This window comes from Caballeronia catudaia (assembly GCF_001544755.2).
In the GTDB taxonomy this organism is placed as follows: Bacteria; Pseudomonadota; Gammaproteobacteria; order Burkholderiales; family Burkholderiaceae; genus Caballeronia; species Caballeronia catudaia.
Genome location: NZ_FCOF02000015.1, coordinates 57672 through 115342 on the forward strand (window position 1 = coordinate 57672; position 57671 = coordinate 115342).

45 protein-coding genes and 3 tRNA genes (2 of these 48 cut by a window edge) are annotated in these 57671 nt (G+C 64.4%); 27 read left to right on the forward strand and 21 right to left on the reverse strand.

Annotation, left to right across the window (positions count from 1 at the left end; genetic code table 11):
• From AWB75_RS17795 to AWB75_RS17810, 4 genes are all read left to right on the forward strand, one after another.
• Positions 1–5614 carry the 3' portion of an alpha-2-macroglobulin family protein gene (locus AWB75_RS17795; RefSeq protein WP_061125407.1) on the forward strand. It extends 407 nt beyond the left edge of the window, so the window shows 5614 of its 6021 coding nt (coding positions 408–6021); its start codon lies beyond the left edge, outside the window; its stop codon occupies positions 5612–5614.
• Between the two features lie 4 nt (positions 5615–5618).
• Entirely contained in the window at positions 5619–7829 is a 2211-nt protein-coding gene (gene pbpC, locus AWB75_RS17800) for a penicillin-binding protein 1C (protein WP_061125408.1), read from the forward strand.
• A gap of 219 nt (positions 7830–8048) precedes the next feature.
• Positions 8049–8636, forward strand: coding sequence for a ComEA family DNA-binding protein (locus tag AWB75_RS17805; protein WP_061125409.1), 588 nt, complete (start codon positions 8049–8051; stop codon positions 8634–8636).
• Between the two features lie 153 nt (positions 8637–8789).
• Entirely contained in the window at positions 8790–9248 is a 459-nt protein-coding gene (locus tag AWB75_RS17810; protein WP_061125410.1) for a YidB family protein, read from the forward strand.
• Between the two features lie 83 nt (positions 9249–9331).
• Here the strand turns inward: AWB75_RS17810 and clpB are convergent, their stop codons facing one another.
• Positions 9332–11929 carry an ATP-dependent chaperone ClpB gene (gene clpB, locus AWB75_RS17815; RefSeq protein ID WP_061125411.1) on the reverse strand — a complete coding sequence of 866 codons (2598 nt, stop codon included), beginning with the start codon at positions 11927–11929 and terminating at the stop codon, positions 9332–9334.
• A gap of 137 nt (positions 11930–12066) precedes the next feature.
• Positions 12067–12561: an Rrf2 family transcriptional regulator gene (locus tag AWB75_RS17820; RefSeq protein WP_061125412.1), complete on the reverse strand. Its 495-nt coding sequence runs from the start codon at positions 12559–12561 to the stop codon at positions 12067–12069.
• 330 nt (positions 12562–12891) lie between these two features.
• Between AWB75_RS17820 and AWB75_RS17825 the strand changes: the two genes are divergently transcribed.
• Positions 12892–13434, forward strand: a complete 543-nt coding sequence (locus AWB75_RS17825) for a group III truncated hemoglobin (protein ID WP_061125413.1) — start codon at positions 12892–12894, stop codon at positions 13432–13434.
• Between the two features lie 18 nt (positions 13435–13452).
• Here AWB75_RS17825 and moaE read toward each other — a convergent pair whose 3' ends face one another.
• Genes moaE through AWB75_RS17840 form a run of 3 tightly spaced genes read right to left on the reverse strand, consistent with a single transcriptional unit; the run spans position 13453 to position 15418 of the window.
• Positions 13453–13926: a molybdopterin synthase catalytic subunit MoaE gene (gene moaE, locus AWB75_RS17830; protein WP_061125414.1), complete on the reverse strand. Its 474-nt coding sequence runs from the start codon at positions 13924–13926 to the stop codon at positions 13453–13455.
• A 3-nt stretch (positions 13927–13929) separates the two neighbouring features.
• Entirely contained in the window at positions 13930–14187 is a 258-nt protein-coding gene (gene moaD, locus AWB75_RS17835; RefSeq protein ID WP_061125415.1) for a molybdopterin converting factor subunit 1, read from the reverse strand.
• A 4-nt stretch (positions 14188–14191) separates the two neighbouring features.
• A complete protein-coding gene (locus AWB75_RS17840) occupies positions 14192–15418 on the reverse strand; it encodes a molybdopterin molybdotransferase MoeA (RefSeq protein WP_407642151.1) in 1227 nt (408 codons plus the stop codon).
• Between the two features lie 207 nt (positions 15419–15625).
• Between AWB75_RS17840 and AWB75_RS17845 the strand changes: the two genes are divergently transcribed.
• The 6 genes from AWB75_RS17845 to AWB75_RS17870 all read left to right on the forward strand — a co-directional run bounded on the left by AWB75_RS17845 (position 15626) and on the right by AWB75_RS17870 (position 20718).
• Positions 15626–16171: an NUDIX hydrolase gene (locus tag AWB75_RS17845; protein WP_061125417.1), complete on the forward strand. Its 546-nt coding sequence runs from the start codon at positions 15626–15628 to the stop codon at positions 16169–16171.
• 11 nt (positions 16172–16182) lie between these two features.
• The gene (aat, locus tag AWB75_RS17850; RefSeq protein WP_061125418.1) at positions 16183–16914 is read left to right on the forward strand and encodes a leucyl/phenylalanyl-tRNA--protein transferase; all 732 of its coding nucleotides are present in this window, start codon (positions 16183–16185) and stop codon (positions 16912–16914) included.
• Between the two features lie 143 nt (positions 16915–17057).
• On the forward strand, positions 17058–17885 hold the full coding sequence (locus AWB75_RS17855; protein WP_061125419.1) for an arginyltransferase: 828 nt from the start codon (positions 17058–17060) through the stop codon (positions 17883–17885).
• A 109-nt stretch (positions 17886–17994) separates the two neighbouring features.
• Entirely contained in the window at positions 17995–19017 is a 1023-nt protein-coding gene (locus AWB75_RS17860) for a quinone-dependent dihydroorotate dehydrogenase (protein ID WP_061125420.1), read from the forward strand.
• A gap of 115 nt (positions 19018–19132) precedes the next feature.
• Positions 19133–19933 (forward strand): cystine ABC transporter substrate-binding protein, encoded by an 801-nt coding sequence (locus tag AWB75_RS17865; protein ID WP_061125494.1) that lies wholly within the window; start codon positions 19133–19135, stop codon positions 19931–19933.
• A 125-nt stretch (positions 19934–20058) separates the two neighbouring features.
• Positions 20059–20718, forward strand: coding sequence for an amino acid ABC transporter permease (locus AWB75_RS17870; protein ID WP_061125421.1), 660 nt, complete (start codon positions 20059–20061; stop codon positions 20716–20718).
• A 4-nt stretch (positions 20719–20722) separates the two neighbouring features.
• Here the strand turns inward: AWB75_RS17870 and AWB75_RS17875 are convergent, their stop codons facing one another.
• From AWB75_RS17875 to AWB75_RS17890, 4 genes are all read right to left on the reverse strand, one after another.
• A complete protein-coding gene (locus tag AWB75_RS17875; RefSeq protein WP_061125422.1) occupies positions 20723–21724 on the reverse strand; it encodes a Gfo/Idh/MocA family protein in 1002 nt (333 codons plus the stop codon).
• A 189-nt stretch (positions 21725–21913) separates the two neighbouring features.
• Positions 21914–22666 carry a FadR/GntR family transcriptional regulator gene (locus AWB75_RS17880; protein ID WP_061125423.1) on the reverse strand — a complete coding sequence of 251 codons (753 nt, stop codon included), beginning with the start codon at positions 22664–22666 and terminating at the stop codon, positions 21914–21916.
• Between the two features lie 483 nt (positions 22667–23149).
• Complete coding sequence (locus AWB75_RS17885; RefSeq protein WP_061125424.1) at positions 23150–24301, reverse strand: glycosyltransferase family 4 protein; 1152 nt, start codon at positions 24299–24301, stop codon at positions 23150–23152.
• A 217-nt stretch (positions 24302–24518) separates the two neighbouring features.
• The gene (locus AWB75_RS17890; protein WP_061125425.1) at positions 24519–25055 is read right to left on the reverse strand and encodes a GNAT family N-acetyltransferase; all 537 of its coding nucleotides are present in this window, start codon (positions 25053–25055) and stop codon (positions 24519–24521) included.
• A 376-nt stretch (positions 25056–25431) separates the two neighbouring features.
• On the opposite strand from AWB75_RS17890, the gene AWB75_RS17895 reads away from it, so the two are divergent.
• The 4 genes from AWB75_RS17895 to AWB75_RS17910 all read left to right on the forward strand — a co-directional run bounded on the left by AWB75_RS17895 (position 25432) and on the right by AWB75_RS17910 (position 30305).
• Positions 25432–26478 (forward strand): DUF1839 family protein, encoded by a 1047-nt coding sequence (locus tag AWB75_RS17895; RefSeq protein ID WP_061125426.1) that lies wholly within the window; start codon positions 25432–25434, stop codon positions 26476–26478.
• A 1011-nt stretch (positions 26479–27489) separates the two neighbouring features.
• Entirely contained in the window at positions 27490–28236 is a 747-nt protein-coding gene (locus tag AWB75_RS17900) for a Crp/Fnr family transcriptional regulator (RefSeq protein ID WP_061125427.1), read from the forward strand.
• A gap of 33 nt (positions 28237–28269) precedes the next feature.
• Positions 28270–29691: an undecaprenyl-phosphate glucose phosphotransferase gene (locus AWB75_RS17905; RefSeq protein ID WP_061125428.1), complete on the forward strand. Its 1422-nt coding sequence runs from the start codon at positions 28270–28272 to the stop codon at positions 29689–29691.
• Between the two features lie 92 nt (positions 29692–29783).
• Positions 29784–30305 carry a PadR family transcriptional regulator gene (locus tag AWB75_RS17910; RefSeq protein ID WP_061125429.1) on the forward strand — a complete coding sequence of 174 codons (522 nt, stop codon included), beginning with the start codon at positions 29784–29786 and terminating at the stop codon, positions 30303–30305.
• A 16-nt stretch (positions 30306–30321) separates the two neighbouring features.
• Here the strand turns inward: AWB75_RS17910 and rpiA are convergent, their stop codons facing one another.
• The 5 genes from rpiA to rnr form a co-directional block, all read right to left on the reverse strand.
• A complete protein-coding gene (gene rpiA, locus AWB75_RS17915; protein ID WP_061125430.1) occupies positions 30322–31011 on the reverse strand; it encodes a ribose-5-phosphate isomerase RpiA in 690 nt (229 codons plus the stop codon).
• Between the two features lie 64 nt (positions 31012–31075).
• Positions 31076–31471, reverse strand: a complete 396-nt coding sequence (locus tag AWB75_RS17920; protein WP_061125431.1) for a SirB2 family protein — start codon at positions 31469–31471, stop codon at positions 31076–31078.
• Positions 31472–31484: 13 nt separating this feature from the next.
• Complete coding sequence (locus AWB75_RS17925) at positions 31485–32306, reverse strand: N-acetylmuramoyl-L-alanine amidase (protein WP_061125495.1); 822 nt, start codon at positions 32304–32306, stop codon at positions 31485–31487.
• Between the two features lie 482 nt (positions 32307–32788).
• Positions 32789–33532: a 23S rRNA (guanosine(2251)-2'-O)-methyltransferase RlmB gene (gene rlmB / locus AWB75_RS17930; protein WP_061125432.1), complete on the reverse strand. Its 744-nt coding sequence runs from the start codon at positions 33530–33532 to the stop codon at positions 32789–32791.
• A 135-nt stretch (positions 33533–33667) separates the two neighbouring features.
• Positions 33668–36133, reverse strand: a complete 2466-nt coding sequence (gene rnr, locus AWB75_RS17935) for a ribonuclease R (RefSeq protein ID WP_061125433.1) — start codon at positions 36131–36133, stop codon at positions 33668–33670.
• 264 nt (positions 36134–36397) lie between these two features.
• Between rnr and AWB75_RS17940 the strand changes: the two genes are divergently transcribed.
• From AWB75_RS17940 to AWB75_RS17950, 3 genes are all read left to right on the forward strand, one after another.
• Positions 36398–36484 (forward strand) — tRNA-Leu (locus AWB75_RS17940).
• Between the two features lie 137 nt (positions 36485–36621).
• A tRNA-Leu gene (locus AWB75_RS17945) sits at positions 36622–36708 on the forward strand.
• A gap of 137 nt (positions 36709–36845) precedes the next feature.
• Positions 36846–36932, forward strand: a tRNA-Leu gene (locus tag AWB75_RS17950).
• A gap of 236 nt (positions 36933–37168) precedes the next feature.
• Here the strand turns inward: AWB75_RS17950 and AWB75_RS17955 are convergent.
• Positions 37169–37594 (reverse strand): hypothetical protein, encoded by a 426-nt coding sequence (locus AWB75_RS17955; protein WP_235012146.1) that lies wholly within the window; start codon positions 37592–37594, stop codon positions 37169–37171.
• 387 nt (positions 37595–37981) lie between these two features.
• On the opposite strand from AWB75_RS17955, the gene AWB75_RS17960 reads away from it, so the two are divergent.
• From AWB75_RS17960 to AWB75_RS18000, 9 genes are all read left to right on the forward strand, one after another.
• Positions 37982–40474: an acyl-CoA dehydrogenase gene (locus AWB75_RS17960; protein WP_061125434.1), complete on the forward strand. Its 2493-nt coding sequence runs from the start codon at positions 37982–37984 to the stop codon at positions 40472–40474.
• A 51-nt stretch (positions 40475–40525) separates the two neighbouring features.
• The gene (locus tag AWB75_RS17965; protein WP_061125435.1) at positions 40526–41962 is read left to right on the forward strand and encodes a 3-oxoacyl-ACP reductase; all 1437 of its coding nucleotides are present in this window, start codon (positions 40526–40528) and stop codon (positions 41960–41962) included.
• A 25-nt stretch (positions 41963–41987) separates the two neighbouring features.
• Positions 41988–42893 carry a MaoC/PaaZ C-terminal domain-containing protein gene (locus AWB75_RS17970; protein WP_061125497.1) on the forward strand — a complete coding sequence of 302 codons (906 nt, stop codon included), beginning with the start codon at positions 41988–41990 and terminating at the stop codon, positions 42891–42893.
• Positions 42890–44209: an acetyl-CoA C-acetyltransferase gene (locus tag AWB75_RS17975; protein ID WP_061125436.1), complete on the forward strand. Its 1320-nt coding sequence runs from the start codon at positions 42890–42892 to the stop codon at positions 44207–44209. The genes AWB75_RS17970 and AWB75_RS17975 overlap by 4 nt, the downstream gene beginning before the upstream one ends.
• 45 nt (positions 44210–44254) lie before the next feature.
• Positions 44255–45976: an AMP-binding protein gene (locus tag AWB75_RS17980; RefSeq protein WP_061125437.1), complete on the forward strand. Its 1722-nt coding sequence runs from the start codon at positions 44255–44257 to the stop codon at positions 45974–45976.
• Between the two features lie 47 nt (positions 45977–46023).
• A complete protein-coding gene (locus AWB75_RS17985) occupies positions 46024–46893 on the forward strand; it encodes a DUF1571 domain-containing protein (RefSeq protein ID WP_061125498.1) in 870 nt (289 codons plus the stop codon).
• A 192-nt stretch (positions 46894–47085) separates the two neighbouring features.
• Positions 47086–47328: a hypothetical protein gene (locus AWB75_RS17990; protein ID WP_061125438.1), complete on the forward strand. Its 243-nt coding sequence runs from the start codon at positions 47086–47088 to the stop codon at positions 47326–47328.
• Positions 47329–47412: 84 nt separating this feature from the next.
• Positions 47413–48192, forward strand: coding sequence for a 5'/3'-nucleotidase SurE (gene surE, locus AWB75_RS17995; protein WP_061125439.1), 780 nt, complete (start codon positions 47413–47415; stop codon positions 48190–48192).
• Between the two features lie 70 nt (positions 48193–48262).
• The gene (locus AWB75_RS18000; RefSeq protein ID WP_061125440.1) at positions 48263–48721 is read left to right on the forward strand and encodes a DUF2147 domain-containing protein; all 459 of its coding nucleotides are present in this window, start codon (positions 48263–48265) and stop codon (positions 48719–48721) included.
• 89 nt (positions 48722–48810) lie between these two features.
• Here the strand turns inward: AWB75_RS18000 and AWB75_RS18005 are convergent, their stop codons facing one another.
• The 6 genes from AWB75_RS18005 to typA all read right to left on the reverse strand — a co-directional run.
• Entirely contained in the window at positions 48811–49203 is a 393-nt protein-coding gene (locus AWB75_RS18005; RefSeq protein ID WP_061125441.1) for a transposase, read from the reverse strand.
• A gap of 143 nt (positions 49204–49346) precedes the next feature.
• Entirely contained in the window at positions 49347–50444 is a 1098-nt protein-coding gene (gene zapE / locus AWB75_RS18010; RefSeq protein WP_061125442.1) for a cell division protein ZapE, read from the reverse strand.
• An 82-nt stretch (positions 50445–50526) separates the two neighbouring features.
• A complete protein-coding gene (gene lpdA / locus AWB75_RS18015) occupies positions 50527–51957 on the reverse strand; it encodes a dihydrolipoyl dehydrogenase (protein WP_061125443.1) in 1431 nt (476 codons plus the stop codon).
• Positions 51958–52049: 92 nt separating this feature from the next.
• Entirely contained in the window at positions 52050–53360 is a 1311-nt protein-coding gene (gene odhB / locus AWB75_RS18020; RefSeq protein WP_061125444.1) for a 2-oxoglutarate dehydrogenase complex dihydrolipoyllysine-residue succinyltransferase, read from the reverse strand.
• A gap of 85 nt (positions 53361–53445) precedes the next feature.
• A complete protein-coding gene (locus tag AWB75_RS18025) occupies positions 53446–56304 on the reverse strand; it encodes a 2-oxoglutarate dehydrogenase E1 component (RefSeq protein ID WP_061125445.1) in 2859 nt (952 codons plus the stop codon).
• Positions 56305–56604: 300 nt separating this feature from the next.
• A protein-coding gene (typA, locus tag AWB75_RS18030) for a translational GTPase TypA (RefSeq protein ID WP_061125446.1) crosses the window boundary here: on the reverse strand, positions 56605–57671 show its 3' portion. Its footprint extends 760 nt past the window's final position; the window shows 1067 of its 1827 coding nt (coding positions 761–1827); its start codon lies beyond the right edge, outside the window; its stop codon occupies positions 56605–56607.

The following is a 57671-nucleotide window of genomic DNA, read 5'->3' on the forward strand; positions in this document are numbered from 1 at the left end:
CGGTCCGTTCGTCACGCGCATCATGCCGCGCTATGGCGACATCGAAGAAAATCAGGCCTTCGTGCTGCGTCTGAACGGCCCGGCGACGCAGGCTTCCGTGCTTCAGCATGTCTGGTGCGAGTCGAGCGCGCTCGGCAACCGCATTCCGGTGCGTACCGTCGACGATCCGACGCGTGCTGCCCTGCTCAAACATTTCCGGCTCGATAAGGAAAGCGACCGCGTGCTCACGCTCGCGTGCCAGCAAACGCTGCCCTCCGCGACGAAGATGCAGCTCGTCTACGGCGCGGGCGTGACGGGACAGAGCGGCATCGCCAACGATGTCGAGAAGCGCTTCGACTTCACGGTGCGCGAGCCCTTCACGGCGAATTTTTCGTGCGAGCGCGAGAACGCGAAGGCGCCCTGCACGCCGTTGCGTCCGCTGCGCCTGAATCTCAGCGCCCCGGTCAGCCGCGCCGACGCGCAGAAGTTCGTGCTGCGCGGACCGAAAGGCAACGCAGCGCCTCATTTCGATGCGAGTGACAAAGACGCCGAAGTGAGCGCCGTCGAGTTCGCCGCGCCGCTGCCCGAGCGCGCCGATCTCACCATCGACGCGCCCGCGAACCTGAAAGACGTGAGCGGCCGCACGCTCGCGAACGCCGATCTATTCCCGCTCAAGACCGCGACGGCCGCGATGCCGCCGCTCGCGAAGTTCTCATCGGGGACGTTCGGCATCATCGAACGATTCGCGGAGCCGGACATGCCCGCGATGCTGCCGGTTACGCTGCGTCACGTCGAAGCGGACCTGCATGTGCAAGGGCTCAACCCGGGCACCTCGCAGATCACGAAGCTCAAGATCGATGCGGATCACGACATCCGCGAATGGATGCGCGCCGTCGACACGTTCGATGGCATCTCGATGTCCCGCTCGTCGATCAAAGAGCGCATGCCCGCGATGCTGAACAACGGCATCGAACCGGTCGTCATTCCGAACGAGGACGGCACGGTGTCGAAAGACCCGCAAATCGACATCCGCTCGCTGTCGATGCTGGCAAAACAACGCGGCGTCGAAACTCTTACCCTGCCCGCCGCCGATCCCAAAGCATTGCGGCCCTTCGAAGTCGTCGGCATTCCACTGACGAAGCCCGGCTTTTACGTCGTCGAAATGAACTCGCCCGCGCTCGGCGCATCGCTGCTCGGCAAGAATCAGGCGATGTACGTGCGCACGTCGGTGCTCGTCACGAACCTCGGCGTGCATTTCAAGCAGGGACGCGAAAACACCCTGGTCTGGGTCACGACGCTCGACAAGGGCAAGCCCGTCGCGAACGCGCAAGTGCGCGTGACCGACTGCAATGGCGATGAAATCGCGACCGCGAGGACCGATGCACAAGGCATCGCGAAGATCGGCAAGCCGCTCGCCGCCGCACGCGAATGCAACGCGCATAGTCTCGCGTGGGGCGGCTTCTTCGTGTCGGCGCGCGTGAACGATCCTGTCAGCGGGCCTGACATGGCGTTCGTGATGTCGGACTGGAATCGCGGCATCGAATCGTGGCGCTTCCATGTGCCGACCGACATGAGCGCGACGCGCACGGCGCACGCGCATACCGTCTTCGACCGCACGCTCTTGCGCGCCGGCGAAACCGTGTCGATGAAGCATCTGATGCGCGCCGAAACGCTGAATGGCTTCGCATTCGCGCCGAACGATCCGACGCGCGTGACGATCCGGCATGTCGGCAGCGGACAAACGTGGCATCTGCCGCTGAAATGGGCTGCGGACCATAGCGCCGATTCGACCTTCACCGTGCCCGCCGCCGCGAAGCTCGGCGAATACAGCGTGGCGCTCGATAACGGCACCGCCAACGGTGACAACGACGACAACGACAACGCCGTCACGCAGTCGTACGAATCGGGCAGCTTCCGCGTCGAAGAATTCCGTTTGCCTGTCTTCAAAGGCTCGATCACGGCGGGCGACAGCAAAACGCCCGGACTCGTCGCGGCGCGGGAAGCGCAGGTCGCGGTGCGGCTCGAATATGTGCAAGGCGGACCGGCGTCGAATCTGCCGGTGCAGGTGTCCGCGCTCGTGCGCGATGTGTCGCCGCCGTTCGCTTCGCAGTACGAGGCGTTCACCTTCGCGCCGTATCGCAAGCCTGCGGACGACGGCGCGAGCGCACCCACCGAGGACGGAGACAGCGACGAGCAGGACAACGCGACGTCGAAGCTCGTCGCCGACAAGCTGCGTGTCACGCTCGATCGCGACGGCGCGGGCAAGGTCACGATCAAGCCGCTGCCGGCGGTCGAATCGCCGAGGCGTCTCACGCTCGAAGCGAGCTTCGCCGATCCGAACGGCGAGGTTCAGACGATCAGCGGCGGAACGACGCTCTGGCCCGCCGCGGTGGCGGTCGGCGTGAAGGCGGGGCATTGGGTGTCGGTCGGCGGCGCGCTGCCGGTGCAGGCCATCGCGCTCGATCTGCAGGGCAAGCCGCGTGCGGGCGTTGCTGTGGACATCAAGGCCGTCGCACGCGTGATGTCGAGTTCGAGAAAGCGCATGGTCGGCGGCTTCTATGCCTACGACAACCACACCGAGATCAAGGATCTCGGCACGCTGTGCAGCGGCAAGAGCGACGATCACGGCATCGTCGCGTGCGACGCGAAGCTGAAAGAGCCGGGCAACGTCGATCTGATCGCGATCGCCAAAGACGGCGACGGCCGCACGGCCAACGCGAGCACATCGGTATGGGTCACGCGCGAAGACGAATTGTGGTTCGGCGGCGAGAACACGGACCGCATCGACGTGCTGCCCGAAAAAACGAGTTACGAGCCCGGCGAAACCGCGCGCTTTCAGGTACGCATGCCCTTCCGTTCGGCGACGGCGCTCGTCGCGGTCGAGCGCGAGGGCATCGTACAGACGCGCGTCGTCGAGCTGAACGGCAAGGACCCGACCGTCGAGCTCAAGGTCGAGGACGCGTGGGGGCCGAACGTCTACGTGTCGGTGCTCGCGCTGCGCGGGCGCATCCGCGAAGTGCCGTGGTATTCGTTCTTCACGTGGGGCTGGAAGGCGCCCGTCGAATGGGCGCGCGCGTTCTGGTACGAAGGCCGTCAGTATCAGGCGCCGACGCCGCTCGTCGATCTGTCGAAGCCCGCGTTCCGTTACGGGCTCGCGTCGATCAGGGTCGGCGCCGCGTCGCACAGGCTCTCGGTGAGCGTAAGCCCCGATGCGAAGTCGTACACCGTGCGCGGCAAGGCGCACGTCAAGGTGAAAGTCGCGCTGCCCGATGGCAAGCCCGCGCCCGCCGGCACGCAGATCGCGGTCGCGGCCGTCGACGAAGCCTTGCTCGAACTGATGCCCAATCAAAGCTGGGACGTGCTCGACGCGATGCTGCAGCAACGTGCGTACGGCGTCGAAACCGCGACGGCGCAGATGGAAATCGTCGGGCGGCGTCACTTCGGGCGCAAAGCCGTGCCCGCGGGCGGCGGCGGCGGACACAGCGCGACGCGCGAGCTGTTCGACACGCTGCTCCTGTGGAATCCGCGCGTGACGCTCGATGCGAAGGGCGAAGCCACCGTCGACGTGCCGCTGAACGACGCGCTCACGCGCTTCAGGATCGTCGCGGTCGCGGCGGTCGGCGCCGGGCGGTTCGGCACCGGCAGCGCATCGATTCAAAGCACGCAGGATTTGCAGTTGATCTCGGGATTGCCGCCGCTCGTGCGCGTCGGCGATGCGTTCCGCGCGCAGTTCACGCTGCGCAACACGACGGCGCGGACGATGCGCGTCGTCGTTACGCCGCGCGCCGGATCGCTTTCGCTCGATGCGCGCACGGTCGAGCTCGCGCCGGAATCGTCGCAGGAAGTGGCCTGGGATGTAACGACGCCCGATGTGCTCGGCATGAACGCTTCCGCGAGTCTCGACTGGAACGTGAGCGCTTCGGAACAGGCCGGACCTTCGGTTGCCAAACCCGCCAGCGACGCCGTGAAACTGACGCAAAAAGTCGTCGCGGCCATTCCCGTCGCCGTGCAGCAGGCGACGATCGCGCAGGTCGACGGCACGCTCACGCTGCCCGTCGCGCCGCCCGCCGAGGCGAGCAAGTCGAGCGACGGCGCGGTGCGCGGCGGCATCGCCGTGTCCTTGCAGCCGAAGCTCGCGGACGGACTGCCAGGCGTGCGCCGCTGGTTCGAGCGCTATCCGTACAGTTGTCTCGAGCAGCAAACCTCGCGCGCGCTCGGTCTGATGGACGCCGCGCAATGGTTGAGCGTGCTCGCAAAGATGCCGTCCTATCTGGACCGCGACGGCCTCGCGAACTACTTCCCGCCCGCCGACGACGAACGCCCGACCGGCAGTCCGACGCTGACCGCGTATCTGCTCGCCGCCACCGACGAAGCCGCGAAGCAGGACCGCCGCTTCACCCTGCCCGACGATGTGCGCAATCAGATGGCGGCGGGTCTCGCGAATTTCGTCGACGGCAAGATCGAGCGCAGGTTCTGGGCGCCACGCAACGATCTCGACTACGAGAAGCTCGCGGCGATCGAGGCGTTGTCGCGCTACGGCCTCGCGCAGCCGCGCATGCTCGACTCGATCACGGTCGCGCCGGACCAATGGCCGACGTCCGCGGTGCTCGATTACTACGCGATCCTGTCGCGCGTCGACGGCGTTCCGAATCGCGACGAGAAGCGCGCGCGGGCCGAGCAGATCATCCGCGCGCGTCTGACGTATCAGGGCACGCGCCTCACCTTCTCGACCGAGCGCGACGATCTATGGTGGCTCATGACCGGCGCCGAAACCAACGCCGCGCGCACCGCGCTCCTTTTCGCCGACGCGTCCGGCTGGAAGGACGAGATGCCGCGCCTCATCGCGGGATTGCTCGCACTGCAGAAAAACGGCGCGTGGCAGACGACGACCGCCAATCTGTGGGGCGCGCTCGCGGTCGGCCGCTTCTCGCATGTGTTCGAGAGCACGCCGGTAACGGGTCATACGTCGATTCAACTGGGCACGTCGACGCAAAGCGTGAACTGGAGTGGAGCAACAGCATCGCCCGCGCCCGCCCCGGCCACGCCCGCGACGAAGACGGCGAACGCACGCAGCGTGATGCTGCCGTGGTCGACGGGTTCGCTCACGCTGACGCAAGACGGCGCCGGCAAACCGTGGGCGACGATCGAAAGTCTCGCGGCCGTCGCACTGAAGGCGCCGTTTGCGGCGGGCTATCGCATCGCGAAGACGGTCACGCCGGTCGATCCGGCCGTGAAAGGCGTGCTCTCGCGCGGCGACATCGTGCGCGTGCATCTCGATATCGACGCGCAAAGCGACATGACCTGGGTCGTCGTGAACGATCCGATTCCCGCGGGCGCGACGATTCTCGGCTCGGGCCTCGGACGCGATTCGCAGGCGGCCACCCAAGGCGAAAAGCAGGATCGCGACGCATGGCCCGCGTTCGTGGAACGCGGCTTCGACGGCTATCGCGCGTACTACGGCTATCTGCCGAAAGGCAAGCTCAGGGTCGAATACACGATGCGCCTGAACAATCCGGGCACGTTCGGCCTGCCGCCGACGCGCGTCGAAGCGCTCTACGCGCCTTCGTCGTTCGGCGCGCTGCCGAATGCGCCCGTCGTTGTCAAACCCGTCGTCAAGCCGCTCGCCGCGAAGTGATGCGATGAAACGCGCCGCTTGCATCCTCATCGCGTGCATGCTGTCGACGGCGGCGCACGCGTCGCCGGGCTTCGACGACGTGCGCGCGAAGTGGCGCAGCTCCGACTGGGTGCTGCTCGCCCGCGACGGCGAGCCGCTCGCGCGCGCGCGCATCGACAAGAACGCGCGGCGCGGCGACTGGGTCGCGCTCGCGGACGTGTCGCCGGCGTTGCGCGAGGCTATCGTCGTATCGGAGGACAAGCGCTTTTACGAGCACGCGGGCGTCGACTGGCGCGGGGCGGCCGCCGCCGCGTGGGGCAATCTGTGGAATACGCGCACACGCGGCGCGTCCACGGTGACGATGCAACTCACGAGCCTCATCGACGACGAAGGCAAACCGGCGGGACGTCGCTCCATCGGCGAAAAAGCGCAGCAGACGGTCGGCGCGCTGTGGCTCGAACGAAGTTGGCGCAAGGATCAGATTCTCGAGGCGTATCTGAATCTCGTGCCGTTTCGCGGTGAGATCGTCGGGTTGTCGGCGCTGTCGCAGACGCTCTTCGGCAAGGCGCCTTCCGGTCTCGACGAACGCGAGGCCGCGCTCGCCGCCGCGCTGGTGCGCGCGCCGAACGCGCCGTATCCGAAAGTCGCCGCGCGTGCGTGCGTGATCCTGCGCGACATGCAGGCGCTGCACGGCGCCCGTACCTTCGATCCATGCGACACCCTGAGCGGCTACGTTCAGCTCTCGCTCACGCGCACGGCGTCCGCGCCCGCTTTTGCTCAGGGCGACGACGCGCTCGCGCCGCATCTCGCGCGGCGCATCGCGGGCGAAGCGCATCCGGCGGCGGGCGCGCGCGTGCGCTCCACCGTCGATGCGCGCCTGCAACGCTTCACGCGCGACACGCTCGCGCGCACGCTCGCCGAACTGAACGCGCGGGCGCATCCGCGCAACGTGCACGATGCGGCGGCCATCGTGATCGACAACCGATCGGGCGATGTGCTCGCGTGGGTCGGCTCGGCGGGCGGGTCGTCGAACGCGCCGGAAGTCGATGCCGTGCTGGCCGCACGTCAGGCCGGCTCGACGCTCAAGCCCTTCCTCTACGCACAGGCCATCGACGAAAAGCGCGTCACCGCCGCCACCTTGCTCGACGACGCGCCGCTCGATCTCGCGACCGGCGGCGGCCTCTATATCCCGCAGAACTACGATCACGATTTCAAGGGCTGGGTGAGCGTGCGCACGGCGCTCGGCTCGTCGCTGAACGTGCCGGCGGTGCGCACGCTCGTGATGGTCACGCCGCATCGTTTCGCGAAGACGCTCGTCGCGCTCGGCCTGCCCTTGTCGAAGGCGGGCGATTACTACGGGTTCAGCCTCGCGCTCGGCAGCGCCGATGTCACGCTTGCGACGCTCGCCAATGCGTATCGCACGCTCGCGAACGGCGGCGTCGCGCGGCCGGTTTTCGATCTCGCGGACCATCGCGAGGCGCCCGAAGGCACGCGCGTATTCAGTCCGGAGGCGAGCTTCATCGTCACGGACATCCTCGCCGACAACAACGCGCGCACGCGCACCTTCGGCTTCGACAGCGTGCTCGCGACGCGCACCTTCAGCGCGGTGAAGACCGGCACCAGCAAGGACATGCGCGACAACTGGGCGGTCGGTTTCACGTCGCGATACACCGTGGGCGTGTGGGTCGGCAATGCCGACGGAGCGCCGATGTGGGACGTTTCAGGCGTGACAGGCGCGGCGCCGGCATGGAACGCGATCGTCAACTATCTGAACCGGCGATCGGATAGCCAGGCGCCGCGTGCCCCGGCGGGCGTGATTGCGACGCGCGTAACGTATCAGAACGATATCGAACCGGCGCGCAGCGAGTGGTTCGTGCGTGGCACGCAGATGAGCGACATCGGCCTGACGGCGAATGCGGCGCAGACCGCGCGCGGCGCATCGGCCGATGCACTGGCGGCACGCATCGGCGCGCCGACGAACGGCACGATCTTCGCGCTCGATCCGGATATCCCGCCGGCCCGGCAGCGCGTGTGGTTCGAGCGCGCGGGCAGCGGCGCGCGCCTCGCGTGGCGGCTCGACGGCAAGCCGTACGGCCACGACGCCCGCGCCGCATGGCTGCCGTGGCCGGGCCGTCACGTGCTGGAACTGGTCGATGCCAAGGGCGAAGTCGTCGATAAAGTCGGCTTCGAGGTTCGCGGCGCGTTCGCGAAAACCGTCGCCCGCGCATCCCGATGATGTGCGGCGCGAACGTTGCGCTGGCGGAAACCGCGACGTCATCCGTCCGGCGTTGCGCAACGTTAAAGATTGTGCGGGAAGCGCGGCGCACGCGACGGGGTCGTGCACAATGCGGACCGTCATCGTTCGGGACGGTTTTTTGCCCTATGCTTAACGGCAACTTTCCGATCGGCCCGAACTTATCGATCTATCCTTTCTTCTTAAGTCTGGAGTGCCGTCATGCTGAAAAAGCTGTTGATGCTGTGCCTGGCGTTCATGGTGTCGATCGGCGTCGCGTTTGCCGCGGTCGATGTCAATACCGCCGATCAAGCCGCGCTGGATTCGGTCAAAGGTCTGGGGCCGGTGAAGTCGAAAGCGATCATCGACGAGCGCACGAAGAACGGTCCGTTCAAGGACGCCGACGATCTCGCGACCCGCGTCAAGGGTCTCGGCACGAAGTCCGTTGCGAATCTTGAGCAGAACGGCCTGACGATCGGCGGCTCGTCACTGCCGCCGACGGGCAAAACGTCCAAGCCCACGACGACGCAAGGCGGCAGCGCCGCGCCGAACTCGACGGTCAAATCTTCGACAGCGGCCACCGCCGCGACCTCGCCTGCGGCCACGACGGCGCCGACGCCGGCCACGACGCCCGCCGCGTCCGCCACGCCTGCATCGGGCACGAAGGCATCGAAGAAATCGAAGAAGGAAAGCGCAGCGGCGACGACAGCGACTGCATCGAGCCCCGCAGCCGCCAGCGACGCGAAACCCGCCAAATCGAAACGCACCAAGAAAGACAAGGCCGCCAGCGCCGCGGCCGCCAGTCAGTGATTCTTCGGGGAACCTTATCGAAGGGAAATTGCCTTCGCAGGATCATCGTCGAACGGCCGCTCGCGGCCGATGCCCGCGCCGCCGCGCCTCGACTCCATCCGGATGCGGCGGCGCGAGCGAACCCACCCCGTAACCTTTCGTAGTGAGACCGCCATGAGCCTACTCGATATCCTCGCTTCTTCCCTCGGCAATTCGTCGCAACAAGGCGGGCAACCTGCCCAGTCCGGCCAGGCCGCGCTGATCGCGGTGGCGATGCAATTCATCAACAGCCAGCCGGGCGGCATCATGGGTTTGATCCAGCGTTTTCAGCAGCATGGCGCGGGCGATGTCGTCCAGTCGTGGATCGGCACCGGCGAGAACAAGCCCATCAGCCCCGGCACGCTCACGAACGTGCTCGGTGAGGACAATGTCGGTGCGCTCGCGCAGAAGGCCGGCGTCTCGGGCGATCAACTCTCGGGCATGCTGGCGGCGGTGCTTCCGCATATCGTCGACCGCGCGACGCCGAACGGCCAGGTGCCGCCCGAAGGCCAGCTCGATCTGACCGGCGTGCTCGGTTCGCTCGGCGGCCTCGCCGGTCTCTTCGGCAAGAGCGAAGAGCCGAAGCAGGGTTAAGCGCGTTTTTCCTTTTTTGTTTAAAAACCCCGCAGGCTGTGCGCCGTGCGGGGTTTTTGCTTTTCGGGCGGCAGCACCGCGCCTCAGTGCACCACGCGATCGAACACGAACTTCCCTTCCCGCACATCGACCGGAATGACGTCCTTGGGCCCGAACCGCCCGGCGAGAATCAGCTTGGCGACCGGATTCTCGATCTCCTGCTGAATCGCGCGCTTCAGCGGCCTCGCGCCGAACACCGGGTCGTAACCGACCTTGCCGATCTGCTCGAGCGCCGCGTCCGACACCTCGAGCTCCATGTCGAGCTTCGCCAGACGGTCATGCAGACGCTGCAACTGGATCTTCGCGATCGCCGAGATATTCGAACGATCGAGCGCATGGAACACGACCACGTCGTCGATACGATTGAGAAACTCCGGCCGGAAGTGCAGCTTCACTTCCTCCCAGACGGCGTCCTTCACGTTCTCCTGCGGCTCGCCGATCATGCCCTGGATGACCTGCGAACCGAGGTTCGACGTCATCACGATCACCGTGTTCTTGAAGTCGACGGTACGGCCCTGGCCATCGGTCATGCGGCCATCGTCGAGCACTTGCAGCAGCACGTTGAACACGTCCGGATGCGCCTTCTCGATTTCATCGAGCAAGATCACGCTGTACGGCTTGCGGCGCACCGCTTCCGTCAGATAGCCGCCTTCCTCGTAGCCGACATAGCCCGGCGGCGCGCCGATCAGCCGCGCGACGCTGTGCTTCTCCATGAACTCGCTCATGTCGATGCGAACGAGATGATCCTCCGAATCGAACAGGAACGCGGCCAACGCCTTGCACAGCTCCGTCTTGCCGACGCCCGTGGGCCCCAGGAACAGGAACGAGCCATACGGACGGTTCGGGTCCGACAAACCCGCGCGTGAACGGCGGATCGCGTCCGCGACCGCGCCGATCGCCTCGTCCTGGCCGATCACGCGCTCATGCAGCTTCGCTTCGATCTGCAACAGCTTCTCGCGCTCGCCCTGCATCATCCGCGACACGGGAATGCCCGTGGAACGCGACACGACTTCCGCGATTTCCTCCGCGCCGACCTGCGTGCGCAACAGGCGCGGACGCGTCGGGTTGTTCTGCTCCTGCGACTCGGCCTGCGTCACCTGCTTGAGACGCGCTTCGAGCTCGGGCAGCTTGCCGTACTGCAATTCCGCGACCTTTTCGAGCTTGCCTTCGCGCTGCAAACGCGTGATGTCGGCGCGCACCTTCTCGATCTCTTCCTTCAGTTGCGCGCTGCCCTGCACCGCCGCTTTCTCGGCAGTCCAGATTTCCTCGAGATCGGAATACTCGCGATTCAACCGCTCGATTTCCTCTTCGATGAGTTGCAGACGCTTCTGCGACGCTTCGTCCTTCTCTTTCTTCACGGCTTCGCGCTCGATCTTCAACTGGATGAGACGGCGGTCCAGCTTGTCCATCTCTTCGGGCTTCGAATCGATTTCCATCTTGATGCGCGACGCGGCTTCGTCGATCAGATCAATGGCCTTGTCCGGCAGGAAGCGGTCCGTGATATAGCGATGCGACAGTTCCGCCGCCGCGACGATGGCCGGGTCGGTGATCTCGACGCCGTGATGCAGCTCGTACTTCTCCTGCAAACCGCGCAGAATCGCGATGGTCGCCTCGACCGACGGTTCATCGACGAGCACTTTCTGGAAACGCCGCTCCAGCGCCGCGTCCTTTTCGATGTACTTGCGATATTCGTCCAGCGTCGTCGCGCCGATGCAATGCAGCTCGCCGCGCGAAAGCGCCGGCTTCAGCATGTTGCCGGCGTCCATTGCGCCTTCAGCCTTGCCCGCGCCGACCATCGTGTGGATTTCGTCGATGAAGACGATGGTCATGCCTTCGTCCTTCGCGATGTCGCTGAGCACGGCCTTCAGTCGCTCTTCGAACTCGCCGCGATACTTCGCGCCCGCGAGCAGCGCCGCCATGTCGAGCGACAACACGCGCTTGCCCTTGAGCGTCTCCGGTACTTCGCCGTTGACGATGCGCTGCGCGAGCCCTTCGACGATCGCCGTCTTGCCGACGCCCGGCTCGCCGATGAGCACCGGATTGTTCTTCGTGCGACGCTGGAGGATCTGGATCGAGCGGCGGATTTCGTCGTCGCGGCCGATCACCGGATCGAGCTTGCCGGCGCGCGCGCGATCGGTCAGATCGACGGTGTATTTCTTGAGCGCCTCGCGCTGGCTTTCGGCGTTCTGGCTGTCGACTTGCGCGCCGCCGCGCACGGCATTGATCGCCGCTTCGAGCGCCTTGCGCGACAAACCATGCTGCTTCGCCAGGCGGCCCGCTTCGCCGCGGTCATCGGCGACGGCGATCAGGAACATCTCGCTCGCGATGTACGTGTCGTTGAGCTTTTGCGCTTCCTTGTCGGCGGCATTGAGCAGGCCCGCGAGCTCGCGGCTCACCTGAACGTTGCCGTCCGTGCCCCGCACTTGCGGCAGACGCGCGATCGCATCGTTCAGCGAAGTCTGCAGCGCCTGCACCTGCACGCCCGCGTGCGACAGCAGCGAGCGCGCGGAGCCGTCCTGCTGCGCGATGAGCGCCGCCAGCAAGTGGACCGGCTCGATGTACTGGTTGTCGTGCCCGACTGCCAGGCTTTGCGCGTCCGAGAGCGCCTCCTGGAATTTGGTGGTGAGTTTGTCGATTCTCATTTTTCGAAGCTCCAATTCTGAATACGATCAAAATGAGGCGCTTTTTGTCACTTTCAAGCACGGTTTAGCTCGATAAGTGCATTTTTTGCTCTTCGACAATCATGGGCGCGGCCGCGCCGGACGCGAGACCGCTCCGATCAGGAGGGCACGCCGCCGGGCGCGAGCGCGTCCGCCGGAATCCGCGCGATAGTGGCGATGCCCAGCAGCGCCGCAAGCTCGTTCGCCGGGTGCGCGAGCTCGCCGACCGTGTGCTTGTCGAGCTCGGCGAGAAACGCGTCGCGCGCGGCCGCGAGCACGCCGCGCAAGCGGCAGTGCGGCTGAATCACGCAGGGCTGTGTCGCGACGCCCCTGTCCGCGAAGCAGCCGACGATCGCGAAGTCGCTCTCGGTCTTGCGCACGATCTCGCCGATCGTGAGATCGTTCGAGCGCGCCGAGAGCCGCAGCCCGCCGTTGCGTCCGCGCACCGTTTCGACCCAGCCCAGCTCGCCCAATTGCTGGACGATCTTCATCAAATGATTCTTCGAAATGCCGAAGGCGTCCGAGATTTCCTGGATCGTCGAGAGGCCGGAAGGCCGGACGGAGAGATACAGCAGAGCGCGCAGCGCGTAATCGGTATAGTCGGTGAGTCGCATGGTGTCGCGCGATTGGAATTGGGGTTAAGCGCCTCGGCGCATCGACGAACAGCGGAGCAGCGAGAAGGACCCGGACGGAAGCGGCGTCATGCCGCGCCGCTCCGAAAGTCCGCGCGGCGGCAAGGGAGATGACTTTCGCCCGGCCGCCCGAGGGCTACTATCCGCACGCGGGCTGGCACAATGGAGCCGGTACGGCATCCGCCAGTCGCAGTAACCGTAACAGGGAAGCCTCGCGCGGGTAACCGCCATTGTGCTTCATATCGCCGCCTTTCGTCAGCAAAACACCGGCTGGCGGTTCGAACCGCCGACCGATCGCACTACAGCCTTGCCATGAACTCAGATCCACAGCCCGCCGCGACCGCGCGGGAACGCGAACCCAGCGAGGCCAACGTCCGCGCGCTGGTCGAGGCCTTCTACCGCCGGGTCGACGACGACCCGCTCCTCGGCCCGATCTTTTCCCGCGCGCTGACGGGCCGCTGGGACGAGCATCTCGCGAAGATGACCACGTTCTGGTCGAGCCTCGTGCTCGGGTCGAAGCAATATCGGGGGAACGTGCAGGAGGCGCATCGGCCGATCGACGATATCGAGCCGCGTCACTTCGCGCGCTGGCTGTCGCTTTTTCTGAACACGGTGGAAGCGCGTTACGAGCCCGCCGCCGCCGTGCAGTTCATGGAGCCCGCGCTGCGCATCGCGCAGAGCCTGCAGCTCAGCAAGTTCGGCTGGGATTATCAGATTCCCGTCGAGCAGCAGGCGCTGCTCACGGCGCTCAAGCGCCAGCGCACGGGCGGTGCGCCCGAACCGCGGTTTCCCGAACGGCCGGACGCCGAGCCGTTTCCGGCGAAATTCGTCGGCAAATCGGTCGACGACGCGTAGCGCACTTCAAGGCGCGCTTCAGGGCTTCGCGCCCTGCCAGCGGGCGAGCGCCGCGTCGTCGGATTCGCGCGCATCGACCCAGCGTTCGCCGGCTTGCGTCTTTTCCTTCTTCCAGAACGGCGCCTGCGTCTTCAGATAATCCATCACGAAGGCGCAGGATTCGAACGCCTCGGCGCGATGCATCGCGGTCGTCGCGACGAGCACGATCTGATCGAGCGGCTTCAGCTTTCCCACGCGATGCACGATCAGCACGTCGGAGCCGCGCCAGCGCTCGCGCGCCTGATCTGCGATGGCTTCCAGCGACTTTTCCGTCATGCCGGGATAGTGCTCCAGCTCCATCGTCTCGACGGCGCTGCCCTCGTTCAGATCGCGTACCGTGCCGACGAAGCACGCAACCGCCCCCACTTTCGGATTGTCGGCGCGCAGTGCGGCGACTTCCGCGCCGATGTCGAAATCGGCTTCCTGCACGCGGATCTTGGCGTGTGTCGACATCGCTCAGCCACCCGTGACAGGCGGAAAGAACGCGACCTCGCACCCTTCCGTGATGCGTTGCGACGGCCCCGTCATCACGTGATTGCAGGCCATGCGCAGCGCGCGGCCCTCGGCGAGCGCCTCTTCCCACATGCCGCCGCGCATGCGCAGCCACGCGCGCACGTCACCGACGTTGACCACCGTATCCGGCACCGTGACCGTCTCGTTCGCGACGCCCAATGCCTCGCGCACGCTCGCAAAAAACCTCAGATCGATCTTCATTTCTCTACCGCATCAGTTCTGAAAAGGGGATGAAGCGCACGATTTCGCCTTCGCTTATCGCATGATTCGGCGGATTGTCGATGAGACCGTCGCCCCAGACGGTCGATGTCAGCACGGCCGAACTCTGATTCTCGAAGAGATCGAGCCCGCCCGACTCGTTCACGCGCGCACGCAGGAATTCGTTGCGGCGATCGCCCTTCTTCTGGCTGAAGTCGGCGCGCATCGAGTAGACGCGCGGCGCGACGTTCTCCCCGCCCGCGAGACGCAGTAGAAAAGGCCGCACGAACAGCAGGAACGTGCAGAAGCTCGACACCGGATTGCCGGGCAAGCCGATGAAATACGCCTCGCTTACCGAAGCCCCGCGCCGCACCGCGCCGAATGCGAGCGGCTTGCCCGGCTTCATCGCGATCTGCCACATCGAAATGCGTCCTTCGGCTTCCACCGCCGGTTTCACGTGATCTTCCTCGCCGACCGACACGCCGCCGCACGTCAGGATCAGATCGTGGTCGATGGCGGCGCGCCGCAGCGTCTCGCGCGTCGCGTCCAGGCGATCCGGCACGATGCCGAGATCCGTCACATCGCAGCCGAGCTTCGCGAGCAGCGCGCTGAGTGTGAAACGGTTGGAGTTGTAGATCGCGCCGGGTTCGAGCGGCTCGCCGGGCATGCGCAGTTCGTCGCCGGTGAAGAAGATCGCGACGCGCACTCGGCGCACGACATCCAGTTGCGCGCACCCGACCGATGCCGCGAGCCCGAGCGCCTGCGGCGTCAGGCGCGTGCCCGCGGGCAGGATGACCGAATCGCGCCGGATGTCCGCGCCTTGCCGCGTGATCCATTCGCCCGCGGCTGGCGTCTGCGCGAACGCGACGCGCCGGTCGTCCGAAACCTGCGCCATCTCCTGCATCACGACCGTGTCCGCGCCGGGCGGCACGGTTGCGCCCGTAAAGATGCGCGCGGCGGTACCCGCCGCGAGCGGCTCGGCCGCATGGCCCGCGGGAATGCGCTGCGACACCGGCAACGCGACGGGTGCGCTTTCGGTCGCTCCGGCGAGATCGGCGGCGCGGACCGCATAGCCGTCCATCGAGCTGGTGTGCATCGGCGGGACGTCGAGCGGCGAAGTGACGTCGGCGGCGAGCACGCGATTCTGCGCGTCGAGCGTCGCGACGCGCTCGCGCCCTTCGACCCGGCGCGCGGCGTCGAGCAGACGGCTGAGCGCTTCGCTCGTGGCGAGCATCGGAGGACGGCGGGAAGCGGTGGGCGTGGATGACATGAAGTTCGCTCGGGCGCTCGATGCGCCTCGATATGGAAAGAGCAGTGAACTATTGTAGCGAGAAGGCAGGCACTGCACGTCGTCCGCGGGAAGCCGTCCATGACGCCAGGGCGCCTCAAAGCCGCCGCAGTGCGGTGATACACTCGCACCAAACTTCCCACGTCCATTTCCATGAAATTCTGCTCCCTCTGCGGCCACGAGGTCGGCCTCGCCATCCCGCCCGGCGACAACCGCGAGCGCTTCGTCTGCGACAACTGCGGCACCGTGCACTATCAGAATCCGCGCAACGTCGTGGGCACCGTGCCGGTCTGGGACGACAAGGTGCTGCTGTGCCGCCGCGCGATCGAGCCGCGCTACGGCTACTGGACGCTGCCGGCCGGCTTCATGGAGATGCAGGAGACGACGAGCGAAGGCGCCGCGCGCGAAACGCTCGAGGAAGCGGGCGCGCGCGTGGAGATTCAAAGCCTGTTCACGCTGCTCAACGTGCCGCACGTGCATCAGGTGCATCTGTTCTATCTCGCGCGGCTGCTCGACATCGAAGTCGATCCGGGCGAGGAAAGCCTGGAAGTGAAGCTCTTCGAGGAAAGCGAAATTCCGTGGGACGAGATCGCGTTTCCGACCGTCGGCCAGACGCTGCGTTTCTACTTCGCCGACCGCGCCGCGGGCAATTTCACGCTGCATACTGGCGATATCTTCCGCACGCTGCGCGACGGCTGAAACTCGAGAACATGGTTCCCTGGCTCGCCGACGACGATCCGTTCCCGCCCGTCGAGCGCGCGCTCGGCGCATCGAGCGGCGCGCCGGGCTTGCTCGCCGCGAGCGCCGATCTGCTGCCCTCGCGGCTCGTCGATGCCTACGGGCGCGGCATCTTCCCGTGGTACTCGGACGGCCAGCCCGTGCTCTGGTGGAGCCCCGACCCGCGCATGGTGCTCTATCCCGCCGAGTTCAAGGTATCGGATTCGCTGCGCAAGACCTTGAAGCGCGTCGTGCGCGAGGCGGCCTGGGAAGTCCGCGTCGACGACGACTTCGCCGCCGTGATGCGCGCCTGCGCCGAGACGCCGCGCAACGGCCAGCGCGGCACGTGGATCACGCCGGATATCGTCGATGCATACACGACACTGCATCACGCGGGCAGCGCACACAGCATCGAAACATGGCGCGACGGCGTACGCGTGGGCGGGCTTTACGGCGTGTCCTTCGGGCGCATGTTTTTCGGCGAATCGATGTTCGCGCGCGAGACCGACGCGTCGAAAATAGCGCTCGCGGCGCTCGTCGGGCACTTGCGCCGCAATCAAATTGAGATGATAGACTGCCAGCAGAACACGTCGCATCTGGCGTCGCTAGGCGGCCGCGAGATCGCCCGTCGCGCGTTCGTCGCACATCTCAGAGGGGCCACGGCGCAACCGGCGATCGGCTGGCGCTTCGACAAAACCGTCCTTCTCGACGTGCTGGCACGCTGAACGCTACGGGCGTTTTGCCGGGCATTTCGCCAAACGCTTGACGCCGATCGACCCACGAACTGCAGCCGCCCACCGCGCGCCCGAATTCAGACACGCGCGCGCCGGCCGGCAACGACGAGACGACGCCTGCGAGAGCCGCCAACGTGACACATCCGAACGAGCTGCCGCTGTCACCGCTTTCCGCGCTGCAATTCTATGCAACAGCGCCCTACCCTTGCAGTTATCTGGAAGGGCGCGTCGCACGCTCGCAAGTCGCGACGCCGAGCCATCTCATCAACTCCGACGTCTATACCGAACTCGTCAAGGCCGGCTTCCGGCGCTCGGGCGTGTTCACCTATCGCCCATATTGCGACGGCTGCCGCGCGTGCATACCGGTGCGCGTGCCGGTCGCGCGCTTCGTGCCGAACCGGGCGCAACGCCGCGTGTGGAAACAGCACGGCAGTCTCGTGGCGAGCGTCGCGCCGCTGCATTACGACGAAGAGCATTACGCGCTCTACATGCGCTATCAGTCCGCGCGGCACGCGGGCGGCGGCATGGACCGCGACAGCCGCGACCAGTACGAACAGTTCCTGCTGCAAAGCCGGATCAACTCGCGCCTCGTCGAATTCCGCGAGCCGCCTCATCCGGGCCATCCCGACGAGCCCGGCGAGCTGCGCATGATCAGCATGATCGACATTCTCGGCGACGGGCTCTCGTCGGTGTACACGTTCTTCGAGCCGGGCCTGCCGAAGACGAGCTACGGCACGTTCAACATCCTCTGGCAGATCGAGCAGGCGAAAAGCCTCGACCTGCCGCACGTCTATCTCGGCTACTGGATCCGCGAGAGCGAGAAGATGGCCTACAAGGCGAATTTCCGGCCGCTGGAAGGCCTGATCGACGGACACTGGACGCTGCTCGATCCCGTGAACACGCAATCCGCCGGCACCCTGCCGATGCCCGGCCGTATCCAGGGTCCGGCGCAGCCGAAATAACGCCCGAAATAACGCCCGAAGCGGAAAGCCAACCCGGCCCGACCGGCACTTCGTCCAAAGCCGCTAAAATGGCGGTCTTAAAAAAATCGCCGTCACCGGCTTTCACTTCGTGTTCAGTTCCCTCTACCCGCTCGCGCGTTCGCATCTGTTCAAGATGGACGCGGAAGACGCTCATCACCTGACGCTGCGCATGTTGTCCGCGGCCGGCCGCACCGGGCTCGCCGGCGTGCTCGCCGAACGCGGCCCCGATTCGCCCCGCACCGTCATGGGCCTAACGTTCCGCAATCCGGTCGGGCTCGCGGCGGGCCTCGACAAGGACGGCGCGTGCATCGACGGGCTCGCCGCGCTCGGCTTCGGCTTCATCGAAGTCGGCACCGTGACGCCGCGCGCGCAGGACGGCAATCCGCGTCCGCGCATCTTCCGGCTGCCCGACGCCAACGCGCTCATCAACCGCATGGGCTTCAACAATCGCGGCGTCGATCAGTTCGTCGCCAACGTGCAGGCGGCGCGTTATCGCGGCGTGCTGGGGCTGAACATCGGCAAGAACGCCGATACGCCGATCGAGCGCGCCGCCGACGACTATCTCTACTGTCTCGAGCGCGTCTATCCGTTCGCGAGTTACGTGACGATCAATATTTCGTCGCCGAACACGAAGAATCTGCGGCAGCTTCAGGGCGCGGGCGAGCTCGATTCGCTCCTCGGCGCGCTCAAGGAAAAGCAGGAGCGTCTGTCCGATCTGCACGGCAAGCTCGTGCCGCTCGCGCTGAAGATCGCGCCCGATCTCGACGACGAGCAGATCAAGTCGATCGCGGGCACGCTGCTGGCTCACCGGATCGACGGCGTCATCGCCACGAACACGACGCTTTCGCGCACCGCCGTGACCGGCATGAAGCACGGCGACGAGACTGGCGGACTGTCGGGCCGTCCGGTATTCGATGCGTCGAATGAAGTGATCCGCAAGCTGCGCGCGGAAGTCGGCGCGGACCTGCCGATCATCGGCGTGGGCGGGATTTTCTCGGGCGCGGACGCACGCGCGAAGCTCGCGGCGGGCGCATCGCTCGTGCAGATCTATACGGGACTGATCTATCGCGGTCCCGCGCTGGTGAAGGAGTGCGTCGAAGCGCTCGCATGATCTTGTCGAACCCGTATATAGACATAAGCAAACGGTATTACGGCGCGATTGCATCTTTACTATGATCGCCGCATCTGAAGAAAGACGTCGTCGTCATCAAGAGGAGAACAACACGATGAAACTGTCCACGCTCAAGAAGCTCGTCGCCGCCAGCCTGATCGGCGCGGCATTCACGGCCGTCACGACCGCCGCCCACGCCGATGACCTGCTCGATCAGGTCAAGCAGCGCGGCACGCTGCGCGTCGGTCTCGAAGGCACCTTCCCGCCGTTCAACTCCAAGACGCCGGCGGGCGAACTGGTCGGCTTCGATGTCGATATCGCGAAGGCCGTCGCCGCCAAGCTCGGCGTGAAGCCCGAGTTCGTGACGACCGAATGGAGCGGCATCATCGCGGGCCTGCAGGCGGGCAAGTTCGACGTGATCGTGAACCAGGTCGGCATCACGGACGCGCGCAAGCAGACGCTCGACTTCTCGCCGGCGTACACGTATTCGAACGCGCAATTGATCCAGCGCAAGGACGACACGCGCGAGTTCAAGTCGCTCGAAGAACTGAAAGGCAAGAAGCTCGGCGTCGCGCTCGGCACGAACTATATGGACATGGCGAAGGCCGTGCCGGGCATCGACGTGAAAACGTATCCGGGCGCGCCGGAATATCTGCGCGATCTCGCCGCCGGCCGGCTCGACGCGGCGCTCAACGACCGCCTGATGCTTGCGTATCTGACGAAGAACTCGAATCTGCCGCTGCGTCCGGGTTCGAACGTCGGCCCAGGCAATCCGTCGGGCATTCCGTTCAAGAAGGGCAATCCGAAGTTCGCGAAGGCGATCTCCGATGCAATGACCCAGCTCGAAGCCGACGGCACGTTCACGAAGATTTCGGACAAGTGGTTCGGCATCGACGTGACCAAGCCGGCGAAGTAAGCAGCGCCGCTTGCGGCGTCGCGAGGGCGGCATCGTCACGGTGCCGCCCTTCTCTTTTTTGTCACCGGTTTAATATGTGCCGATTCGTTTCGCTTCAGCACCGTTTCAGTCAACGCGTCTCTTAAATGTCCACGACATCCCTGCTCGTTCAATCGGCGCCCGTGCTGGCGCAAGGCGCGCTTCTGACGATCAAGTTCGCGCTCTACTCGATGTTCTTCGGCCTCATCGCGGCCGTCGTGCTGGCGTTGATGGGCATCAGCCAGAACCGCGCGCTCGTCGCGATCGGGCGCTGCTACGTGAGCGTGATGCGCGGCACGCCATTGCTCGTGCAGATTTTCGTCATCTATTACGGCTTGCCGAGCATCGGGATTTCGCTCGAGCCGACGCCCGCGGGCGTGATCGCGCTGTCGGCGAACGTCGCGGCGTATCTGTCCGAAAGCATGCGCGGTGCGATTCTCGGCATTCATGTCGGGCAGTGGCTCGCGGCCTACAGCCTCGGGCTGTCGCGCGTGCAGACGCTGCGTTACGTGATCGGGCCGCAGGCGCTGCGCATCGCGGTGCCGAGCCTGTCGAACAGTCTCATCAGTCTGATCAAGGACACATCGCTCGTCTCGGTGATTACCGTGACCGAGCTTTTGCGCAGCGCGCAGGAAGTGATCGCGGCGACCTATCAGCCGCTGCCGCTCTATCTCGCGGCGGCCTTCGTGTACTGGATTCTTTGCAGCGTGCTGGAATTCGTGCAGCGGATTTTCGAGCGGCGTCTCGCGTTGCCGGGACGCCACTGACGCTTTAGTCCTTTTCGAAAGGAAAGCGCAGCTTCAGATCGCGCCGCGCCGCGTCGATGATCGCGATCATGCGCATCGACGTCGCGTGCGGCATCACCGGGCTTTCGGTTTCTCCGGCGCGCAACAGCTCGCAGAAATGCGCGGTTTCGTAGTTGAGGCCGCCGCCCGTGAACGGCTCGTCGAGCTCGATCTTGCGGCCATCCGTGTACGCGATGGTCGCGCGCGCCGGGTTCCACCAGTTCTCGTGAATGGTCACCGTGCCGAGCGTGCCGCCGATCAGCGCATCGCCGCGGCCTTGCAGATCCAGTCCGCAGAAAAGTTGCGCGATGCCGCGTTCGTGGCGCACGTTGAGGCTCGCGAACACGTCGACGCCGGTGCTGCCCAATCGGCCGATGGTCTGCACGTCGAGCGCCTCGCCGAGCCAGTCGACCGCGAGAAACGCCTCGTAAATGCCGATGTCGAGCAGCGCGCCGCCGCCTGCTTCCAGCGAGAACGACGGATGATCGAGCGGCACGTTCGCCATCGAGCACCCCGCGCGCACGAGACCGATTTCGCCGATCGGATCGCTTTCCAGATGCTCGCGCAGACGCCGGTAAAGCGGATAAAACGGCGGCTTCATCGCTTCCATGAAAAGCAGCTTCGCCGCGCGCGCCGCGTCGATCATCTCCCGCAGCGCGCGCGCATTCACGGCAGCGGGCTTCTCGCACAGCACGGGCTTGCCCGCCGCGAACGCGCGCAACGCGTATTCCGGATGACTGTCCTGCAAGGTCGCGATGTAAAGAGCATCGATGTGCCCGAGCATCGCATCGAAGTCGGCGAATGCGTGCGCGTCGAACGCTTCGGCGAGCGCGCGGGCGGTTTCCTCGCGACGCGAAGAGACGCCCGCGAGCCGCGCGCCTTCGACATGCGCGAGGCTGTCGGCGAAGCGCCGCGCGATGCGCCCCGCACCGACGATGCCCCAGCGTATCGTCGCTCCTTCGATGTTCGCGATGTTGGTATTGCTCAATCCTGCCTCCGTGCGCAGAGTTCGTCGTGCGGCGATTGTGCCTGAACGCGACGTATCACGAATCCGCGCGTTCGCGCACGACGCACGCACGACAAAAAGCCGGGACATGTCCCGGCTCCAGGCTCAGTCACGCTCAAAGCAGCATCGACGCAAACCGGCGGTCGAGTCGAGTCGAGTCGACGCCTCGCTTCACGCGCCCGCGGACGCGTTCACATTCGGCGCTGCGGGCTGGCTGCTCACGCGCTCCAGCGAGAACGCGCGGCCCACTTCCTCCGCCGCCAGATCGACGAGTGCGCGCGTCGCGGTTTCGGCGGCGGCGGAATCCTTCGCCTCGATCGCCTCGACGACGCTCTTCTGCGCCGCGAGCGTCGCCTCGCGCACGGACTCGATGCCGTCGACGATCGGATTCACCGTCACGAGCGCGCCGCGCACGATCGCCGTCATCTGGCGAAAGAACTGGTTGCCGCTCGCCGCGACGATGCGCGTATGCAGCACCTCGTCGGCCGCCTGATATTCCGGCTCGCCCACCTGCAAGCGCGAGAGCGTGTCGAACGCGTCGCGAATGCCGGCAATCTCGTCGGGCGTCGCGCGCGCCGCGGCGAGCGCTGCGGCGCGCGGCTCGATCAGCATGCGGAATTCGATTACATCACGCAAAAACATCTGATCCGGCTTCGCGCGAAAGCGCCAGCTCACCACGTCTTCGTCGATGAGACGCCAGTCGCTCATCGGACGAATGCGAGTGCCTGTTTTCGGCCGCACGTCCAGCATGTGCCGCGCGAGCAACATCGACAGCGCCTCGCGCATGACGGTGCGGCTCACGTCGAACTCCTTCGAGAGGATGTCCTGCGGTGGCAGTATCGCGCCATATTTTTGCTCGACGATGCCGGAGACGAGTCCGTCCATGACCTTCGCCACCAGCGATCGCTCTTTGTTTTCATCCATCTCGCTTCTCCCCTTCTTGCCTGTTCCGTAGCCGTGTATATGAGCGCATCGCTTTCGCTTCCCCGGGCTGCGAAAGGCACGACGGGTTCCCGACAGGTCCATTCGTCGTGCTTGATACGTTGCGTCTTCGTTGCTTCGAATGCCAGTGAGGAATTTCCTGACAGGGTATTCCCTCTGACCTCGATATCGCAGTTTGGTTTTTTCTCTTTTTTGCGCTGCACGTGCGTCTGCTGCCCTCGCGCCGCGCGCGCGCAGGCATTCATCAGGGAAACTGAAGAATGGCGGCGTCGCGGCGCGGCGAGTGCGTTCATTTCCGGTCCGACTTCTCCTCGGACCGATCATGCACTCATTTGAGCAAGCATCCAGTGGGCTTTCTGTTCGAACGCGAACGCAAGCCTGCTGGCATGGGCCTTTTGTATGATCGGACGGTTTGGACGACAGCGCCGTGGCGCGGTGCAGCGCAGGGATTTGTCAGCGCTATGCTTAAATCGCGCCATCTTGCGCGCGCGTGCGTCGGGAATCGATCGTCGCCTGGCGGCGCCGCATTGATTCGCGCTCGGCAAGGGTGTGCTGATAGATCGCCATGTACTCTGCGCTCACTCTTTCGACCGAAAGCTGCGGCAGATTTTGCCGCGCGCGCGCCGCGAACTGGTCGCGCGCCGGCCGGTCGAGCAAAAGCCAGTGCAGCTTCTCCGCCGCCTGTGCGATATCGCCCGCGGACACGAGCACGCCTGCCTCGCCGTCGTCGAGCATTTCGGGGATGCCGCCCACGCGGGTCGCGACGATCGCGCAGCCCGCCTCGCGCGCCTCGGCGACCACGAGCGGGCCGGGGTCCTGGCGCGAGAGCAGCGCGAACACGTCGGCGCTCGCGAAGTACGGCCGCGCATCGGCGACGAAGCCCGTGAAGTGCGTAACGTCCGCGATGCCCAGTTCGGCCGCGAGCGCTTCCAGCGAGCCGCGATCGGGGCCTTCGCCCACGAGATAGAGGTGCGGCTCCGGCATGAACTCGCGCTCGCTTTCGGACTGCTCGCGCACGAGCGCGAACGCATGCAGCAAATCCGCGATGCCCTTCCTGCGATACATGCCCGCGACACAGACGATATTCGGATGCCTGAGGTGCACCGGCTTCGCGGCAGGGCGGCACACGAGGCGCGGCGCGGCCACCGCGCCGTTGAGCACCACCGACAGACGCTCGGACCCGATGCCGTGCGCCTGCAAATCCATCGCCACCGCGCGGCTCACGGCCACCATGCGATCCCCGGCGCGCACGAGCGAAGCGCTTTTCTGCAGTTCGTGATGCACCGTCGTGACGAGCGCGAAGCGCCGCCGCATGCTGCCGAAACGCGAAATGAGCGCGCCTGTCATCATGTGCGCGTGCACGATGTCCGGATCGAAACGATCGATGAGACGATTGAAGCCCGCGATCATCGACGGCACGCGCCACGGCTGCCGCGACTGCTGCAGCGGAATATGCGTGATGCCGTGGCGCCGCAGGAGCGGTTCGAAGCCGCCGCCGGACGATGCGACCACGACGTCCTGGCCCATACGCGCCTGGACGCAGGCGAGATCGACCATCATGTTGACGGTGCCGTTACCGATCATCTGCGCGTGATTGGCGAGGTGGACTATTCGCATGAGAAGAGCTGTCTATGCGCGCGCCGGCCCATGCCGGCGGCGTCTTTCTTATTGTTTCGAGGACGCGCTTCGAAGCGGCTCGCGCCGCCTTGTTCGTTGTTCTTGCCTCGATGCCCGACGGTCCACGCCTTGGGGCTGCTGACTGCGGTTTTGTTTCGTTCTGACTGTTTCGCTGCACGCTCCGGTTGCGGCGCATTCAGCGGTTCTTCGGTGGCGGCTACAGCAACTCGTAGGTGTTCTTCGCATAGTCCTCGGCGGCGAACTGCGGCTTGCTCGCGCCGAATGCTTCGCGCGGCTGACGGCTTTTTCTCGTCAGACCGATATACGGCATGCCGTGCTCGAGGAACGGCCCTTCTGTCTTGCGAAAGCCGAATGCCTCGTAAAACGCGCGCAGGCTCACCGGCGCGGTCAGTCGCACGGCGCGGCCAGGCCAGCGCTCTGCCGACACCGAGAGCACGCGTTCGATCAGTGCGTGCGCCGTGCCGTCGCCACGGCGCAGCGGGCTCGTCAGGATTTTGTCGACCACCACTTCCGGATCGTCCGCATCGCCTGCGTGAATGCGTGCATAGGCGAGCACGGGCATCGAACGGGCCATGTCTTCTGCTGCGAAAACGTGAATGCCTGTTTCGTCGCGGCCATCTGCATCGAGATGGACATGCGATTGTTCGACGACGAACACCGCACTGCGCGCGCGCAAAATCAAATAAAGCTCACGCGCAGTGAGTTGTTCGAAATCCAGGGTTTTCCAGTTCATTGATTATCTCCATGCTTTACCGGTAATAACCGGCGTTGCGACGAGTGAACGTTACGTTCCGACCGGCCTTAATTCAGTGCGCCATCGCACCGACCCAGTCCGCGTGCGCCTTTCAAATAGGATCGACCACACGCAAGAAGGCGTCCCGGGGAAAAAGGCGCCTGCGCGGCCATTCGAACGTTCACGCGGCAGCCCGCAATGCGGACCGCCGCGCGCGCTCGCTTTGCGTCGATAGCACTCGCTTCATACGGCACCTTCATGGGAAAATCAAAATGCATACCGCCATCGGACGCGACAGAGACGTACAACTAAAAATCCATTCGCTCCTGTGCGCACGCGGTATCGGATACCGGTATTTCCGGCCCGAGGTCATGGCATGAGCGCGTTCCATACGAGCGGTGTGACGAATTCCGGCGCGAGTCGTTCACGCGTCGTGTCGCTCGATCCTTTGCGCATGCGCGCGCGGCGCCATCATGCTCACGCGCTGCACCGCGGCGAGCGCATCTGGCGCGAAGGCTTCGCGCCCATCGATCTTTGGATAGAACTCCTGCACGGCAATGGACTCGAGCCACGCGCGGCTCTTGCATTCACCGTCACGCAGGACTTCGAAGCCGATCAGTTCACGCTCGGCAAGCTCCCGTACGAAGATATCGAGAAGCTCTATGGCCTCCAGGTGCAGGAGCTTTCGGTGTTCGATTCGCTCGAAGAGCGCGCACTCGTCCAGACCCGCCGCGGAAACACGGTGCTCGTCGAAGTGGATGCGTTCTTTCTGCCCGACATGCGCGCCGTTTCATATCGGCGCGAGCATGCGAAGACGACCATCGGCATCGACGTGATCGATCCGGGCGCGCGGCGTCTCGGCTACTTTCATCACACGGGATATCACCTGCTCGACGGTGACGACTACGACGGCATATTGCGACCCGACGCGACGCACGATCCACACTGGACGCGCGAGTCGGCGCTCTTTCCTCATGTGGAATTCGTGAAGCGCGTGAAGGATCCGCTTTCGGGCACGCCGCTCGCCGAAGTCTCGGCGGATCTGTTGTGCATGCATCTTTTGCGGCGACCGATGCACAATCCGATTTCACGCTGGCGCGCGGCTTTTCCCGAGCATGTCGATGCGATGATCGCGCGCGGCGAAGCCTATACGCATCTGTACGCGTTCAATGTGATGAGGCAGCTCGGCGCGAACTTCGAACTGCTTGCGCACTATCTGCACTGGATGCGCGAGCAAGGCTTCGACATTCCCGTTCAGACGCATGCGGGCGCACGCAAGATCGCAAGCGAGACGATGGTCATGCAGTGCCGCCTCGCGCGCGCCATTTCGCGTGGACGACGCGAGCTTTGCGAGGCGTCGTTCGATGTCATCGAAGACACATACGAGCGCGTCATTCCTCCTCTCGCGGATATCGTTTGCTGACTGCGTTCGCGCGCGCGGCAAGCGCATTATTCCGCTTCAGCAAACGCTTGCTGCAAAAACACATTCGAAGCCCTGTTTCAAGGGCTTTTTCATTCGCTTACCCGCGAGACAGTTATTCGTCCCTATGTCCTCGTGATTCTTTACCGCAATTTGTTCGAGCCACGTTCGCGCTGCTTAATCAGTTCCGCATGAGATTGTCCGCGATGAAACATTTCGCGACGCGCCTCGTCGGGGCGAAAGATGGATCGGGACGCACCCATCCGAGGAAATGCGCGCGAACGTTCACGCGCGAACATGCTTCTTCGTGCGTTGCGTTCTGCGCGGCAGGCCTGTCGGGCCTCTGTGGGTTCCCGCACACTCGATAAGCCGCCACCGATGCAGGAATGCGCGTGGCGCGGCGCACGTATTTTTCGGAACGTGCAACGGGAGCAACGTTTCCGCTTCGGGCAACGCCGCGTGAAAGGGTTTTCGCGTTTCCCGCAAAACCAATCCCGGCAAGGCGTCGCGGGGAATCAAGGACAACGGAAAATAACGCGCGTTCGATATCCCACCCAGCGCATGAAACACAGATGAATCATTTTTCAATGTCCCTACGAAAGAAGGTGCCCTTTTGAAGGGGCGTCGGCGTGTGAGGCCTGTCGCACGGTGAAGCGATTCGCCTGAACCCTCATTCGAGACGATTACCCCGATGAAACGCACCGGGGCACGCGGCTATTCCTAAGACCACCCTTGTTCAATACTGAAACAAAAACGCTGCGCTGCGCTGCATCACGAAAACCTGATCCGCTATGAGGCCCCGCCAGCATTGCGATTGCCCGCACTGGCACAGTCCTCGCTAATAGAAACGCGCAACCCGAACCGACGCGAACAACAAAATCGATTCACGCGCCGACGGGCCGCTACGGGGCTGATGTGACGTTCTTCCTGTCTGGTCGCACGCGACTATCCGGAAGGACCACAACAGTAAATAAAAGTGAAGCGCAACGCGCGAAGTTTCGAGAGAGAACAATCATGCTGACCCTCCAGTCCGACCTGCACGGCAATCACCTGCTCGGCGCACTTCCGGCGCACGAATGGCAAGCGCTCACGCCGCATCTCGAACTCGTGCAGCTGCGCACCGAGCAGTTGCTGTGCGATTCGGGCCAGCGCATCCACCACGTCTATTTCCCGACGACGGCGATCATCTCGCTGCTGCACACGATGGAAGACGGCGGTTCGGTCGAAATCGCGGCGGTGGGCCGCGAAGGCATGACGGGCGTGCCCGTGCTGACCGGCGGCGAAACGATGCCGACGCGCGTGCAGGTGCAGTGCCCCGGCTTCGCGTATCGCATGAGCGCGCAAGCCCTGCGCGAGCAGTTCGGCCGCTCGGACTTCCTGCGCCGCCTGATGCTCCTTTATATGCAGGCTCTGCTCACCCAGGTCGCGCAGACGGCCGCGTGCAACCGGCATCATTCGCTGAACAAGCAACTTTGCCGCTGGCTGCTGATCGAAATCGACCGTACCGCGTCGAACGAACTGCAAGTCACGCAGCAACTCATTGCCGACATGCTGGGCGTGCGCCGTGAAGGCGTGACCGAAGCGGCGGGCAAGCTTCATGACGCGGGTCTCATCCATCACAGCCGCGGCTGCATCAAGGTCGTGGATCGCGAGGGTCTCGAAGCCCGCGCCTGCGAGTGCTACGGCCTCGTCAAGCGCGAGTTCGACCGGCTGCTCCCGCGTCTTCGTGCAACCGAGGCAGCAACGGCCTCGAGCGTTTAACGGTCTGGATTAATGCGAGAAAAAAATCACGGTTTGTTTGCATGGCTGGCACGTTGTCTCGATGTATGTCTCATCATTGCGGGCGGATTGATCGCGCATGACATACGCTTTTCGTCGCTCGACATCAGCGACATGGAAAGGCTCCTGATCGCGTTCAATTCCGCACTCGCTCTCGTTCTCTTCCCCGCATTCGGCGTGTACGAAACCTGGCGCGGCAAGCCGCTCGCGGAGATGTTCGCGCGCGTCACGCTCGCGTGGATGACCGTGGTCGCGGCGGGCCTTCTGCTCGCCTTCACGCTGCATCGCATGGATGCCGTGTCGCGACTCTGGTTCGCCTATTCGACGCTCATCTCCGGCGCGCTCATCATCGCGGCGAAACTGATCGCCTATTCGGTGCTGCGCCTGATGCGCGGCCGCGGCCTGAACCAACGCACCGTGGCGATCGTCGGCGCACAAGGTTTTTCGCGGACCTTGCTCGCACACCTGTGCAGCACGCCCGAGCAAGGCTTCACGCCCGTGTGCATGCTCGATACGACCAGCGACGAAGAATTGCAGGCCACCGGCTTCGACGGCGTGGCCGCGCCGACGACCGCTGTCGGCATGGGAGGCAATCGTTTGCCTGTGCTGAGCGACTTCGACGACCTCGTCGACAAGGTGCGCGCCGAGGAAATCAACGAAGTCTGGCTCGCGCTCCCGCTGTCGCAGGAACACACGATCTACCGCTTCGTGCACGCGTTGCGGCACGACTTCGTGAATCTGCGGCTGATTCCGGACACGCGCAGCATTTCGCTCTTCAACCATTCGATGACCGATGTCGCGGGCCTCGCCACCATCAACCTGACGACGTCGCCCGGCAACGCCTTCCAGATGTGGCCGAAGCTGGTCTTCGACCGTTTATTCGCGGCGACCGCGATCCTGGCGCTCGCGCCGCTCCTGATCGCGATTTCGATTGCCGTGAAGGCGACCTCGAAAGGACCGGTTTTCTTCACGCAGCACCGCAAGGGCGCGGACGGACGGCCGTTTCGCATCTACAAGTTCCGCTCGATGGCGGTGCATCAAGAAAACCAGGGCCACGTCACGCAGGCGACGCGCAACGATCCGCGCGTGACGAAGGTCGGCGCGTTCCTGCGGCGCACGAGCCTCGACGAGCTGCCCCAGTTCTTCAACGTGCTGTTCGGGCACATGTCGGTGGTGGGTCCGCGTCCGCACGCGATCGAGCACGACGATCTGTACAAGGATCTCGTCTACGGCTACATGTTCCGCTACCGCATCAAGCCGGGGATCACCGGCTGGGCGCAGGTGAACGGCTATCGCGGCGCGACGGAAAAAGTCGAGAAGATGCAGAGCCGCGTGAAATTCGACCTCTTCTACATCGACAACTGGTCGTTCTGGTTCGACATCAAGATCGTCGCGATGACGATGTTCAAGGGATTCATCGGACGCAACGCGTATTGATCGATGCGTTTGCTTGCGGCACGCGCGACGGCTCGAAAAAAGCGATATCGTGAGTGGATCGCCATTGGACCGTGGCCGCGAGGAAATCGATCATGTTCGGCAGACACGCGCATCGAGAGCCGCGTCAGAGCGCGGCCTTTCACGTCATGACGGGCATGCAGGGCGAAAGAAAGAAACGCCGCCGCATGTCCGATTCAGGCCATTTGCGGCTCGCGATACTCGAATCGATCGGCGAATGCGCGCGCGATGCGCAGGGCGTCATCGAAGCGCTCACGGCGCGCTGCGGAGGCTTCTACGGCCCGAGCCCCGGTTTCGTCTACCCGATGCTTTCGCTGCTCGAAGATCAGGGCTACGTCGCGGCGGATGAGCCGGACGGTACACGCCGGCGCTACACGATCACGCAAGCCGGGCGCCGTTATCTCGACGAGAACCAGCCGTTCCTGAACGCGATCAGCGCAGAGCGTTCCGCGAATGCACCCGCCTTGCGCGAGGCGCTCGATCGGCTGAAACACGCACTCGTGCGGCGCGCGCGCCCGGACGGCGACGACGCCGCCCGGCTGGACAAGATGCGGGAAATCCTGACACGCGCGACGCGCGAAATCGAAGCGCTCTGAACCGGCCCGTCTGCTTCTATTCGTAGTCGATCCGCTCGACGCCCGTTTCCGTGCCGAGCAGGCAAATATTCGCGCCGCGAGCCGCGAAAAGTCCGACCGTCACGACGCCCGGCCATGCGTTGATCTGTGCTTCGAGCGCGCGCGGATCGCTGATCTTCAGGCCTTTCACGTCGATGATTTCGTTGCCGTTGTCGGTGATGTAAGGCGCTCCGTCCTTCGTCACGCGCAGGACCGGCACGCCGCCGAGCGCCGTGAGCTTGCGGCCGATCGCGGTGCGCGCCATCGGCACGACTTCGACGGGCAGCGGGAACGTACCCATCACCGGCACGCGCTTGCTCGCATCGGCGATGCAGACGAACACGTCCGCCACCGATGCGACGATTTTTTCGCGCGTCAGCGCGCCGCCGCCGCCCTTGATCATCGCGCCGCTGGCATCGATTTCGTCAGCGCCGTCGACGTACACGGGCAGCGTCTCGATGTCGTTCAGATCGAACACTTCGATGCCGTGCGATTCGAGCCGCGCCGTACTCGCGAGCGAGCTCGACACCGCGCCGCGATAACGCGCCTTCGATCGGGCGAGCGCGTCGATGAAGCAATTGGCCGTCGATCCCGTGCCGACGCCGATGATCGCGCCTTCCGGCACGTTCGCGTTCACGTAGTCGGCGGCGGCCTGGCCGACCAGTTGCTTGAGTTCGTCTTGAGTCATGGGAGCGGTCGTGCTTTCGGAGAAAACTGAGATTTTATCGGAGCGCGGGCGCGGGGCGCGCGGATCATGCCATCGCGTACAGGAAACCGAGCGGATCGTGCGAGCGCGCAACCGACGCGATGAACGCGAACACGATGATCGCCAACACGCCATATACGGCGCGTGCGCCCTTTGTGCGGGCGCGCTTCAGCGCGAGCGTGCCGAGCACGATATAGACGACGAGGCCCGCGATCTTCGCGGAAAGCCACGCGGCATTCGCACTGAAGCCGACGATCGCGACCAGCGCGACGGCGCTCGCGAGCAGGAGCGTGTCCATGACGTGCGGGAGGACTTTCGCCGGGCGCGCGGTGAGGAGGTGCGAATCCGTCAGCATCCAGATCCAGCGCAGCACGAATCCGGCGATGGAAAGGCCTGCGCAGGTCATGTGGATCGCGCGCACCGAGGGGAAATGGTCGGCCATCGCGGGCTCTTTTTTAGTTGGCGAAGTACTTGTCGAGCAAGGCCTGGGCGATGGCGTCGCTTTCCGCGTCGGCGTTGCCAGCGTAGTCCGACGGGCGGAAGTGCATCTGAAAGGCGCTGAAGACGCGGCGCGTTTTGACGTCGAGTACGCCGTCGGTCGCTACGTCGTAACCGTAGCGCTTCAGTTTTTCCTGCAGCGCGCGCACGTCGGAGGGCGCTTGCCGGTCGCGGCCGGCGAGATGCGCGGCGACGTTCGCGTCGTCGGGCCATGCCCCCACGCCGGCATCGTACAGCGCGCGCCACGGAAAAAGCGGACCCGGATCGATCTTGCGTTGCGGCGCGATGTCGCTATGGCCGACGACGCGCGTCGGAGGAATGGCATAGCGCGTGACGATGTCGCGCGAGAGCTTGATGAGCACGTCGATTTGCGCGGGCGGGTACGGTTGCCATTTTCCATCGCCGATGGGGCCGAGGTTCACGTTCTCGATGCCGATGGATGAAGCGTTGAGTTCGGTCGCGCCTTGCCAGGAACTGATCCCGGCGTGCCATGCGCGTTTGTCTTCGGGCACGAGTTGATAGACGACCGGTTCGCCTTTTTCGATGCGCGGGACGTCGGGGACGATGTAGTGGACGCTGACGGAGTCGCCGGTCAGGACCTCGATCGAACGCGCTTCGTCGATCTCGGTGTAGTGCATCACGAGGAAGCGGGTCCGGGAGTCGGCGTTTTGGGCACGGTAGCGCGTGTCGGCGATGTAGGTGGTGCGGTCGTGTTGGGTGGTGCAGGCGGTGAGGAAGCACGCCGATATCAATGCGGCCAGCGCTCTATTCAAACTCATCGAACAGTCTATTTTGTACATCCGCGTTTCCTAGCTTCGCGAATTGGTTTGCCTTCGCCCGATCGAAGTCGGCATCCCAGAGCGAAAGCACCCATCGCTTGTGCTCGAGCAGAACATTGGTATCTGGCCGGCCCTTGGACAATCTGGGCAAACTAATCCGGCGGTTCGAAAGTGAACCGTATTCGCTATCTCGCAGCTTGGGCGAAACAAACACTTCATAGCTCTTCGGCTCGATCGCGATCAGCGCCCGGCGACTGACGCACGCTTACTGCGTAGTCGATATCTTTCGGCTTATAGATTCCCTTCGGCGTCGCCACAACGAGCGTTCCGTCTTGCAGTGGTTGAGGCCATGACACCTCTTGCCCCTTATGACTATGGAACCACTGCAACACCGCCCGATGCGCTGGAGTCAGACGTTCAAAGATTGAACTAAGAGATGCCATGCAATTGCGCGCTTAACGTTCTAATTAGATTGCGTTGCCTTACTTCTTCACCGCCCTCTGCCTGACCGCCTCGAACAGGCAAACGCCACTCGCCACCGAAACATTCAGACTCTCGACCGTCCCCGCCATCGGAATATTCATGATCTCGTCGCACGTCTCGCGGGTCAGACGCCGCATGCCCTCGCCCTCCGCGCCGACGACGATCGCCACCGGCCCCTCCAGCTTCGTCTCGTAAAGCGACGCGGTCGCCTCGCCCGCCGTGCCGATCACCCAGACGCCCGCATCCTTGAGCTCGCGCAGCGCGCGCGCCAGATTCGTCACGGTGATATACGGCACGCTTTCCGCCGCGCCGCTCGCCACCTTCGCCGCCGTCGCATTCAGGCCCGCCGACCGGTCGCGCGGTGCGATCACCGCATGCGCGCCCGCCGCATCCGCGACGCGCAGACACGCGCCCAGGTTGTGCGGATCGGTGACGCCGTCGAGCACCAGCAGCAACGGCGTGCCCGAAATGCCATCGAGCAGTTCGGCCAGATTCTGCGCAAGCGGCAGATCATGCGCACGCGCGACCACGCCCTGATGCTGAATATTGCCCGCGAGGCCCCACAGCCGCGATTCGTCCGCCGCGATCAGCCGCACGCCCGCTTCCTTCGCGGTCCGCAGAAAGTCCTGCATGCGCCGATCCTTGCGCGACGGGTCGTACAGCACCTCCTCGATCGACGATGCATCCGCGCGCAGACGCGCGGTCACTGCGTGAAAACCGTATAGAACCTTGAGACGTGACATGACTGATCCGAACCTTCGCTGAGAACTTGAAAAACACGACGCGGCCCGAAGCAATCGCCACCGGGCCGCGCGTATTCGTGTGGCGGCGTCGTGCGCGCCGCTCGTCTATCGCTTCTTACCGCTTTCTACCGCTTCTTACCGCTTCTTACGCGCCGCGCGCCCGCTCGACGCCGTCTTCGTCGCGCCGCGCTTCGTCGCCACGCCGCCACGCGCGCCGCCTGGCGCCGCGCCCTTCTTCGTGCCGCCGCGCGCGCGCGTGCCCGGCATGTCGTCGTCGGGCAGCGGACGAATGCGCGGACCCGCGACACCACTGCCGCTCGACGCCATCTCCGCGGCACCAGCCGACGACGACGGACGCGGCGACTGCGACTTCACCGGCGTATCGCGCACGAGCCGGAAATCGATCTTGCGCGCATCGAGATCGACACGGCTCACCTGCACGCGAACGCGATCCGACATCCGGTAGCGGATGCCCGTGCGCTCGCCGCGCAGCTCGTTCTTGATCTCGTCGTACTGGAAGTAATCGGAGCCGAGCTCGGTCACATGCACGAGCCCTTCGATGAACAACGAATCCAGCTGCACGAAAATGCCGAACGACGTCACGCCGTTGACCATGCCGCCGTATTCCTCGCCGAGCTTGTCGCGCATGAAATAGCACTTGAGCCACGCTTCGACGTCGCGCGAGGCTTCGTCGGCGCGCCGCTCGTTCGACGAGCAATGCAGGCCCAGTTCCTCCCAGATCGCAACGCTGTTGCGCGAGCGGCCGCGCGCAGTGTCGTCGGCCTTCTGCATTTCGCGGGCGGCTTTCGTCAAACCCGTGCTCAGCGACACATCGTGCCCGACGTCCGGCAGATACTTCTTGCCTTGCAGAATCGCGTAGATCGCGCGATGCGTGAGCAAGTCGGGATAGCGCCGAATCGGGCTCGTGAAGTGCGCGTACGCTTCATACGCGAGCCCGAAATGGCCGATGTTGTCCGGGCTGTACACGGCTTGCTGCATCGAGCGCAGCACCATCGATTGCAGCATTTGCGCGTCGGGCCGGTCGCGAATCTGCGCGATCAGCGCGGCGTAATCGCTCGCGTGCGGCTTCTCGCCACCGGTCAGCGTCAGACCGACGCCGCGCAGGAACGTGCGCAGGTTCTCCAGCTTTTCCTCGGTCGGCCCCGCATGCACGCGGTACAGCCCCGGATGCTTGTTGCGCTTCAGAAAATCCGCCGCGCAGACATTCGCCGCGAGCATGCATTCCTCGATCAGCCGATGCGCGTCGTTGCGATGACGCGGCACGATCTGCTCGATCTTGCCCTGCGGGTTCACGACGATATACGTCTCGGTCGTATCGAAATCAATCGCGCCGCGTTTCTGACGCGCGGCATGCAGCGCCTTGTAGACGCCGTAGAGATCCTGGAGCTGCGGCAGGATATCGGCGCGCTTCGCCGCTTCCGGGCCCTTCGTGTTGGTGAGCACGGCCGCGACTTCGGTATACGTCAGCCGCGCCGCCGAATGCATCACGCCCGGATAGAACTGATACGCCTTGATCTCGCCACGCGCAGTGATGACCATGTCGCACACGAGCACGCAACGATCGACCTGCGGATTCAGCGAGCACAGTCCGTTTGACAGCTTCTCCGGCAGCATCGGGATCACGCGACGCGGGAAATACACCGACGTGCTGCGATCGAGCGCGTCGACGTCGAGCGCATCGTTCGGGCGCACGTAGTGCGATACATCCGCGATGGCGACCAGCAGACGGAAACCTTGGCCGCGCCCTACCGCGACCTGCTCGCAATAGACGGCGTCGTCGAAATCGCGCGCGTCCTCGCCGTCGATGGTGACGAGCGGCACGTCGCGCAAATCGACGCGATGACGAATATCCACCGGACGCACTTCGTCGGGCAGCTTCGCGGCAGAAGCCAGCGCGGCGTCGCTGAACTGATGCGGCACGCCGTATTTGCGCACGGCGATCTCGATTTCCATGCCGGGATCGTCGATATCGCCGATCACTTCCATCACGCGGCCGAGCGGCTGCGAATGGCGGCTCGGGAAATCCGTCAGATCGACGGACACCACTTGCCCGACCTTGGCCTTCTTCGGATTCTGCGTAATGAGAATGTCGTGCCCGATGCGCTTGTCTTCCGGCACGAGAATGAGCGCGCCGTTCTCGTTGATCAGCCTCCCAATGACGCGCTTGTTCGCACGATCCGTGACTTCGACGATATGCCCTTCCGGCCGCCCGCGCCGGTCGTACCCGACGATGCGCGCGAGCACGCGGTCGTTGTGCATGACTTTCTGCATTTCGCCGTTGGGAAGGAAGAGATCGTCCTGGCCGTCGTCGCGGATCAGGAAGCCGAAGCCGTCGCGATGCCCCTGCACGCGGCCCGCCACGAAATTCGACGGATGCGTGAGCTGATAGTGGCCACGCTTGTCGAGGCGGATCTGCCCGTCGCGCTCCATTGCCGCCAGTCGCTTGAAAAATCCTTCGCGCTCCTGACGCTTGATCGACAGCGCCTCGGCAATGTCGTTCGCGGCATGCGGTGTCTCGCTCGTGCGCAGCACGCCGAGAATTTCTTCGCGGCTCGGAATCGGATACGGATATTTGCTCAAGGGCGTAGTCGTGTTTTTTCTCGTTGGTCGGACTTTTGCGATGCTTTGCAAACGGAAAGGCGGTCATCGTTGCGGGTCATTCTAACACCCGTCGTTTAAGCGCCACGGGCTTGCGGGCGGACGCGGCGCGGCTGGCGCCCCACGATGCATGCCGCATCGAAATGCTTGACAGACGTATTGGACGGGCTATAATGGCGTTCTTTGCTGCTGAACGAACTCGAACCAGCAGCGAATTTGCAGTAACTTTGTAGCAAGACGCACCTTGCCCAGGTGGCGGAATTGGTAGACGCACTAGGTTCAGGTCCTAGCGGTGGCAACACCGTGGAGGTTCGAGTCCTCTCTTGGGCACCAGATGTTTGAAAAAGCCACCTTCGGGTGGCTTTTTCTTTTTGTGCGGAGACCGTATTTTTGTTTCATTCGAGTCGTATGACGTTTCGATTGACACGGCGTCCGTTCCCGCTAAAATAGCGGGCTTGCTGTACCCCTTGGCCCAGGTGGCGGAATTGGTAGACGCACTAGGTTCAGGTCCTAGCGGTGGCAACACCGTGGAGGTTCGAGTCCTCTCTTGGGCACCAGATGTTTGAAAAAGCCACCTTCGGGTGGCTTTTTCTTTTTGTGCGGAGACCGTATTTTTGTTTCATTCGAGTCGTATGACGTTTCGATTGACACGGCGTCCGTTCCCGCTAAAATAGCGGGCTTGCTGTACCCCTTGGCCCAGGTGGCGGAATTGGTAGACGCACTAGGTTCAGGTCCTAGCGGTGGCAACACCGTGGAGGTTCGAGTCCTCTCCTGGGCACCAAGGTCTCTCTTTCGCGAGACGCTCGCTTGAGCGCATCGCATGCAAAAACCCCACGCATCGTCGTGGGGTTTTTGTTTTCCGGCTTCACTTCTCGAGCGCATTCGTTTTCCGATTCGAGCATCGACTCGCCTCTGGCCGGATCGCGAATTGTTGAACCACGCTCACTCGCGAACGACCGCCTCGCAAGAGCGGGGCAGCCGGTTCGAAACCGCCGTCGGCAAACACGAATCACCGGCCTAAGCCTGCCCGTCGTCGAACCTCAATAGACGGATCAGGCGCAGGATGCCGCCCGGGTCCATGACGCCCTCGGTACACTGTCGGACGGCGAGCAGCCATTTCATCGTCGTGTCGGACATGCGGAGTTCATGCTGGATGGCAGCAACGGGCACGTTATGGTCGAGGAAAACCAGCGCCAGATAGATGGCCAGCAACGTTGGTTCACCGAACATGCCTCTGTACATGCCGTCTTCGCTCCACTCGGCTGACTCGCGGATGCTGTCGAGCATTTGAAAGTCCAATGGAATGCGCAGGAAATTCATTTCGCCGCTGGAACGAATCAGCAGATAAAGCAAGTCTCCCGTAATGACCACCCAATCCGAAAAGTTGGCTTCATAAGGTGTGACGCCGATGTTTAGCCTGACTAATTGATCGTTCTTCTCCACGCTCACATATGCTCCCGTGGCCACCACGCACGTGGCAGGTGGTCACAACAAGAAGCCCCGGTGTTGTGACTCGCTGCGGCCGATCCGGCAAAAGACGTTCCGCAGCACCCTTCGACGCCCCGCGGACGCGGGGCGTCAAAATCTTTTCGGTTTAGCTTGTTTAGTAAATCGAACTAATCGCAATCAAATAACTACTCAGAAGTCAAGACGTCAGGATAACTCCCGAATATTGGGCACCAAAGTAGATCCGTCCTAATCCGGGCCGGTTCCGAGTAAGACCTCTAATTTGACGAGCGGACGCTGCAGCAACCTGCCCGAGCCGAGCCCGTGCGAGAAAACTCCGTGGCATGATGCGTGCTTCGATGCGGATAACCTCGGAGATCCGTGATGTCCGCTTTCTACGTCGTCGCTTTCCTGCTTCTCGGCAGCGCGCTGACGTTTCTGCAAGCGCCCGCCGTGGCGTGGTTCGCGGCGCTCGCAATCTGGGTGGCCGCGGGGCCAGTCATCGGGGTGACGGGGGCCGTCGGCGTCACGCTGCTCGCGATCGTCTTCGTTTTGCAGGCTCTGGTGCTCGCCGTCACGCCGCTGCGCCGCGCGCTCGTCAGCCGGCACGTGTTCGGCGCGTTCCGCAAGATGCCGCCGCAGATGTCGTCGACGGAACGCGACGCCATCGAAGCCGGCACCGTCTGGTGGGACGCGGAGCTCTTCTCCGGCCGCCCGCATTGGGACCGGTTGCTAGCGCACAGCGCGCCGACGCTGACGCAAGAAGAACAGGGCTTCATCGACGATGAATGCGCGCGCCTGTGCGAACTCTCGAACGACTGGGACACGACCGCGATCTGGCAAGACCTGTCGCCAGAAGCGTGGGCCTACATCAAGGAGCACGGCTTTCTCGGCATGATCATCCCGAAGCGATACGGCGGAAAGGCATTCTCCGCGTACGCGCATTCGCAGGTCATCATGAAGCTCGCGACGCATTCGTCGGCGGCGGCCGTTTCGGTGATGGTGCCGAATTCGCTCGGTCCGGCCGAGTTGCTGCTGCACTACGGCACCGAGGAACAGAAGGACCACTATCTGCCGCGGCTCGCGCGAGGCGACGACATTCCCTGCTTCGCGCTGACGAGCCCCTACGCCGGATCGGACGCCGCCGCGATTCCCGATGTCGGCATCGTGTGCCGCGCCGAGCACGAAGGCCGCGAGACGCTGGGTTTTCGCGTCACGTGGGAGAAGCGCTACATCACGCTCGGGCCGATCGCGACCGTGCTCGGCCTCGCCTTTCGCGCGCTCGACCCCGATCATCTGCTCGGCGAGGCCGACGCGCCCGGCATCACCTGCGCGCTCATCCCGACGCACCATCCCGGCGTGCATATCGGACGAAGGCATTGGCCGCTCAACGCAGTGTTCCAGAACGGCCCGAACTGGGGAAAGGACGTGTTCATCCCGATGGACTGGGTCATCGGCGGACGCGCGCAGGTCGGCCGAGGCTGGCGCATGCTGATGGAATGCCTCGCGGCCGGGCGCGCGATCTCGCTGCCTTCATCGAACGTCGGCATGGCGAAGCTCGCGGTGCGCGGCACGGGCGCGTATGCCGCCGCGCGCCGCCAGTTCCGCACGTCGATCGGACGCTTCGAGGGCATTCAGGAAGCGCTCGGGCGCATGGGCGGCAACCTCTACGTGATGGACGCGGCGCGGCGGCTGTCCGCGCAGGCCGTCGATCTCGGCGAGAAGCCATCAGTGATATCGGCGATCGCGAAGTATCACATCACGGAACGCGCACGCAAGGTGATCAACGACGGTATGGATGTCGTCGCGGGCAAAGCGATCTGCATGGGGCCGTCGAACTTTCTGGCGCGCGCGTATCAGCAGATGCCGATCTCGATCACCGTCGAAGGCGCGAACGTCCTGACGCGCTGCCTCATCATCTTCGGACAGGGCGCGATTCGCTGTCATCCGTACGTGCTGAAGGAAATGGCCGCGACGCGCGACGACGATCTGCGCGCCTTCGACGCCGCGTTCTTCGGCCACGCGGGCTTTCTGGCGTCGAACGCGATGCGCAGTTTCGTGTACGCGTGCTGCGGCGGCGCGCTCATGCGCAAACCCGCGCACGCCGATGCGCGCCTTGCGCCTTACTACCGCGCCGCCACGCGCCTGTCGAGCGCGTTCGCCCTGTTCGCCGACGTCACGATGCTCACGCTCGGGGGCGAACTGAAGCGGCGCGAACGGCTCTCGGCGCGGCTCGGCGATATCCTCTCGCAGTTGTATCTGCTCTCGGCGACGTTGAAGCGTTTCGAGGACGACGGCCGTCCCGAAAGCGATCTGCCGCTCGTGCGCTGGGGCGCCGAGGACACGCTGTATCAGGCGCGCGCCGCGTTCGATGGCCTGCTCGCGAACTATCCGAACCGCGCGGCGGGGGCTTTCCTGCGCGCCGTCGCGTTCCCGTTCGGGCTGCCGCATGCACCGAGCGCCGACGCGCTCGGCAACGATATCGCGATGCTGATGCAAACGCCCGGCGATGCACGCGAGCGCCTCCTCGCGGGCTCGCACGTTTCGGCAATCGAAACCGATCCAGTCGCGCGCGGCGAAAAACTGCTCGCGCTCACGCCCGCAGTCGCGGCGCTGGAAGCGCGTCTGCGCGGCGCGGTCAAAGCGGGACAGACCGCTCCACTGCCGCAAAGCCCGCAAGACATCGACGCGTGGGCGCAGCGCGCGGCCGGGCGCGGTCTCATCGATGAGAACGAGCGGGCGCTCCTGACCGAATGGGCCGCGCATGCGCGCGAAGCCGTGAAAGTCGATGATTTTTCCGCAGACTTCGGTATCCTCGAAGCATTGCAAAAGCGCAGCGCGGCGCTTGAGCGGCCGTCGCCCGAAGCCATCGCCTGAAGCAACGAGGCCAAGACAACGCCGCGCGCCCCGACGACCGATTGCCAATCGATGAAAGACCGCTATCTCGACTTCGTCAATTCGCCCTTCGGCACGAGCATCGCACGCTCGCTCGGCCTGCCGCGTCCCGAAGCTTTGCGCCGCCATCGCGCGGATCGCGCCGAATTCGGCGGCATCGCGGCCATCGGCGCGGGACCGTCGCCGGCGCGCTTCGATGACCTGATGGCCGTGCTGTCCGCCATCGGCATGACGAGCGTCGCGCACGAAAGCGCATCGGGCTGGCTGCCCGTCGCCGCGCGCCACGGTGCGATGAGTGGCCGCTTCGAGCCACGCGCGCGCGATTCGCTCGCCAGCGACCGCGTCGAAGCGCTGATCTTCGATGCGACCGGCATCGCGCAAAGCAGTCAGTTGCATGCGCTCTACGCGTTCTTTCACGACGCGCTGCGCTCGCTCGCGAAGAACGGGCGCATCGTCGTGCTCGCACGCCCGGGCGCGACTTCCACGAGCATGGCGGGCGTCGCGGCCGCCACCGCGCAGCACGCGCTCGAAGGCATGGTCCGCTCGCTCGGCAAGGAAGCGCGCAACGGCATCACGTCGAATCTGCTGCGCGTCGCCGATGACGCGAGTTTCGAATCAGCGCTGCGCTTCTTCCTGTCGCCGCGCTCGGCGTATGTGTCGGGTCAGGTCGTCACGATCGACGCGCCTTCCGCCGACCCGCAAAGCTGGACGAAGCCGCTCGCGGGCCAACGCGCGCTCGTGACGGGCGCGGCGCGCGGCATCGGCGCGGCGATCGCGGCGACGCTGGCCGAGCATGGCGCGATCGTCACCGGGCTCGACGTCGACGCCGCCCGCGATGCGCTCGATCAGACCATGCTCTCGATCGAAGACGCGTCGCCCTCCGGCGGCGCGCACGCGGCGCTCGTCGCGGATATCGCCACGCCGGAAGCGCCCGCGGAGATCGCCGCGGCGCTCGTCGCGTCGGGCGGCATCGACATCGTCGTGCACAACGCGGGCATCACGCGCGACAAGACCATCGCGCGTATGACCGATGAAATGTGGGACAGCGTCATCGACATCAATCTTCTGGCGCAAGAACGCATCGACGAAGTCCTGCTCGGGCAGAACGTTCTGCGCGATGACGGGCGGATCGTCGCGATATCGTCGATCGGCGGCATTGCGGGCAATCGCGGACAGACCAACTACGCGACCTCGAAGGCCGGCGTGATCGGCCGCGTGCGCGCGCTGGCGCCATTGCTGCGCGAGCGCGGCGTCACGATCAACGCGGTCGCGCCCGGCTTCATCGAAACGCAGATGACCGCGCGCATGCCCTTCGGCGTGCGCGAGGCCGGCAGACGGCTCAATTCGATGGGGCAAGGCGGCCTGCCCGTCGATGTCGCCGAGACCGTCGCGTGGCTCGCGAGCCCGGGCAGCGCAGGCATCACCGGCAATGTCGTGCGCGTGTGCGGGCAAAGCCTGATCGGAGCGTAAAGAGGACATAAGGAGAACAATGCCGATGCACGCTCCCACGATGCCACGCGCCCGCACCGTCGTCATCGATACCTTGCCGCCGCCCGCGAAGCTCTACGGCCGCGCGCTGCCCGCGCTTTTCAGGCGCGCGCGCGCGTCGGAATTGCCCGCGATCAGGCTCGTGCGTCCCGATGTCAAACTCGATCCCGAGCAGGTCGGCCGCTACGCGCGCGTGTGCGGGTTCATTCCGGAGCACGGCGTGCCGCTCACGTTCCCGCACGTGCTCGCGTTTCCGCTGCATCTGATGATGCTCACCGATCCATCGTTTCCGTGGTCCGCGCTCGGCGTCGTGCATCTTTCCAACACCGTGCGGCTGCGGCGTCCGCTCACGGCGGGCCAGAACCTGCGCATCGAGGTGGAATGCGGGCCGCTGATGCCGCATCAGAAGGGTCAGGCCTTCACGCTGCATACGCGCATCTATCGGCGCGGCGAGGCCGTGTGGGATGGCGACAGCGTCTATCTGAAGCGCGGCGCGCGCAGCGAAAGCGCGGCGGTTTCGACGGAACCGGCCGACGCCTCCGGTGCGGGCGCGCCGCTTCTGGCGCGCGAAGCGCGCTGGCAGCTTCCGCCGCAACTCGGACGCGACTACGCGAAGGCATCGGGCGATTTCAATCCGATCCATCTGCACATGCTGAGCGCCAAGGCGTTCGGCTTTTCACGCGCGATCGCACACGGCATGTGGACGCTCGGGCGCACGCTCGCCGCGCTGCATCCGGTCAAGGCGCTCGCGTCCGGGCGCGCACACGGCGATTTCAAGTTGCCGCTCTATCTGCCCGGCGACGCGACGCTGTGGACCGCCGCGCCCTCGCCCACCGCGCGCGATTTCGAAGTACGCGATCTCGCGGGCGACCGGCCGCATCTGCGCGGCCATTTCGAATGGGAGCTGCCATGAGCGAGGGTCGGCGCGAGGTTCGGCGCGAGGTTCGGCGAGTAGCCATCATCGGCAGCAACCGCATCCCGTTCGCGCGCTCGAACACGGCGTATGCGAGCGCGTCGAATCAGGACATGCTGAGCTTCACGCTGCAAGGGCTCGTCGATCGCTTCGACCTGCACGGCCTGCGTCTCGGCGAAGTGGCGGCGGGCGCGGTCGTCAAGCATTCGCGCGACTTCAATTTGACACGCGAAGCCGCGCTCTCGACCACGCTCGCGAAAGAAACGCCCGCCTACGACGTGCAGCAGGCCTGCGGCACCGGTCTCGAAACGACGATTCTCGTCGCGAACAAAATCGCGCTCGGGCAGATCGACGTGGGCATCGCGGGCGGTGTCGATACGGCATCGGATGCGCCCATCGCCGTGAACGAGCGCATGCGCAAGATCCTGCTCGAAGCGAATCGCGGACGTTCGGCGGGACAGCGCCTGGGCGCTTTCGCGAAGCTGCGGCCCGGCATGTTCTTCCGGCCGCTCCTGCCGCGCAACGCGGAGCCGCGCACGGGCCTCTCGATGGGCGAGCACTGCGAGCTGATGGCCAAACGCTGGAAGGTCTCGCGCGAGGCGCAGGACGCGCTCGCGCAGGAGAGCCATCGCAAGCTCGCGGCGGCGTACAAGCGCGGCTTCTTCAACGATCTGATGACGCCGTACAAAGCGCTCGCGCGCGACAACAACCTTCGTCCCGATGTATCGCTCGATCAGCTTTCGGCGCTCACGCCCGTCTTCGATCGCGACGCGGGCACGCTCACCGCCGGCAATTCGACGCCGCTCACCGATGGCGCTTCGGCCGTGCTGCTCGCATCGGAAGAATGGGCCGCCGGGCGCGGGCTGCCGGTGCAGGCGTTCCTGACGTTCTCCGCGACGGCGGCCGTCGATTTCTTCGACAAGCGCGAAGGCCTGCTGATGGCGCCCGCCTACGCCGTGCCTTCGATGCTCGCGCGCGCCGGCCTCGCGTTGCAGGACTTCGATTACTACGAGATTCACGAAGCCTTCGCGGCGCAAGTGCTATGCACGCTCGCTGCGTGGGAAGACGACGAATACTGCCGCACCGCGCTGGGCCTCGACGCGCCGCCCGGCTTCGTCGATCGCGCGCGGCTGAACGTGAACGGCGGCTCGCTCGCGACGGGCCATCCGTTCGCGGCGACGGGCGGGCGCATCGTCGGCACGCTGGCGAAGATGCTCGCGCAAGCGCCCGAGCGCGGCGACGGCAAACCGCTGCGCGGATTGATCTCGATTTGCGCGGCGGGCGGCCAGGGCGTCGTCGCGATACTGGAACGGTAGGCAGCGAGCCTTGGCGAAAAGAATATAAGCCAACGGAGACACCACATGAGACCGGGAGAGGCAGCGCCGCGCGGGGTTTCGGAGCCGCACGCGACGGACGGCATCTGGTACGCGTCGTATCCGCCCGATATCGCGCGCGAGATCGACCCGTCGCGCTATCGTTCGCTCGCGCATTTCTTCGACGAGTGCGTCGGCCGCTTCGCCGATCGCGTCGCGTTCGTGAGTCTCGGCTCCGAACTGACCTTCGCGACGCTCGGTGCAAAGGCGCATGCGTTCGCGTCGTATCTGCAAAGCGTCGGCGTAAAGCCCGGCGACCGCGTCGCGCTGATGATGCCCAATACGCTCGCCTATCCCGTCACCCTGTTCGGCACGCTGCTCGCGGGCGCGATCGTCGTCAACGTGAATCCGCTCTACACGGTGCGCGAGCTCAGCCATCAACTGAAGGACAGCGGCGCGCAGACCGTCGTCGTGTTCGAGAACTTCGCGAAGACCGTGCAGGACGCGCGGCCGGGCTCGCGCGTGCGGAACATCGTCGTGACCGGGCTCGGCGATCTGCTCGGCAACGGGCTCAACGTGAAAGGCCGCGTGATCGATCTGATCCTGCGTCACGTGAAGAAACAGGTGCCCGCCTACGCGCTGCCCGATGCGGTGCGCCTGCCGCAAGCGCTCGCGCGCGGCGCGCGGCGGACGTTCGAGCCGGTGAGAATCGGGCACGGCGATATCGCGCTCATTCAGTACACCGGCGGCACGACCGGCGTCGCGAAGGGCGCGATGCTCACGCATCGCAACGTCATCGCAAATCTGTTACAGGCGCTCGAATGGGCGGGCGGGCAGCTCGTCGACGGTGAAGAGATCATCGTCACACCGTTGCCGCTGTATCACATCTATTCGCTCACCGTGAACGCGCTCGCTTTTCTCGCGATCGGCGCGCGCAACGTGCTGATCGTCAATCCGCGCGATATCCGTGCGCTCGTGCGCGCGCTGCGTCACGAAAACTTCACGGCGATCACCGCGCTCAACACGCTCTACAGCGCGCTCATGGACAACGACGCCTTCCGCCAGCGCGACTTCTCCGCGCTCAAGCTCGCGATGGCGGGCGGCATGGCGACGCAGCGCGTGATCGCCGAGCGCTTCAGGGCGTTGACGGGCCGCACGCTCGTCGAAGGTTACGGCCTCACCGAATGTTCTCCGCTCGTCGCCGCGACGCCGCTCGACGCGCATGGCGAGAGCGCGTTCGACGGCACGATCGGCGTGCCGGTGCCATCGACGCTCGTGCGCATGCGCCGCGAAGACGGCGCGTGGGCGAACGTCGACGAACCGGGCGAACTCTGCGTGCACGGCCCGCAAGTGATGAAAGGCTACTGGAACCGTCCCGAAGACACGGCGAACGTCATCGACGCGAACGGCTGGCTCGCGACCGGCGACATCGGCGTGATGGATGCGCGCGGCATCATCCGGCTCATCGACCGCAAGAAGGACATGATGATCGTGTCGGGCTTCAACGTGTATCCGAACGAAATCGAAGATGTGCTCGCGGCGCATCCAAAGGTGCGCGCGGTGGCGGCCGTGGGCGTGCCCGATGCCGTCACCGGCGAGCGCGTGAAGGCGTTCGTCGTACGGCGCGATGACACGCTCACGGTGGAAGAACTGCTGAAGTTCGCCCGTTTACACCTGACCGGCTACAAGGTGCCGGCCTACGTCGAGTTTCGCGATGCGCTGCCGCTCACGACGATCGGCAAGGTGCTCAGACGTGAACTGCGCGAATGAGTTGCGCGGAGCCGGATCGAAACAAGGATCGACCTTCGGAGATGCTCATGCCGCGTGCGCGATTGCGGCTCGCCTGCGCGGGCCTGTTGTGGCTCTGTTTGCTGGTCATGGATGCGGCCGCGAAGGCGCAGACCGTGCAGGAAGCCTCGCGCGTCGGCGGTCTCGGCGTCGAGCAGCAGACCCAATGGCTTTCGCGGGCGGCCACGAGCGGCGCGCTCGCGCAACTCGACGACGCGCAGCTCGTCGCCCTCTTCCGCTCGCTCGATGCGCGCACGCTGCCGCGCTACCTGCGGGACGGCTTGCGCGATTTCGCTTCCTGCGAATTCACGATGCGCCGGCGCGAGCGCATCAAGGGCAAGTGGCCGAAGCGCGCCGATCACATGCTCGTGCGCGTCACGCGCGAGCCGTTGCGCATTTACGCGAAATGGCTGCCCGATGGCGCGCACGCGGGCCAGGAAATCATCTACGACGACTCCGTGCGCCCGGGCGAACTCTACGGTCATCTCGGCGGCTTCCTGAGTATCGTGCCGATGTGGACCTCCGTGAACGGCCCGCTCGCCCGCGCGCAGTCGAATCATTCGATCCGCGAACTCGGCATCGACGCGATCACGCAGCGCTTCATCGACGAGGGGCGCAAGTTCGCCGAAGCAGGCATCACGAAGCCGACGAATATCGACGTGAAAACGATCGACGGGCTGCGCGTGGTTGCGCTCACATACGAAACGCCCGATGGCCATCCCGGGTTCTACGCGAAAAAGGAAGTGCTCGGGCTCGACCTCGAACGGCCGATATTCCGCACGCTGGAGTCGTACGACAACGACGGTAATATCTTCGAAAGCGTCGTGTTCGAGCGCGTCGAGATCAAGTCTTTCGACGACCTGACTTTCGACCCGAAAAACCCCGACTATCGCTTCTGACCGCCTCGCAGTGAAACGCCTGCTGAGCTCGTGACACCCGGCGTAACAACTCGCCGCACGGTGCGCCGCGCGTTTTAAGTTTCGCCTAAGAGTCGGCCGATAACCTGCTCGCACTCCATCGACATCAAGGTCAGCGCAGGGGCACGACGCCCGCCGCGCCGCGCATCGTCATGTAACCCGAGGACTTCGTTCATGAACTTCCGCCGTCCGGCTTCCGCTCCCGTGCGAGCCATCAAAAAGCTCTTGAGCCATCACGAAATCGCCACCCTGCTTCTGCTGATGCACGCGCCCATCGACGTGATGGCGGCCACGCCCGACGTCGCATCGCTGAAGGAGTACGGCTATGTCGAGATCGTGTCGCAGGAAGCCGGCACGCCGAAAGTGCGTCTGACCGCGGACGGCAACGCATTGTTGCGCGGCCTGGGCGTGAAGTAAGCGTTCACACGCCGATCCGGACCGCGCCACGCGAACTCTGTAATAATTGGTCGATTCTTTCAACCATCGACCCAGTGATTCGCGATGTCCGCCCTCTCACCCATCGTGCAGCGTGTGCTCATCACCAACGACGACGGCATCGACGCGCCCGGTCTCGCCGTGCTCGAAGCCGTCGCCGCCGAACTCGCGCATGAAGTCTGGGTGATCGCCCCCGAGCACGATCAAAGCGGCACGTCGCATTCCATCAGCCTGCATTCGCCGCTGCGCGTGTCGCGTCAGGGCGAGCGGCGCTACGGCGTGCAAGGCACGCCCGGCGACTGCGTCGTGATGGCCGCGCGCCACATCATGAAGGACGCGCCGCCCACGCTCGTGCTGTCGGGCATCAACCGCGGCGCGAATCTCGGCGTCGAGACGATGTTCTCCGGCACCGTCGGCGCCGCGATGACGGGCCTGCTGCTCGGCCTGCCGTCGATCGCGCTCAGCCAGGCCTTCACCGACCGCGAAAACGTGCGCTGGGACACCGCCCGCACGCTGGCGCCGGGCGTGATCCGCCAGTTGCTGTCGATTTCCCACGACGCGCCCACCTGCCTGAACGTCAATTTCCCCGATTGCGACGCGTCCGCCGCCGGTCCGCTCACCGTGACGCGGCAAGGCGTGGGACTCGTGGAAGGCATTGATGTTCTGCCGATGGTCGATCCGCGCGGCATCGACTATCACTGGCTGCGCTTTCAGCGTGGCCCGCGCCCCGATTCGCCCGATAGCGAAACGGCTGTGGTTGCGTCCGGCCGCGTGTCGGTGACGCCGCTGCATTTCGATCGCACCGACGAGCGCACCTTCGCCACGCTCGAAGCGGGCCTGCGCTAGAAGCTTTCCTCTCAGTCGAATGCGGGGCCTTTCCCGTAAGCTTTCGCACGTCCAATCGAAGAACAAGGAGATGCAGATGACCGGTTTCATCGGCCAGCGCCGGGCGATCGGCGCGCTGCTGGCGATCGTTTCGGCGAGCGCCTTCGCGCAAGCGACGCCTGCGGGCACCTGGCAAACCATCGACGATGCCTCCGGCCAGCCGAAAGCGATTATCGAAATCACCGACAACGGCAGCGGCGAGTTGTCGGGCAAGATCGTGCGCGGCATTGGCAGGCTGGATCAGCCGGACCGGCGCTGCACGGCCTGCACCGGTGAGCGCAAGGATCAGTTGCTCAGGAACATGACGATCCTCAGCGGCATGCGCCGCGACGGCGATTCCTGGCAAGGCGGCCAGATTCTCGATCCGGAAAGCGGCAAGCTCTACAAATGCAAGATGACGCTCGAGGACGGCGGGCAGAAGCTCGTCGTGCGCGGGTATATCGGCGTGTCGCTGCTGGGGCGCTCGCAGACCTGGGTGCGCGAGCAGTAGGATTCAGCAGCGGGTTCAGAAACGACAAAGCCGGTCGAAGATCCATGTCTTCGACCGGCTTTGCTCATCGCGTCTCGGCTTCTACGAGATCATGCGGCGCGACGCTGACGCGCCTCATCGGCTTGCGCGCTTTCCGCTACTTCCACGTTTTCAGATTGCAGTTCCGCTGGCACGCGCATGCGCGAGGTCATCAGCGCATAGAGCGACTCGCCGGCCGGCCCGAACAACTGCGTCATGACCCGCAGCAGCACGCCCGACTCATGCCACGCCTTGAACCGCCGATGGCACGTCTGATACGACGGATATTTGCGCGGCAGCGTGGACCACGATGCGCCGCTGTACATCACCCAGAGCACGCCGTTCAGCACGGCGCGGGTGTTGGCGAGCGGGCGGCCTCGCAATTCGGAACGCGGACGCAGTTCGGGAAGCAGCGGTGCGACCATCTGCCATTCTTCATCGGACATGTCGCGGTAGGGCTTCACGGTAAATTCTCCAATTTGCTGACTGATAACTGGTATCGACGATACCGAGTACCGCAAACCCAGCAAATAAGAGTGGTCCGAATCTCTAAATTCCCCTAAAAGGCTTATGCCGTTTGGCTAACGGCATATTTTTGATTCTCGTATTAGGTCAGCGAAACATCCGTGACGCGTCGCGGCGCCTCCAGATACTCTTTCGACTGCATTTCGACGATACGCGAAACAGTGCGCGCAAACTCGTTGGCCATCGGGCCTTCCACGTACAGCTCTTCCGCGGGCACGGCCGCCGACATCAAAAGCTTCACCTTGTGGTCGTAGAACACGTCGATGAGCCACGTGAAGCGGCGCGCCTCGGACGCCATGCGCGGCGTCATCTGCGGCACGTCCGACAGGATCACCGCGTGAAAGCGGTTCGCCAGTTCGAGGTAGTCGTTTTGCGAGCGCGGGCCGCCGCATAGTGTGGCGAAATCGAACCATACGACGCCGTCCGCCTTGCGCAGCGCCTTGATTTCGCGCTTTTCGATATGCAGGATCGGGCTTTCGTCGGGCACGGCCGCGAGCTTCGCGAAATCCGCGCGCAAAACTTCGTTGGCCGCCGCGCCGAGCGGCGTGTGATACGCCTTCACTTGCGACAGCGTGCGTTTGCGGTAATCGGTGCCGGCATCGACGTTGAGCACGTCGAGGTGCTGCTTGATGAGCTCGATCGCCGGCAGCAGCCGGTCGCGATGCAGCCCTTCAGGATACAGCGTGTCCGGCTGATAATTTGACGTCATCACGAACTGCACGCCGTTCTTGAACAGCCGGTCGAGCAGGCGATACAGGATCATCGCATCGGCGATATCGGAGACATGGAACTCGTCGAAGCAGATCAGCCGGAAGCGTTTGGCGATGCGCTTGGCGAGTTCATCGAGCGGATCGGCCTGGCCCTTCAGCTCTTCCAGCTCGCGATGCACTTCGCGCATGAACTCGTGGAAATGCAGGCGCGTCTTGCGCTGCACGGGCACGATCGCATAGAAGCTGTCCATCAGGAAGCTCTTGCCGCGCCCGACGCCGCCCCACATATAGACACCGCGCGGCAGGTCCGGGCGCACGAGAAGCTTCTTGAGCGCGTTCGAGCGGCGCGCCTTGTACGCGACCCATTCCTCGTAGCAGCGCTGCAGGCGCGCGACCGCCGCGAGCTGCGCCCCGTCCGACTGATAACCCCGCGTGCGCAGCTCGTTTTCGTAGTATTCGGTGACGTTCATCTTCTGCCGTTCGAAGTGACGAAGGCGAACGGTGTTATCCGCTCGCCTTCGTTTGCGATGCCTTGCTCGAAGCCGAGCCGTCTTACATGTTCAACGCGCGCTTGTCGACGGCGAGCGCCGCTTCACGCATCACTTCCGACAGCGACGGATGCGGATGGCAAATGCGGCCGATATCTTCCGACGCCGCCTTGAACTCCATCGCGACGACCGCTTCCGCGATCAGGTCGGACGCGTCCGCAGCGATCACGTGCACGCCGAGAATCTCGTCCGTCTTCGCGTCGGCGATCATCTTGACGAAGCCTTCCGCCTTGCCGATACCCAATGCGCGGCCATTGGCCATCATCGGGAACTGACCCGTCTTGATCTCGCGGCCTTCGGCCTTGAGCTGCTGCTCGGTCTTGCCGACCCACGCGATTTCCGGTTCCGTGTAGATGACCCACGGCACGCAGTTGTAGTCGATATGCGGCTTCTGACCGTCGATGATTTCCGCCACCGCTACGCCCTCGTCTTCCGCCTTGTGCGCGAGCATCGGGCCACGGACGACGTCGCCGATCGCGTACACGTTCGGCACGCTCGTCGCACAGTGATCGTCGACGTCGATGAAACCGCGCTCGTTCGCCTTCAGGCCGATCGCTTCGAGACCGAGGTTGTCGGTGTTCGGCACGCGGCCGATCGACACGATCAGGCGGTCCGCTTCCAGCTCTTTCGCGTTACCGGCGTTGTCCGTGTAAGCGATCGATACGCCCTTGTCCGACGTCTTCACTTCGCCGATCTTCACGCCGAGGTGAATGTCGAGACCTTGTTTCTTGAACTGCTTCGCAGCTTCCTTCGCGAGCGATTCGTCGGCGGCGCCCAAGAATTGCGGCAGCGCTTCGAGCACGGTCACTTCCGCGCCCAGACGACGCCACACCGAGCCGAGCTCCAGACCGATCACGCCCGCGCCAATGACGGCGAGCTTCTTCGGCACGGAGTCGAACGACAGCGCGCCTTCGTTGTCGGCGATCAGCTTGTTGTCGACCGGAATGCCCGGCAGATGACGCGCCTTCGAACCCGTCGCAATGATCACGTTCTTCGCCGTAACGACTTCCGTCTCACCTTCGCCCGACACTTCGATCTGCACGCCGGCGCCGCTCTTGCCGGCGAACTTGCCGTGGCCCTTGAGCCACGTGATCTTGTTCTTGCGGAACAGGAACTCGATGCCCTTCGTCATCTTCTCGACGATGCCGTCCTTGCGCGCGAGCATCTTCGACACATCGAGCTTCACGTCCGACACGCTGATGCCGTGATCTTCCAGATGCTTCGACGCATTCTCGAATTCTTCCGACGACGCCAGCAGCGCCTTCGACGGAATGCAGCCCACGTTCAGGCACGTGCCGCCGAGCTTCAACGTGCCCGCCGGGTTCTTCCACTTCTCGATACACGCAACCGACTTGCCGAGCTGCGCTGCGCGAATCGCCGCGATATAGCCGCCAGGGCCCGCGCCGATCACGACGACATCAAATTCCTTGGACATGACTTTCCTTTTGCATGACTGCGCTCTTGCGCAGACGCCTCGTCGAAGGCGCGCGCGAGTCTATCGCGCGCGCCCCAAGGCACTTATACGTTTTACAGGTCCAGCAGCAGACGGGCCGGATCTTCCAGCGCGTCCTTCATCGCGACCAGCGACAGCACGGCTTCGCGGCCGTCGATGATGCGGTGGTCGTACGACAGCGCGAGGTAGTTCATCGGACGGATCACGATCTGGCCGTTTTCCACGACCGCGCGTTCCTTCGTCGCGTGCACGCCGAGAATCGCGGACTGCGGCGGGTTGATGATCGGCGTCGAGAGCATGGAGCCGAACACGCCGCCATTCGAGATGGAGAACGTGCCGCCGGTCATTTCTTCGATCGACAACTTGCCGTCCTTCGCCTTCTGGCCGAATTCGGCGATCTTCTTCTCGATATCGGCGAGGCTCATCTGATCCGCGTTGCGCAGGATCGGCACGACCAGACCGCGCGGCGAACCGACCGCGATACCGATGTCGAAGTAGCCGTGATAGACGATATCGTTACCGTCGATGGATGCGTTCACGAGCGGGAACTTCTTCAGCGCGTGCACGGCGGCCTTCACGAAGAACGACATGAAGCCGAGCTTCACGCCGTGTTCCTTCTCGAAGCGGTCCTTGTACTTGTTGCGCAGGTCCATGACCGGCGCCATGTTGACTTCGTTGAACGTCGTCAGGATGGCGTTGGTTTGCTGCGATTCGAGCAGACGCTCGGCGATACGCGCGCGCAGACGCGACATCGGCACACGCTGTTCCGGGCGGTCCTTCAGCCACTGGTCAGCCGATGCCGGTGCGGCAACCGACGGCAGCGACGGCTTCGCGGCGCGTGCGGGCGCAGCGGCCGGAGCCGGAGCCGGAGCCGGAGCCTTGGCAGCAGCCGGAGCCGAAGCCGAAGCGGCGAGCGCGTCGCCCTTCGTGATGCGGCCATCGCGGCCCGAACCCGACACCTGATCCGCCGAAACGCCCTTCTCGGCAAGGATCTTCGTCGCAGCCGGCGAAGCGGCGCCGCCCGTTGCGCTCGCTTGCGCAGCGGCCGGAGCCGCCGTGGCAGTGGCCGGTTCCGCGACCGGCGCCGGCTTCACTTCGGCGTCGCCGGCAGCGGCGACGGCGGCAGGCGCTTCACCGGCTTTCGCTTCGGTGTCGATCTTCGCGATGAGTTCGTCGGCCGTGACGATATCGCCATCGTGCTTGATGACTTGCGCCAGCACGCCGGCGGACGGCGCGGGCACTTCGAGCACGACCTTGTCGGTTTCGATCTCGATGAGGATTTCGTCCTGGGCGACAGCCTCGCCCGGCTTCTTCTTCCATTGCAGCATGGTCGCTTCCGAGACCGACTCGGAGAGCTGGGGAACCTTGACTTCTACGATAGCCATTTCTGTATTGTCCTGATGCGTGTCTGTGTGTGTACGAGCGTCGGGACGGGAAGCGCCTAGCCTCTGCCGTCCCGATCGAGCCGAATTACTTCGCGATGGTCTGCGCGCCCTTCAGGCGGCCGAACGCGCCTTCCACGAGCGCCTTCTGCTGCTCGTAGTGCTTCGCGTAGTAGCCGACCGCAGGCGACGCCGAAGCCGGACGGCCGCTGTAGGCCAGCTTCATGCCGTCGCGCATGCCTTCGCGCAGATGGTGCTCGACGTAGAACCAGGCGCCCTGGTTCTGCGGCTCGTCCTGCGCCCACACGACTTCGGTCGCGTTCTCGTACTTCTTGAGCTCCGCGTCGAACTGCTTGTGCGCGAACGGATACAGTTGCTCGATACGCACGATGGCGACATCGTTGCTCTTCGCTTCGCGGCGATGCGCGACGAGGTCGTAGTACACGCGGCCCGAGCATGCGATCACGCGCTTGACCTTCTTCGCTTCGATCGCTTCATCGACTTCGCCGATGACCGGCTGGAACGAGCCCTTCGCCAACTCCGACAGATCCGACACGGCTTCCTTGTGACGCAGGAGCGACTTCGGCGTCGCGATGATCAGCGGCTTGCGGAACAGGCGGATCATCTGACGGCGCAGCAGATGGAAGATCTGCGCCGGCGTCGTCGGCTGAACCACTTGCATGTTGTGGTCCGCGCACAGTTGCAGGAAGCGCTCGATACGCGCCGACGAGTGCTCCGGACCCTGGCCTTCATAGCCGTGCGGCAGCAGCATCGTGAGGCCGGAGACGCGGCCCCATTTCACTTCGCCCGACGAGATGAACTGGTCGATCACGACCTGCGCGCCGTTCACGAAGTCGCCGAACTGCGCTTCCCATGCGACTAACGTGTTCGGCTCGGCGGTCGAATAGCCGTACTCGAAACCGAGCACCGCTTCTTCGGACAGCACGGAGTCGATGACCGTGAACTTCGCCTGGCCTTCCGCGATGTTCTGCAGCGGAATGTACGTGCCGTCGTTCCAGCGCTCGCGGTTCTGATCGTGCAGAACGGCGTGGCGATGCGTGAACGTGCCGCGGCCCGAATCCTGACCGGTCAGACGCACCGCATAGCCCGACGCCACCAGCGACGCGAACGCGAGATGCTCGCCCATGCCCCAGTCGAGCTTGGCTTCGCCGAGACCCATCGCGCGGCGATCGTTGATCACGCGCTCGACGAGCGGGTGAACCTTGAAGTTTTCCGGAATTGTCGTGATGCGCTCGGCGAGACGCTTCAGTTCCGCGAGCGGCACGGCGGTGTCGGCCGCGTCGGTCCACTTGCGGTTCAGGAACGGCACCCAGTCGACCGCGTACTTGCTCTTGTAATTCGACAGCACCGGATCGACGGTGTGATGGCCTTCGTCCATCGCCTGACGATATTCCTTGACGAAGTTGTCCGCGTCTTCGGGCGTGATCACGCCCTGCTGCACGAGCTTTTCGGCATACACGGCGCGCGTGCCGGGATGCTTCGCGATGGTCTTGTACATCAGCGGCTGCGTGACCGCCGGCGTGTCCTGCTCGTTGTGGCCGAGCTTGCGGAAGCAGATGATGTCGACGACCACGTCCTTGTGGAACTTCATGCGAAAGTCGATCGCGAGCTGCGTCGCGAGCACGACCGCTTCGGGATCGTCGCCGTTCACGTGCAGCACCGGCGCCTCGATCATCTTGACGACGTCCGAGCAGTACAGCGTCGAGCGCGCATCGCGCGGGTCCGACGTGGTGAAGCCGATCTGGTTGTTGATGACGATGTGCAGCGTGCCGTGCGTGCCGTAGCCGCGCGTCTGGGCGAGGTTCAGCGTTTCCATCACGACGCCCTGGCCCGCGAAAGCCGCGTCGCCGTGCACCTGCACCGGCAGCACTTGCAGACCTTCCTCGTCGCCGCGGCGGTCCATGCGCGCCTTGGCCGAACCTTCGACCACCGGATTCACGATTTCGAGGTGCGACGGGTTGAACGCGAGCGACAGGTGAACCGGGCCGCCTTCCGTCGACACGTCCGACGAGAAGCCCTTGTGATACTTCACGTCGCCGGCCGGCAGGTCATCGACGTGCTTGCCTTCGAATTCGGCGAAGAGGTCCGCCGGCATCTTGCCGAGCGTGTTGACGAGCACGTTCAGACGGCCACGGTGCGCCATGCCGATGACGATTTCCTGCACGCCGTTCTTGCCGCCGTGACGCACGACTTCGTCCATCGACGCGATGAAGCTCTCGCCGCCTTCCAGCGAAAAGCGCTTCTGGCCGACATATTTGGTATGCAGGAAACGCTCGAGGCCTTCGGCGGCCGTCAGGCGTTTGAGGATGTGCTTCTTCTTGTCGTTCGAGAAGGCCGGCGTCGAGCGGATCGACTCGAGCTTCTCCTGCCACCAGCGCTTCTGCTCCGGATCGCTGATGTACATGAACTCAGCGCCGATCGTGCTGCAGTAGGTGTCGCGCAGCGCCTTGACGATGTCGCGCAGCGACGCCTGCTCGAAGCCGAAGTACAGGTTGGTCGCGTTGAACACCTGGTCCATGTCGGCTTCGGTGAAGTCGTAGAAACCGGGTTCGAGCTCGGGGATGGCGGGACGCTCGCGACGCTTCAACGGGTCGAGATTGGCCCATTGCGTGCCGAGGAAGCGATACGCGCCGATGAGGGATTGAACGTGGACTTGCTTGCGCGCGGTGGTGAGGTCACCGGTGCTTTCGCGCGGAATGAAGGCATTCGCCTTCGCGCGCTGGGCGAAGGATTCGACGATGGGGCCGTGGGCCACGTCGTTGTGAGCCGTGCCGTCCGAAGCGGGCACGTTCTGCAACGCGTCGAAGTAGGCGCGCCAGGTCTCGGGCACTGACGCAGGATTATCGAGATATTGCTCGTACAACTCTTCGACGTACGGAGCATTACCGCCGAACAGATAGGAGTTCGACTGGAATTGCTTCATCATTTTTACGCTCACCTTTCTTCGAGTTTCTCGAGGAAGTGCGGGTTACGAAACCTTCCGCGCCACGGCCTGACCGTTTAGCGGATTGCGCGAATCAAGTCTGCTTGGAAGGACCTAAAAAGCGACAGCTAATCTTGGAAGCATAGCACAGAAGCAATCGTCATATGACCGAACGTCGCATGTGCGTGTTGCCCGTGTCCCTTCTACATCAGGCATTTGCGGGCATTTTCGAGATAAGCAAGGGGTAGCTGCGCTCATGAAAAAGCCGCCCGAAGGCGGCTTTTGTTTGCCGATGCGCGCAGCTTATTCGGCGTTCGCTTCGCGGCTCGCGCGGCGACGCTCGTGTTCCTTCAGATGACGCTTGCGCAGGCGGATCGACTGCGGCGTCACTTCGACGAGCTCGTCGTCGTCGATGAACTCGACCGCGTATTCCAGCGAAAGCTGGATCGGCGGAACGAGGCGCACGGCTTCGTCGGTGCCGGATGCGCGGACGTTGGTCAGCTGCTTGCCCTTGATCGGGTTCACGACGAGGTCGTTGTCGCGGCTGTGGATGCCGATGATCATGCCTTCATAGAGCGCATCGCCCGGCGACACGAACATGCGGCCCCGATCCTGCAGCTTCCACAGTGCGTACGCGACGGCGGCGCCATCGTCCTGCGAGATCAGCACGCCATTGCGGCGCTCGCCGACCGAGCCTTCCTTCACCGGTGCGTACGAATCGAACGTGTGGCTCATCAGGCCCGTGCCGCGCGTGAGCGTCAGGAACTCGCTCTGGAAGCCGATCAGGCCACGCGCCGAGATCTTGTACTCGAGACGCGTGCGGCCGCGGCCGTCCGACGTCATGTCGAGCATTTCGCCCTTGCGACGGCCCAGCTCTTCCATCACGCCGCCCTGATGCGGGTCTTCGATATCGACGGTCAGGTTTTCGTACGGCTCGCACTTCACGCCGTCGATTTCCTGCAGCACGACGCGCGGACGCGAAACGGCAAGCTCATAACCTTCACGGCGCATGTTCTCGACGAGAATCGTCAGGTGCAATTCGCCACGGCCCGACACTTCGAACGTGGTTTCGTCGCCGGTATCTTTCACGCGCAGCGCGACGTTGTGATTCAGTTCTTTCGTCAGACGGTCGCGAATCTGGCGGCTCGTCACGAACTTGCCTTCCTTGCCCGCGAGCGGCGACGAATTCACGAGGAAGTTCATCGTGAGCGTGGGTTCGTCGACGGTGATCATTGGCAGCGCTTCGGGATTGTCCGGCGAGCAGATGGTCACGCCGATGCCGATTTCCTCGATGCCGTTGATCAGCACGATATCGCCGGCCTGCGCTTCTTCGACCTGCACGCGCTCGAGACCGTGGAATGACAGCACCT

Bases quoted from the DNA above. Each gene is read 5' to 3' on its own strand.
- pbpC (WP_061125408.1), top strand. From the start codon at position 5,619: ATGAAACGCGCCGCTTGCATCCTCATCGCGTGCATGCTGTCGACGGCG.
- AWB75_RS17805 (WP_061125409.1), top strand. From the start codon at position 8,049: ATGCTGAAAAAGCTGTTGATGCTGTGCCTGGCGTTCATGGTGTCGATC.
- AWB75_RS17810 (WP_061125410.1), top strand. From the start codon at position 8,790: ATGAGCCTACTCGATATCCTCGCTTCTTCCCTCGGCAATTCGTCGCAA.
- clpB (WP_061125411.1), bottom strand. From the start codon at position 11,929: ATGAGAATCGACAAACTCACCACCAAATTCCAGGAGGCGCTCTCGGAC.
- AWB75_RS17820 (WP_061125412.1), bottom strand. From the start codon at position 12,561: ATGCGACTCACCGACTATACCGATTACGCGCTGCGCGCTCTGCTGTAT.
- AWB75_RS17825 (WP_061125413.1), top strand. From the start codon at position 12,892: ATGAACTCAGATCCACAGCCCGCCGCGACCGCGCGGGAACGCGAACCC.
- moaE (WP_061125414.1), bottom strand. From the start codon at position 13,926: ATGTCGACACACGCCAAGATCCGCGTGCAGGAAGCCGATTTCGACATC.
- moaD (WP_061125415.1), bottom strand. From the start codon at position 14,187: ATGAAGATCGATCTGAGGTTTTTTGCGAGCGTGCGCGAGGCATTGGGC.
- AWB75_RS17840 (WP_407642151.1), bottom strand. From the start codon at position 15,418: ATGCTCGCCACGAGCGAAGCGCTCAGCCGTCTGCTCGACGCCGCGCGC.
- AWB75_RS17845 (WP_061125417.1), top strand. From the start codon at position 15,626: ATGAAATTCTGCTCCCTCTGCGGCCACGAGGTCGGCCTCGCCATCCCG.
- aat (WP_061125418.1), top strand. From the start codon at position 16,183: ATGGTTCCCTGGCTCGCCGACGACGATCCGTTCCCGCCCGTCGAGCGC.
- AWB75_RS17865 (WP_061125494.1), top strand. From the start codon at position 19,133: ATGAAACTGTCCACGCTCAAGAAGCTCGTCGCCGCCAGCCTGATCGGC.
- AWB75_RS17870 (WP_061125421.1), top strand. From the start codon at position 20,059: ATGTCCACGACATCCCTGCTCGTTCAATCGGCGCCCGTGCTGGCGCAA.
- AWB75_RS17880 (WP_061125423.1), bottom strand. From the start codon at position 22,666: ATGGATGAAAACAAAGAGCGATCGCTGGTGGCGAAGGTCATGGACGGA.
- AWB75_RS17885 (WP_061125424.1), bottom strand. From the start codon at position 24,301: ATGCGAATAGTCCACCTCGCCAATCACGCGCAGATGATCGGTAACGGC.
- AWB75_RS17890 (WP_061125425.1), bottom strand. From the start codon at position 25,055: ATGAACTGGAAAACCCTGGATTTCGAACAACTCACTGCGCGTGAGCTT.
- AWB75_RS17895 (WP_061125426.1), top strand. From the start codon at position 25,432: ATGAGCGCGTTCCATACGAGCGGTGTGACGAATTCCGGCGCGAGTCGT.
- AWB75_RS17900 (WP_061125427.1), top strand. From the start codon at position 27,490: ATGCTGACCCTCCAGTCCGACCTGCACGGCAATCACCTGCTCGGCGCA.
- AWB75_RS17910 (WP_061125429.1), top strand. From the start codon at position 29,784: ATGTTCGGCAGACACGCGCATCGAGAGCCGCGTCAGAGCGCGGCCTTT.
- rpiA (WP_061125430.1), bottom strand. From the start codon at position 31,011: ATGACTCAAGACGAACTCAAGCAACTGGTCGGCCAGGCCGCCGCCGAC.
- AWB75_RS17920 (WP_061125431.1), bottom strand. From the start codon at position 31,471: ATGGCCGACCATTTCCCCTCGGTGCGCGCGATCCACATGACCTGCGCA.
- AWB75_RS17925 (WP_061125495.1), bottom strand. From the start codon at position 32,306: ATGAGTTTGAATAGAGCGCTGGCCGCATTGATATCGGCGTGCTTCCTC.
- rlmB (WP_061125432.1), bottom strand. From the start codon at position 33,532: ATGTCACGTCTCAAGGTTCTATACGGTTTTCACGCAGTGACCGCGCGT.
- AWB75_RS17960 (WP_061125434.1), top strand. From the start codon at position 37,982: ATGTCCGCTTTCTACGTCGTCGCTTTCCTGCTTCTCGGCAGCGCGCTG.
- AWB75_RS17965 (WP_061125435.1), top strand. From the start codon at position 40,526: ATGAAAGACCGCTATCTCGACTTCGTCAATTCGCCCTTCGGCACGAGC.
- AWB75_RS17970 (WP_061125497.1), top strand. From the start codon at position 41,988: ATGCACGCTCCCACGATGCCACGCGCCCGCACCGTCGTCATCGATACC.
- AWB75_RS17975 (WP_061125436.1), top strand. From the start codon at position 42,890: ATGAGCGAGGGTCGGCGCGAGGTTCGGCGCGAGGTTCGGCGAGTAGCC.
- AWB75_RS17980 (WP_061125437.1), top strand. From the start codon at position 44,255: ATGAGACCGGGAGAGGCAGCGCCGCGCGGGGTTTCGGAGCCGCACGCG.
- AWB75_RS17985 (WP_061125498.1), top strand. From the start codon at position 46,024: ATGCCGCGTGCGCGATTGCGGCTCGCCTGCGCGGGCCTGTTGTGGCTC.
- AWB75_RS17990 (WP_061125438.1), top strand. From the start codon at position 47,086: ATGAACTTCCGCCGTCCGGCTTCCGCTCCCGTGCGAGCCATCAAAAAG.
- surE (WP_061125439.1), top strand. From the start codon at position 47,413: ATGTCCGCCCTCTCACCCATCGTGCAGCGTGTGCTCATCACCAACGAC.
- AWB75_RS18000 (WP_061125440.1), top strand. From the start codon at position 48,263: ATGCAGATGACCGGTTTCATCGGCCAGCGCCGGGCGATCGGCGCGCTG.
- zapE (WP_061125442.1), bottom strand. From the start codon at position 50,444: ATGAACGTCACCGAATACTACGAAAACGAGCTGCGCACGCGGGGTTAT.
- lpdA (WP_061125443.1), bottom strand. From the start codon at position 51,957: ATGTCCAAGGAATTTGATGTCGTCGTGATCGGCGCGGGCCCTGGCGGC.
- odhB (WP_061125444.1), bottom strand. From the start codon at position 53,360: ATGGCTATCGTAGAAGTCAAGGTTCCCCAGCTCTCCGAGTCGGTCTCG.
- AWB75_RS18025 (WP_061125445.1), bottom strand. From the start codon at position 56,304: ATGATGAAGCAATTCCAGTCGAACTCCTATCTGTTCGGCGGTAATGCT.